53 protein-coding genes, 1 other RNA gene and 1 pseudogene are annotated in these 49,095 nt (G+C 68.4%); 25 read left to right on the top strand and 30 right to left on the bottom strand.

The genetic code is table 11. The annotated features are described in order from the left end of the window. Positions 1 to 416: NAD-dependent epimerase/dehydratase family protein (locus IQ458_RS16770; protein WP_203323524.1), on the bottom strand; the 416-nt coding region annotated here is incomplete at its 3' end. Between the two features lie 399 nt (positions 417 to 815). On the opposite strand from IQ458_RS16770, the gene IQ458_RS19695 reads away from it, so the two are divergent. From IQ458_RS19695 to IQ458_RS16735, 7 genes are all read left to right on the top strand, one after another. Further along, complete coding sequence (locus IQ458_RS19695) at positions 816 to 1,271, top strand: alpha/beta fold hydrolase (protein WP_328805216.1); 456 nt, start codon at positions 816 to 818, stop codon at positions 1,269 to 1,271. 49 nt (positions 1,272 to 1,320) lie between these two features. Continuing rightward, positions 1,321 to 2,223, top strand: a complete 903-nt coding sequence (gene gnd, locus IQ458_RS16760) for a phosphogluconate dehydrogenase (NAD(+)-dependent, decarboxylating) (RefSeq protein ID WP_203323523.1) — start codon at positions 1,321 to 1,323, stop codon at positions 2,221 to 2,223. 117 nt (positions 2,224 to 2,340) lie between these two features. Beyond that, positions 2,341 to 3,018: a type 1 glutamine amidotransferase domain-containing protein gene (locus IQ458_RS16755; protein WP_203323522.1), complete on the top strand. Its 678-nt coding sequence runs from the start codon at positions 2,341 to 2,343 to the stop codon at positions 3,016 to 3,018. 72 nt (positions 3,019 to 3,090) lie between these two features. Next, on the top strand, positions 3,091 to 3,378 hold the full coding sequence (locus IQ458_RS16750) for a DUF3247 family protein (RefSeq protein WP_183644515.1): 288 nt from the start codon (positions 3,091 to 3,093) through the stop codon (positions 3,376 to 3,378). A gap of 14 nt (positions 3,379 to 3,392) precedes the next feature. Beyond that, positions 3,393 to 3,587 carry a CPXCG motif-containing cysteine-rich protein gene (locus tag IQ458_RS16745; protein ID WP_183644513.1) on the top strand — a complete coding sequence of 65 codons (195 nt, stop codon included), beginning with the start codon at positions 3,393 to 3,395 and terminating at the stop codon, positions 3,585 to 3,587. A 67-nt stretch (positions 3,588 to 3,654) separates the two neighbouring features. Further along, positions 3,655 to 4,959, top strand: coding sequence for a PQQ-dependent sugar dehydrogenase (locus IQ458_RS16740; protein WP_203323521.1), 1,305 nt, complete (start codon positions 3,655 to 3,657; stop codon positions 4,957 to 4,959). A gap of 71 nt (positions 4,960 to 5,030) precedes the next feature. Beyond that, positions 5,031 to 5,468: a hypothetical protein gene (locus IQ458_RS16735; protein ID WP_203323520.1), complete on the top strand. Its 438-nt coding sequence runs from the start codon at positions 5,031 to 5,033 to the stop codon at positions 5,466 to 5,468. A gap of 236 nt (positions 5,469 to 5,704) precedes the next feature. On the opposite strand, the gene IQ458_RS16730 is transcribed toward IQ458_RS16735, so the two are convergent. Both IQ458_RS16730 and IQ458_RS16725 read right to left on the bottom strand, forming a co-directional pair. Beyond that, positions 5,705 to 7,549, bottom strand: coding sequence for an ABC transporter ATP-binding protein (locus tag IQ458_RS16730; RefSeq protein WP_203323519.1), 1,845 nt, complete (start codon positions 7,547 to 7,549; stop codon positions 5,705 to 5,707). 74 nt (positions 7,550 to 7,623) lie between these two features. After that, positions 7,624 to 8,196: an NADPH-dependent FMN reductase gene (locus IQ458_RS16725; protein WP_203323518.1), complete on the bottom strand. Its 573-nt coding sequence runs from the start codon at positions 8,194 to 8,196 to the stop codon at positions 7,624 to 7,626. Between the two features lie 76 nt (positions 8,197 to 8,272). On the opposite strand from IQ458_RS16725, the gene soxR reads away from it, so the two are divergent. Then, positions 8,273 to 8,752: a redox-sensitive transcriptional activator SoxR gene (gene soxR / locus IQ458_RS16720; RefSeq protein WP_305076303.1), complete on the top strand. Its 480-nt coding sequence runs from the start codon at positions 8,273 to 8,275 to the stop codon at positions 8,750 to 8,752. A gap of 169 nt (positions 8,753 to 8,921) precedes the next feature. On the opposite strand, the gene IQ458_RS16715 is transcribed toward soxR, so the two are convergent. After that, complete coding sequence (locus tag IQ458_RS16715; protein ID WP_203323517.1) at positions 8,922 to 9,965, bottom strand: oxidoreductase; 1,044 nt, start codon at positions 9,963 to 9,965, stop codon at positions 8,922 to 8,924. A 157-nt stretch (positions 9,966 to 10,122) separates the two neighbouring features. Between IQ458_RS16715 and IQ458_RS16710 the strand changes: the two genes are divergently transcribed. Next, positions 10,123 to 10,497: a BON domain-containing protein gene (locus IQ458_RS16710; protein ID WP_183644494.1), complete on the top strand. Its 375-nt coding sequence runs from the start codon at positions 10,123 to 10,125 to the stop codon at positions 10,495 to 10,497. A 135-nt stretch (positions 10,498 to 10,632) separates the two neighbouring features. On the opposite strand, the gene IQ458_RS16705 is transcribed toward IQ458_RS16710, so the two are convergent. After that, the gene (locus IQ458_RS16705; protein WP_268963397.1) at positions 10,633 to 10,980 is read right to left on the bottom strand and encodes a helix-turn-helix domain-containing protein; all 348 of its coding nucleotides are present in this window, start codon (positions 10,978 to 10,980) and stop codon (positions 10,633 to 10,635) included. A 163-nt stretch (positions 10,981 to 11,143) separates the two neighbouring features. On the opposite strand from IQ458_RS16705, the gene IQ458_RS16700 reads away from it, so the two are divergent. After that, positions 11,144 to 11,383: an XAC0095 family protein gene (locus IQ458_RS16700; protein ID WP_141454044.1), complete on the top strand. Its 240-nt coding sequence runs from the start codon at positions 11,144 to 11,146 to the stop codon at positions 11,381 to 11,383. Between the two features lie 92 nt (positions 11,384 to 11,475). Here IQ458_RS16700 and IQ458_RS16695 read toward each other — a convergent pair whose 3' ends face one another. From IQ458_RS16695 to IQ458_RS16665, 7 genes are all read right to left on the bottom strand, one after another. After that, complete coding sequence (locus IQ458_RS16695) at positions 11,476 to 12,948, bottom strand: efflux transporter outer membrane subunit (protein WP_203323515.1); 1,473 nt, start codon at positions 12,946 to 12,948, stop codon at positions 11,476 to 11,478. Continuing rightward, positions 12,942 to 13,676 (bottom strand): SDR family oxidoreductase, encoded by a 735-nt coding sequence (locus IQ458_RS16690; protein ID WP_183644485.1) that lies wholly within the window; start codon positions 13,674 to 13,676, stop codon positions 12,942 to 12,944. The genes IQ458_RS16695 and IQ458_RS16690 overlap by 7 nt, the downstream gene beginning before the upstream one ends. A gap of 55 nt (positions 13,677 to 13,731) precedes the next feature. Continuing rightward, the gene (locus IQ458_RS16685; RefSeq protein ID WP_203323514.1) at positions 13,732 to 16,902 is read right to left on the bottom strand and encodes an efflux RND transporter permease subunit; all 3,171 of its coding nucleotides are present in this window, start codon (positions 16,900 to 16,902) and stop codon (positions 13,732 to 13,734) included. A gap of 116 nt (positions 16,903 to 17,018) precedes the next feature. Then, the gene (locus IQ458_RS16680) at positions 17,019 to 18,239 is read right to left on the bottom strand and encodes an efflux RND transporter periplasmic adaptor subunit (protein WP_183644479.1); all 1,221 of its coding nucleotides are present in this window, start codon (positions 18,237 to 18,239) and stop codon (positions 17,019 to 17,021) included. Positions 18,240 to 18,306: 67 nt separating this feature from the next. Continuing rightward, a complete protein-coding gene (locus IQ458_RS16675; protein WP_192197260.1) occupies positions 18,307 to 19,083 on the bottom strand; it encodes an SDR family oxidoreductase in 777 nt (258 codons plus the stop codon). Continuing rightward, positions 19,080 to 19,565 (bottom strand): hypothetical protein, encoded by a 486-nt coding sequence (locus tag IQ458_RS16670; protein WP_183644473.1) that lies wholly within the window; start codon positions 19,563 to 19,565, stop codon positions 19,080 to 19,082. Before IQ458_RS16670 ends, IQ458_RS16675 begins: the two co-directional genes overlap by 4 nt. Then, entirely contained in the window at positions 19,562 to 19,789 is a 228-nt protein-coding gene (locus IQ458_RS16665; protein WP_203323513.1) for a hypothetical protein, read from the bottom strand. The genes IQ458_RS16670 and IQ458_RS16665 overlap by 4 nt, the downstream gene beginning before the upstream one ends. Positions 19,790 to 19,918: 129 nt before the next feature. Here IQ458_RS16665 and IQ458_RS16660 point away from each other — a divergent pair, with 129 nt between their 5' ends. Further along, positions 19,919 to 20,971, top strand: coding sequence for a LysR family transcriptional regulator (locus IQ458_RS16660; protein WP_203323512.1), 1,053 nt, complete (start codon positions 19,919 to 19,921; stop codon positions 20,969 to 20,971). Between the two features lie 80 nt (positions 20,972 to 21,051). Then, complete coding sequence (locus IQ458_RS16655; protein ID WP_183644464.1) at positions 21,052 to 21,648, top strand: hypothetical protein; 597 nt, start codon at positions 21,052 to 21,054, stop codon at positions 21,646 to 21,648. Positions 21,649 to 21,815: 167 nt separating this feature from the next. Here the strand turns inward: IQ458_RS16655 and IQ458_RS19690 are convergent, their stop codons facing one another. Further along, positions 21,816 to 22,136: an OmpA family protein gene (locus IQ458_RS19690; protein ID WP_235996918.1), complete on the bottom strand. Its 321-nt coding sequence runs from the start codon at positions 22,134 to 22,136 to the stop codon at positions 21,816 to 21,818. Positions 22,137 to 22,196: 60 nt separating this feature from the next. Beyond that, positions 22,197 to 24,230 (bottom strand): annotated as a pseudogene (locus IQ458_RS16650) (sodium-translocating pyrophosphatase); the annotation flags it as partial. 254 nt (positions 24,231 to 24,484) lie between these two features. Here IQ458_RS16650 and IQ458_RS16645 point away from each other — a divergent pair. Beyond that, positions 24,485 to 25,012 carry a hypothetical protein gene (locus tag IQ458_RS16645; RefSeq protein ID WP_203323510.1) on the top strand — a complete coding sequence of 176 codons (528 nt, stop codon included), beginning with the start codon at positions 24,485 to 24,487 and terminating at the stop codon, positions 25,010 to 25,012. A gap of 145 nt (positions 25,013 to 25,157) precedes the next feature. Here IQ458_RS16645 and IQ458_RS16640 read toward each other — a convergent pair whose 3' ends face one another. From IQ458_RS16640 to IQ458_RS16630, 3 genes are all read right to left on the bottom strand, one after another. Beyond that, a complete protein-coding gene (locus IQ458_RS16640; protein ID WP_203323509.1) occupies positions 25,158 to 25,709 on the bottom strand; it encodes a DUF2846 domain-containing protein in 552 nt (183 codons plus the stop codon). A gap of 7 nt (positions 25,710 to 25,716) precedes the next feature. Next, positions 25,717 to 26,343 carry a hypothetical protein gene (locus IQ458_RS16635; RefSeq protein WP_183644453.1) on the bottom strand — a complete coding sequence of 209 codons (627 nt, stop codon included), beginning with the start codon at positions 26,341 to 26,343 and terminating at the stop codon, positions 25,717 to 25,719. Between the two features lie 183 nt (positions 26,344 to 26,526). Continuing rightward, positions 26,527 to 27,783, bottom strand: a complete 1,257-nt coding sequence (locus tag IQ458_RS16630) for a 6-phosphofructokinase (RefSeq protein ID WP_183644450.1) — start codon at positions 27,781 to 27,783, stop codon at positions 26,527 to 26,529. A 121-nt stretch (positions 27,784 to 27,904) separates the two neighbouring features. Here IQ458_RS16630 and IQ458_RS16625 point away from each other — a divergent pair, with 121 nt between their 5' ends. The 3 genes from IQ458_RS16625 (at position 27,905) to IQ458_RS16615 (ending at position 30,730) form a co-directional block, all read left to right on the top strand. Further along, the gene (locus IQ458_RS16625; RefSeq protein ID WP_183644447.1) at positions 27,905 to 28,483 is read left to right on the top strand and encodes an adenylate kinase; all 579 of its coding nucleotides are present in this window, start codon (positions 27,905 to 27,907) and stop codon (positions 28,481 to 28,483) included. Positions 28,484 to 28,736: 253 nt separating this feature from the next. Beyond that, positions 28,737 to 30,065 carry a UDP-N-acetylmuramate:L-alanyl-gamma-D-glutamyl-meso-diaminopimelate ligase gene (gene mpl / locus IQ458_RS16620; protein ID WP_203323525.1) on the top strand — a complete coding sequence of 443 codons (1,329 nt, stop codon included), beginning with the start codon at positions 28,737 to 28,739 and terminating at the stop codon, positions 30,063 to 30,065. 92 nt (positions 30,066 to 30,157) lie between these two features. After that, positions 30,158 to 30,730: an LON peptidase substrate-binding domain-containing protein gene (locus IQ458_RS16615; RefSeq protein WP_192197262.1), complete on the top strand. Its 573-nt coding sequence runs from the start codon at positions 30,158 to 30,160 to the stop codon at positions 30,728 to 30,730. 6 nt (positions 30,731 to 30,736) lie between these two features. Here IQ458_RS16615 and IQ458_RS16610 read toward each other — a convergent pair whose 3' ends face one another. Continuing rightward, the gene (locus IQ458_RS16610) at positions 30,737 to 32,767 is read right to left on the bottom strand and encodes a bifunctional DedA family/phosphatase PAP2 family protein (RefSeq protein ID WP_203323508.1); all 2,031 of its coding nucleotides are present in this window, start codon (positions 32,765 to 32,767) and stop codon (positions 30,737 to 30,739) included. Positions 32,768 to 32,956: 189 nt separating this feature from the next. Between IQ458_RS16610 and IQ458_RS16605 the strand changes: the two genes are divergently transcribed. The 6 genes from IQ458_RS16605 to IQ458_RS16580 all read left to right on the top strand — a co-directional run bounded on the left by IQ458_RS16605 (position 32,957) and on the right by IQ458_RS16580 (position 37,117). Beyond that, the gene (locus tag IQ458_RS16605) at positions 32,957 to 33,778 is read left to right on the top strand and encodes an SDR family oxidoreductase (protein ID WP_183644438.1); all 822 of its coding nucleotides are present in this window, start codon (positions 32,957 to 32,959) and stop codon (positions 33,776 to 33,778) included. Further along, positions 33,778 to 34,206 carry an HIT family protein gene (locus IQ458_RS16600; protein ID WP_183644435.1) on the top strand — a complete coding sequence of 143 codons (429 nt, stop codon included), beginning with the start codon at positions 33,778 to 33,780 and terminating at the stop codon, positions 34,204 to 34,206. Before IQ458_RS16605 ends, IQ458_RS16600 begins: the two co-directional genes overlap by 1 nt. Before the next feature lie 47 nt (positions 34,207 to 34,253). Continuing rightward, positions 34,254 to 34,661, top strand: coding sequence for a DoxX family protein (locus IQ458_RS16595; RefSeq protein WP_183644432.1), 408 nt, complete (start codon positions 34,254 to 34,256; stop codon positions 34,659 to 34,661). Positions 34,662 to 34,688: 27 nt separating this feature from the next. Continuing rightward, a complete protein-coding gene (locus tag IQ458_RS16590) occupies positions 34,689 to 35,111 on the top strand; it encodes a VOC family protein (RefSeq protein WP_203323507.1) in 423 nt (140 codons plus the stop codon). 101 nt (positions 35,112 to 35,212) lie between these two features. Further along, a complete protein-coding gene (locus tag IQ458_RS16585; RefSeq protein WP_141454023.1) occupies positions 35,213 to 35,746 on the top strand; it encodes a cysteine hydrolase family protein in 534 nt (177 codons plus the stop codon). 141 nt (positions 35,747 to 35,887) lie between these two features. After that, on the top strand, positions 35,888 to 37,117 hold the full coding sequence (locus IQ458_RS16580) for an acetylornithine transaminase (protein ID WP_192197825.1): 1,230 nt from the start codon (positions 35,888 to 35,890) through the stop codon (positions 37,115 to 37,117). Between the two features lie 135 nt (positions 37,118 to 37,252). On the opposite strand, the gene IQ458_RS16575 is transcribed toward IQ458_RS16580, so the two are convergent. From IQ458_RS16575 to thiE, 3 genes are all read right to left on the bottom strand, one after another. Then, a complete protein-coding gene (locus tag IQ458_RS16575; RefSeq protein WP_192197826.1) occupies positions 37,253 to 37,870 on the bottom strand; it encodes an HAD family hydrolase in 618 nt (205 codons plus the stop codon). Continuing rightward, positions 37,870 to 39,162: a glutamate-1-semialdehyde 2,1-aminomutase gene (gene hemL, locus IQ458_RS16570; RefSeq protein ID WP_192197265.1), complete on the bottom strand. Its 1,293-nt coding sequence runs from the start codon at positions 39,160 to 39,162 to the stop codon at positions 37,870 to 37,872. The genes IQ458_RS16575 and hemL overlap by 1 nt, the downstream gene beginning before the upstream one ends. 109 nt (positions 39,163 to 39,271) lie before the next feature. Further along, positions 39,272 to 39,916, bottom strand: a complete 645-nt coding sequence (gene thiE, locus IQ458_RS16565; protein WP_203323506.1) for a thiamine phosphate synthase — start codon at positions 39,914 to 39,916, stop codon at positions 39,272 to 39,274. A 65-nt stretch (positions 39,917 to 39,981) separates the two neighbouring features. On the opposite strand from thiE, the gene IQ458_RS16560 reads away from it, so the two are divergent. Next, positions 39,982 to 40,173, top strand: coding sequence for a rubredoxin (locus IQ458_RS16560; RefSeq protein ID WP_141454019.1), 192 nt, complete (start codon positions 39,982 to 39,984; stop codon positions 40,171 to 40,173). Positions 40,174 to 40,476: 303 nt separating this feature from the next. Here the strand turns inward: IQ458_RS16560 and IQ458_RS16555 are convergent, their stop codons facing one another. The 9 genes from IQ458_RS16555 to IQ458_RS16515 form a co-directional block, all read right to left on the bottom strand. Further along, positions 40,477 to 41,325 carry a SirB1 family protein gene (locus IQ458_RS16555; RefSeq protein ID WP_192197266.1) on the bottom strand — a complete coding sequence of 283 codons (849 nt, stop codon included), beginning with the start codon at positions 41,323 to 41,325 and terminating at the stop codon, positions 40,477 to 40,479. A gap of 38 nt (positions 41,326 to 41,363) precedes the next feature. After that, complete coding sequence (locus IQ458_RS16550; RefSeq protein ID WP_183644415.1) at positions 41,364 to 41,825, bottom strand: DUF192 domain-containing protein; 462 nt, start codon at positions 41,823 to 41,825, stop codon at positions 41,364 to 41,366. A 34-nt stretch (positions 41,826 to 41,859) separates the two neighbouring features. After that, the gene (gene rpiA, locus IQ458_RS16545; protein ID WP_183644412.1) at positions 41,860 to 42,522 is read right to left on the bottom strand and encodes a ribose-5-phosphate isomerase RpiA; all 663 of its coding nucleotides are present in this window, start codon (positions 42,520 to 42,522) and stop codon (positions 41,860 to 41,862) included. After that, the gene (locus IQ458_RS16540) at positions 42,519 to 42,989 is read right to left on the bottom strand and encodes an EVE domain-containing protein (RefSeq protein ID WP_183644409.1); all 471 of its coding nucleotides are present in this window, start codon (positions 42,987 to 42,989) and stop codon (positions 42,519 to 42,521) included. Before IQ458_RS16540 ends, rpiA begins: the two co-directional genes overlap by 4 nt. Then, positions 42,986 to 43,588, bottom strand: coding sequence for a 5-formyltetrahydrofolate cyclo-ligase (locus IQ458_RS16535; protein ID WP_203323505.1), 603 nt, complete (start codon positions 43,586 to 43,588; stop codon positions 42,986 to 42,988). The genes IQ458_RS16540 and IQ458_RS16535 overlap by 4 nt, the downstream gene beginning before the upstream one ends. Before the next feature lie 343 nt (positions 43,589 to 43,931). Continuing rightward, positions 43,932 to 44,118: non-coding RNA, 6S RNA (ssrS, locus tag IQ458_RS16530), on the bottom strand. An 89-nt stretch (positions 44,119 to 44,207) separates the two neighbouring features. Continuing rightward, positions 44,208 to 44,507, bottom strand: coding sequence for a cell division protein ZapA (locus IQ458_RS16525; protein WP_203323504.1), 300 nt, complete (start codon positions 44,505 to 44,507; stop codon positions 44,208 to 44,210). Further along, positions 44,504 to 44,725, bottom strand: coding sequence for a TIGR02449 family protein (locus IQ458_RS16520; RefSeq protein ID WP_141454012.1), 222 nt, complete (start codon positions 44,723 to 44,725; stop codon positions 44,504 to 44,506). Before IQ458_RS16520 ends, IQ458_RS16525 begins: the two co-directional genes overlap by 4 nt. Positions 44,726 to 44,784: 59 nt before the next feature. Continuing rightward, on the bottom strand, positions 44,785 to 47,043 hold the full coding sequence (locus tag IQ458_RS16515; protein ID WP_183644399.1) for a putative bifunctional diguanylate cyclase/phosphodiesterase: 2,259 nt from the start codon (positions 47,041 to 47,043) through the stop codon (positions 44,785 to 44,787). Positions 47,044 to 47,180: 137 nt separating this feature from the next. Between IQ458_RS16515 and IQ458_RS16510 the strand changes: the two genes are divergently transcribed. Next, the gene (locus IQ458_RS16510) at positions 47,181 to 47,732 is read left to right on the top strand and encodes a UPF0149 family protein (protein ID WP_183644395.1); all 552 of its coding nucleotides are present in this window, start codon (positions 47,181 to 47,183) and stop codon (positions 47,730 to 47,732) included. Beyond that, positions 47,732 to 49,054 carry an aminopeptidase P N-terminal domain-containing protein gene (locus IQ458_RS16505; RefSeq protein WP_183644392.1) on the top strand — a complete coding sequence of 441 codons (1,323 nt, stop codon included), beginning with the start codon at positions 47,732 to 47,734 and terminating at the stop codon, positions 49,052 to 49,054. Before IQ458_RS16510 ends, IQ458_RS16505 begins: the two co-directional genes overlap by 1 nt. The last annotated feature ends 41 nt before the right edge of the window (positions 49,055 to 49,095 follow it).

Raw genomic sequence — 49,095 nt, 5'->3', positions numbered from 1 at the left:
TCGCGGCACAGGACGGCGGCGAAATCGTCGCCGGCCGGGGTGGATTCATCCAGCAGGGCGTCTCCGTGCGCGCCGTAGTAGCCAATCGCCGAGCCGGAGACCAGCACATGCGGACGGCGCAGGCGCGGGGCCATCCAGCGCACCAGCTGGGCGGTGGTGTTCAGGCGCGAATCGCGGATGGCCTGCTTCTGCCGGGCGCTCCATCGGCGTCCCACCAGCGGTTCGCCGGCCAGGTTGACCACCGCCTCTATCTCGCCCGCCTCGGCCAGATCCTCGATGACCGCCACGCCGGGCAGGCGCTGGCGGGCCAGGGCGGGGCGGCGGGACCATACGGTCAGGCGATGGCCGCCGGCCAGGAGCCGGGTACACAGGGCGCGGCCGATGAAGCCGGTGCCGCCGGTGAGCAGGATGCGCATTCAGGAGGGGCGTCGTGGGGCCTTTCAGGGTACGCCCAGGCGCGTGTTCCGCCCGTGGAAAGCATCGTGCGCTCGGCTTCGGGGCGCGGGGCGACTAAAATTCGCGGATGCCCGTTTCTTCCCCGCGCCCGTCCCTCCTGCTGCTCCCCGGCCTGCTGTGCGATGCACGGCTGTGGCGGGACCAGGTGGAGGGCCTGGCCGACCTGGCCGACATCACCGTCCCCGACCTGACCCTGGACGACAGCGTCGGCGCGATGGCCGCGCGCGTGCTGGCGCGGGCGCCGGCGCGGTTCGCGCTGGGCGCGCTGTCGATGGGCGGCTACGTGGCGTTCGAGATCCTGCGCCAGGCGCCGCAGCGGGTGGAGCGGCTGGCGCTGCTGTCGACCAGCGNCGCAGCGGGTGGAGCGGCTGGCGCTGCTGTCGACCAGCGCGCGTGCCGATCCGCCCAAGCGCGCGGCGGTGCGCCGGGCCAGCCTGGCGCTGGCCGAGCGCGGCCGCTTCGCCGGGGTCACCCGCAAGCTGCTGCCGCAACTGGTGCATGCCAGCCGGGTCGACACGCCGGTCGGCGAGGAGGTGATGGCGATGGCCGAGCGGGTGGGCCGCGACGCCTTCCTGCGCCAGCAGCGCGCGATCCTGGAACGCCCCGATTCGCAGCCGCTGCTGCCCACCCTGTCGATGCCGACCGTGGTCGGCGTGGGCGACGACGACCGCATGACCGCGCCGGAGGAATCCAGGATTCTCCAGACCGGCATCGCCGGCGCGCGATTGCACGTGTTCACTGATTGCGGTCATCTTCCGCCGATGGAAAAGCCGCGCGAAACCAACGACCTGCTGCGGGCCTGGCTGACCGCCTGAGCCACGCGATTTCCCCCTCCACTCACTTCCCCCGAACTCAGGAGCATTTATGGAACTGGCAATGATCGGCTTGGGCCGCATGGGCGCCAACATGGCCGAACGCCTTACCCGCGGCGGACACCGCGTGCACGGCTACGACCCCGGCGAACCCGCGCGCAAGCAGGCGGCCGAACGCGGCATCGCCATTGCCGATTCCCTGCAGGCCGCGGTCGCCGCGCTGCCGTCGCCGCGCGTCGTCTGGGTGATGGTGCCGGCGGGCGTGGTCGACGACACCCTGGACACGCTGCTGCCGCTGCTGTCGGCCGGCGACACCGTCATCGACGGCGGCAATTCCAACTACAAGGAAACCATGCGCCGCGGCGCGCGCCTGGCCGAGGCCGGCGTGCACTACGTCGACAGCGGCACCAGCGGCGGCGTGTGGGGCCTGGCCGAAGGCTACAGCCTGATGATCGGCGGCGATAAGCAGGCGGTGGAAGCGCTGCGGCCGGTGTTCGAAACCCTCGCGCCGGCGGCCGATCGCGGCTGGGGTCATGTCGGTCCCTCCGGCGCGGGCCATTTCACCAAGATGATTCACAACGGCATCGAGTACGGAATGATGCAGGCGTTCGCAGAAGGCTTCGCCATCCTGGAGCGCAAGGAAGCCTTCGGCATCGATCTGCAGCAGGTCGCGGAAATCTGGCGCCATGGCAGCGTCGTGCGTTCCTGGCTGCTGGACCTGACCTCCGATGCACTGAAGAAGAACCCGACCCTGGCCGGCATCGCGCCGTACGTCGAGGATTCGGGCGAAGGCCGCTGGACGGTGGCCGAGGCCATCGATCTGGACGTGTCGGCACCGGTCATCACCATGTCGCTGCTGGAGCGCCTGCGTTCGCGCGAGGACGATTCCTTCGCCGACAAGCTGCTGGCGGCGATGCGCAACGAATTCGGCGGGCATCGCATCAAGCAGGGCTGATCCGGAAAGTTGACAGGGCGGTGACGGTAACGCGATCGCCACGGGATCGTTACCTGTCTTTAGCGGTTGCGCTGCTAGCGTCGCCACTTCCTCGATGTTCCCGCATGGAGCCGGATCATGAAGATCCTGATGGTGTTGACCTCGCACGATCGCCTGGGCGAAACCGGCCACAAGACCGGTTTCTGGCTGGAGGAGTTCGCCGCGCCGTACTACGTGTTCAAGGATGCGGGCGCGGAGATCGTGCTCGCCTCGCCGCGCGGCGGCCAGCCGCCGCTGGATCCGAAGAGCGACGCCGCCGATGCGCAGACGCCGGCGACGCTGCGCTTCAACAACGACACCGTCGCGATCGCCGAACTGGCGCAGACGCGGCCGCTGGCGGACGTGCTCGACGAGGACGTGGACGCGGTGTTCTATCCCGGCGGGCATGGCCCGCTGTGGGATCTGTCCGAGGACGCGGATTCGATCCGCCTGATCGAAACCCGTTTCGCCGCCGGCAAGCCGGTGGCGGCGGTCTGCCATGGACCGGCGGTGCTGCGCCACGCGCAGGGAACGCTCAGCCAGCCGCTGGTGAAGGACAAGCGGGTCACCGGCTTCACCAATGCCGAGGAAGCGGCGGTGGAGCTCACCGACATCGTGCCGTTCCTGCTGGAGGATGAGCTGAAGGCCAAGGGCGCGCGCTTCGAGGCCGCTCCGCCGTTCCAGCCGCACGTGGTGGTGGATGGCAAGCTGGTCACCGGGCAGAACCCCGCCTCGTCCGAACCGGCGGCGCGCGCGCTGCTCGAACTGATCGCCTGACGGTCCGCCACCTTCACGGGTGCTTATCGTCGCGGCGCTAGAGTGGAACCGTCCCTCCCTGGAGCGACGGCCATGATCGAAGTTCCGCAGACGCTGTACACGCGGCAGGCCGACATCGAACGGCTCGAGGCGATGGTGCGGGCGCTGCCCGACGAGGCGGTGGTGGAACTGCGCCTCACCGATGGCGGCACGCTGACCGGCACCGTCTCCACCCGCCCGAGCGTGCAGGTGTTCCGCGACGCCGACGGCGTGGAAGGCTTCAACGCGGTGGTCCGCCTGGACGACCAGCGCGATCCCGCGCGAGCGCACTATCTGTGGATGGATCGCATCCGCGAGATCGTGCAGCTCGGTTCCGCCTGAGCCGGCATCGACCCATGCCGCAACTGCCTTCCGCCGATATCGACTGCCCTTACTGCGGTGAAGCGATCACGCTGTTCGTCGACGATACGGCCGGGGATCAGGACTATGTCGAGGATTGCCAGGTCTGCTGCCGGCCCATCGAAATCCGTGTGCGGATGGACGAGGACGGCGTGCCGGCGGTGTCGGTGCAACGCCAGGACGACGCCTGAGCCGGTCTTGACACGGCGTTCGCCCTAGGAGGGCCAGCATGAATCGTCCTTCTCGAGGAGCGCGGCCATGGGCATGCGGAAGATCCTGGGAGGAGGGCTGGCGCTGCTGATCACCGCATGCGCCCCCTCCGTTGCGCAACAGGCCAGCGAAACCGGGCCGCGGCCGGAACTGCCGGCTCCGCAGAAGCGCTGGATTCCCACGGTCAACATCGCTCCCGCGGTCGGCTGGCCGGAGGGCGCGGCGCCAACCGCAGCCGAAGGACTGGCGGTGCAGGCGTTCGCCCGCGATCTGGATCATCCGCGCTGGCTGTACGTGCTGCCGAATGGCGACGTGCTGGTGGCGGAAACCAACGCGCCGCCCAAGCCCGGCGAGAAGGGGGGACTGCGCAGCTGGTTCATGAAGCGCACGATGGCCAAGGCCGGCGCGGGCGTGCCCAGCGCCAACCGGATCACCTTGTTGCGCGATGCGGACGGGGATGGCGTCGCCGAGACCCGCCACGTGCTGCTGTCGGAGCTGTTCTCGCCGTTCGGCATGGCGCTGGTCGGCGACCAGCTCTACATCGCCAACGCCGACGCGGTGGTGCGGGTGCCGTACCGCGCCGGCCAGACCCGTATCGACGCCACGCCGGTGAAGCTCGCCGATCTGCCCGGCGGACCGATCAACCACCACTGGACCAAGAGCCTGCTGGCCAGCGCCGACGGACGCCGGCTGTACGTCGGCGTGGGCTCCAACAGCAACATCGGCGAGAACGGGATGGCGCACGAGACCGACCGCGCCGCAATACTGGAGATCGACATCGCCAGCGGCCGGCGGCGCGTGCATGCCTCCGGCCTGCGCAATCCGGTCGGCTTGGCATGGGAACCGGTCACCGGCGCGCTGTGGACGGTGGTGAACGAACGCGACGAGATCGGCGATCAGTTGGTGCCGGACTACCTGACCCGCGTGCGCGAGGGCGCCTTCTACGGCTGGCCCTACAGTTATTACGGCGCGCACGTGGACGCGCGGGTGCAGCCGCAGGATCCCGCGCGGGTTGCGCGCGCCATCGCCCCGGACTATGCGCTGGGCGCGCACGTGGCGGCGCTGGGACTGGCCTTCGCGCGCGGCGAACCGATGCCGGCGCGTTTCCGCGAAGGCGCGTTCATCGGCCTGCACGGCTCCTGGAACCGCTCCGAACCGGCGGGCTACAAGGTGGTGTTCGTGCCGTTCGCGCAGGGCCAGCCGGCGGGATCGCCGATCGACGTGCTCACCGGCTTCCTCGATGCCGAAGGCAACGCGCGCGGTCGGCCGGTCGGCGTGGCGTTCGACCGCGGCGGCGCGTTGCTGGTGGCGGACGATGTGGGAAATGTTGTCTGGAGGCTCGCCCCGCGTTGAGGACGTAAGCGCAATGACAGTCCGCCGGGCGTATGCTCGCGCCGTCCGACAACCTGGGGAGGGAAGGGCATATGAACGGCACGATGGAGATTCCGCGTTCCAAGGGGTTCTGGCTGGTCGCCGTCCTCGCGCTGATCTGGAACCTGATCGGCGTGGCGATGTTCTGGATGCAGGTGAACATGAGCGCCGAAGCGCTGGCAGCGATGACCGAGCGGCAGCGCCAGGTCTACGAGGCGACGCCGATGTGGCTCAACGTGGCCTTCGCGATCGCGGTGTTCGGCGGCGTATTGGGTGCAATCGGCATGCTGATGGGGAAACGCTGGGCGGTGACGATGTTCTTCGTCTCCCTGCTCGCGCTGCTGGTGCAGATGATCGGCGCCTACCTGGTGACGCCGGCCTGGGATGCCTACGGCGTGGCGGGGCTGGTGATGCCGGCGGTGTTGATCGTCATCGCCCTGCTGTTCTGGCGCTACGCGCAGAGGTGCGTGGTGCGCGGATGGCTGGTGTAGGGAAGAGCAAATCCCCCTGACCTCAAGCGCTTCTCAACCGCCGAATGGCGGGTCAAGCGGGAGGCAAAAAACCGGAGCTCGCAATTGCCCCCTTTGAAAAAGGGGGCGGGCACCTGCGTAAGCAGGTGACGGGGGATTTGCTCTTGGCGCCAAAAGCAAATCCCCCTCAATCCCCCTTTTTACAAAGGGGGAGGCAAGAGCAGCATTCCCGAATCCCGAATCCCGAATCCCCGCCGTCACCCCACCTCCGCCACATCCAATCCGATAAAACCACCGGACTGCCGACGCCACAGCGCCGCATACAGGCCGTCGCGCTGCAGCAGTTCGTCGTGGCTACCGGTTTCGATGATGCGGCCCTGGTCCATCACCACCAGGCGATCGAGCACGGCGATGGTGGACAGGCGGTGGGCGATGGCGATGACGGTCTTGCCTTCCATCAGCGCGTAGAGCTGTTCCTGGATCGCGGCCTCGACTTCCGAGTCCAGCGCCGAGGTTGCTTCGTCCAGCACCAGGATCGGGGCGTCCTTCAGCAGCACGCGCGCGATCGCCACGCGCTGGCGCTGGCCGCCGGACAGCTTCACGCCGCGCTCGCCGACATGGGTGTCGTAGCCGCTGCGGCCCTTGGCGTCGGTCAAGGTGCGGATGAACTCATCCGCGTGCGCGCGCCGGGAGGCTTCGACGATCTGCGCCTCGTCCGCGTCCGGCCGTCCGTAGCGGATGTTGTCGCGGATGGAACGGTGCAGCAGCGAGGTGTCCTGGGTGACCATGCCGATGTTGCGGCGCAGGGACTCCTGGCGGACCCGGGCGATGTCCTGCCCGTCGATCAGGATGCGCCCGCCCTCCAGGTCGTAGAAGCGCAGCAGCAGGTTGACCAGGGTCGATTTGCCGGCACCGGAGCGGCCGACGATGCCGACCTTTTCGCCCGGACGGATGACCAGCGACAGATCCTCGATGACCTTGGAGGTGCGGCCATAGTGGAACTGCAGGTGCTCGAAGCGGATCTCGCCGCGGCTGACCTCCAGGTCGCGCGCGCCGTCGCCATCGGTGATCGCCAGCGGCTGGGCGATGGTGTTCATGCCATCCTCGACCGTGCCGATGTTCTCGAACAGGCTGGCGACTTCCCACAGGATCCAGTCCGACATCGAGCGGATGCGCATCACCAGGGCGATCGCGACCGCAATCGCGCCCAGCGAGATCGAACCCTGCAGCCACGCCATCACCGCCAGTCCGCCCACGCCGGCCAGCAGCAGCGCGTTGATGCTGTGCAGGCTGACGGTCAGCTGGGTGACCAGCCGCATCTGCCGGTGCACGGTGACCATGAACTCGTCCATCGCGTCGCGTGCGTAGTCCTGCTCGCGCATGGTGTGGGCGAACAGCTTGATGGTCTGGATGTTGGTGTAGCTGTCGACGATCCGGCCGGTCATCTGCGCGCGCGCGTCGGACTGGGCCATCGACACCCGCTGCAGGCGCGGGACGAACCAGAACAGGATGACCAGGTAGCCGACCAGCCACAGCGCCAGCGGCAGGATCAGGCGCAGGTCCGCGCGCCCGACCAGGATCACCGTGCCGACGAAATAGACGGCGACGTAGACGAACACGTCCATCAGCTTCATCACCGTCTCGCGGATCGCCAGCGCGGTCTGCATGACCTTCTGCGAGATGCGGCCGGCGAACTCGTCCTGGAAGAACGACACGCTCTGCCGCAGCAGGTAGCGGTGCGACAGCCAGCGCGCGATCATCGGGTAGTTGCCGAAGATGGTCTGGTGGATCACCAGCGACTGCACCAGCACCAGCAGCGGGTACACCACCACCACCAGCGTGCCCATCCACAGCAGGGTCGAACCGTGGGTGGACAGGAAGCTGGCGCGATCGGCGCTGCCGAGCCAGTCGACCAGATCGCCCATGAAATCGAAGAACAGGATTTCCAGCGCGGAGATGGCACCGGTCAGGACCGACATCAGCAGCAGCCACGGCAGCAGCGGTCGCGAGTAATGCAGCAGGAACGCGAACAGCTTGCGCGGCGGCGTGGCGGGTTCGCCGGCGGGATAGGGATCAATCCGCTTTTCGAAGAATCGGAACATCGGTCGGGTCTTCCATGTGCACGCGGCACGTCAGGGGGAATGCCCGCCCCGCCATCTCCGGCGGCGGTGGGCCGTCATCGCGCGGGATAGGGCCAGGCCGCGCGCGCCTGGCGCAGGGCATGGCCCATCCAGGCCAACTGGTCGAGCATGGTGGAGGCGGCCTGCGCGCTGGCCGCCGCGTCGCGCGGCTGCCCATCGGCGCCGAAACGGTCCCACGCCATCGGGAACAGTACCGAATTGCGCACCGCGCAGGCGTGCAGTCCGGAGAACACCTGGCGCAGTTGCTCCACCGCGCGCGAACCGCCGCTGACGCCGCCATACGCGACGAACGCCACCGGCTTGGCCTGCCAATGCTCCTGGACCGAATCGATCAGGAACTTCAGCGCCGCGGGATAGCCGTAATTGTACTCCGGCACCACCAGCAGGAAGGCATCGGCGCGCCAGATCCGCTGCTGCAGGTTGACCAGATCGGCGGAGGGCGTCATGCCGTGCCGATGCGGCAGGTCCATCAGGGCGGGGTCGACCACGTCCACCGCGTAGTCGCGGCGCTGGTCTATCTGGCCGCGGATCCAGTTGGCGACCACGTCGCAGAAGCGGCCTTCACGGTTGCTGCCATAGATCAGGGCCAGGTCGAGGGGAGGAGTCATGACGCATCAAGGACTTGCAGGGAGAGGCTGCACAGGGTAAAACCTCAATCAATATTGAGGTCAAGCGAGTGTGGCCATGTCCGCGCAAGCCAAACCGGAAACGGCGAAGAAAAAGGCGAACGTCTGCATGGAACTGACCGTGGGCGAAGTGGCGGCGAGAGCGGGGGTGGCGGTCTCCACCCTGCATTTCTATGAAAGCAAGGGCCTGATACACAGCTGGCGCAATGCCGGCAACCAGCGCCGCTACCCGCGCGAGGTGCTGCGGCGGGTCGCGATCATCAAGGTGGCGCAGCGCACCGGCATTCCGCTCGCCGAGATCCGCGAGGCCCTGTCTTCGCTGCCGGAAGGGCGCACGCCCACCGCCGCCGACTGGCGCAAGCTTTCCGCGCGCTGGCAGGCGGATCTGGACGACCGCATCGAGCGGCTCACCCGCCTGCGCGACCACATGGACAGCTGCATCGGCTGCGGCTGCCTGTCGCTGAAGGTCTGCCCGCTGCGCAACCCGCTGGATGAACTGGCGGACGAAGGTCCCGGCCCCCGCCTGCTCGACCCATGACGTAGAGCCGAGCTCGCTCGGCTCCGGGGCGTCCAGAGAATAGAGAAACCTCCCGCGCGCGGCGCCAGCGGAGCAAGCTCCGCTCTACACGTCGAGCCGAGCTCGCTCGGCTCCGAGGCGTCCGGCGAAAAAAGAAACCTCGCGCGGCATCAGCGGAGCAAGCTCCGCTCTACGCGTAGGAGATTTCGCGGCGTTCGTCGGCGCTGCGGATGCCCAGTTCGATCAGCCGCATCACCGCCAGCGCTTCCTCCGGGGTGACCGGCAGCGGCGCGCCGTCGACGATCGCCGCGCGCATCGCCGCGTAGTAGTGCCGGTAGTCGCCGGGCAGGCTGTCGACCGTATGCGTGGTCGGTACGCCGTCCTCGCCGGCCAGGACCAATTCGCCCGGGCGTGGATCCGCGCCCCAGCCGGTGTCGCCGGGCAGGCCGCCGGCGCGCAACCGATCTTCCTGCGCGTCCAGCCCGTGCTTGAGATAGCTGCCGCGATCCCCGTGCACGGCGTAGCGCAGGCCGTTGCCGGGCACCAGCGAACCCGCGTGCAGGTGCACCCGCACGCGCGGGTAGCGCAACTGGACGTGGAAGTAGTCCGGCGCGCGCGCGCCATGGCGCTGCTTCGCCAGATCCGCCTGCACCGCCAGCGGCGTGCCGAACAACTGCAGCGCCTGATCGGCCAGGTGCGGGCCCAGGTCGTACCACAGGCCCGCACCGGGCACGTCGCTTTCGCGCCAGCGCTGCGCGACCTGCGGGCGATGGCGATCGAAATGGGAGTGGAACTCCGCCACCTCGCCGAGCACGCCATCGGCCAGCAACTGGCGCACGGTCAGGAAATCCGCATCCCAGCGCCGGTTCTGGAACACGCTGACAAGCCGATCGCTGGCGCGCGCCTGTGCGATCACCCGTTCGGCTTCCGCCAGCGACAGGGTGAACGGCTTGTCCACCACCACGTGTTTGCCTTGCGCGAGCGCGGCGATGGCCAGCGGCGCGTGGGTGTCGTTGGGCGTGGCGATCACCACGACGTCGATCGCCGGATCCGCGAATGCCTCCGCCGGATCGGCCACCACCCGCGCATGCGGCAGGTCCGCATGCACCTTGCCGGCATCGCGCGACACCACGGTGTGCAGGATCCAGCCGGGCGTGCGGCCCAGCAGCGGCGCGTGGAACACCTTGCCAACGAAGCCATAACCGAGCAGGGCGACATTGAGGGAGGTGGTCATGCGCGGGTTCTCCGGACTCATCGTGCCGCGATCTTAACGTCTGCATGGCGCAACTGAATGGCGCACCTGCCGGAAGCGGCGCAAACCGCCGCTCTTCACGCCTGCTGTACGCCGGCGTGGGAAGACTGGTCACGGTTTCCGCAAAACAGGAGGAACCATGAACAGGTCAACTCCCCGTGTTTTCCGTCCGTTGCTGGCCGTGGCCTGCGCCACCGGCCTGTCGCTGATCTGCGCCGGCGCGCTCGCGCAGCAGCAGACCGAACCGGAAGAGCAGCGCGCGCAATCCGCCTCGCAGGGCGATTCGAGCCAGCCGGTCAACGACACCTGGATCACCACCAAGGTGAAGACCGAACTGCTGGCCGCCGAGGACGTCTCCGGCCTCGACATCAAGGTCGAGACCACCAATGGCGTGGTCAAGCTCTCGGGCCGGGTCGACAACCAGGCCCAGGTCGACAAGGCGGTATCGGTGGCGCGTGGCGTCAAGGGCGTCGGCAAGGTCGACAGCAGCGGCCTGAGCGTCGGCGCGAAGTAACCGGAAACGACAAACGACATCAACGTGTGTGGCACGAAGCGGGCGCATCCCAACGCAGGATGCGCCCGTTTCTCTTTCCGCCGGCAATTGCATCCATCCCCATCGGCGGGCGCACGCCGATGCACGGATGCGCGATCACTCCTGCAACAGATCCAGCAGCGCCTGGCGCTTGCGTGGACTCAGCCGGTCCAACAGCTTCAACAGGCGGCGCTGTTCGCTGGCGAGCCGGTAATCCGCGCGCGATTCGGCGACGTGGCCACGGCGCGGCTGCTGGCCTTCGCCGGTTTCCAGCCAGTACGCATCCACGCCGAGTACGTGGGCGAGCGAACCGATCTTCGAAGTGCTCTTGCTGACACCGCGTTCCAGCGCGGAATAACTCGGCTGGGTGATGCCGACCGCCTGTGCGATCTGTTCCTGTGACATGCCGATCGCGGCACGCGCTTGTGTGAGTCGCTGAGCGAGAGTGGGGCCTGACTTGACCATGCGCATACGCTAACGGTCGCGCCCGTCGGCAGGCAAACAGGCTTGCCTATCACGGGTGCATATGCAAGGCTCTCTAACCATCGTGATGTGCGTTTTTATAGTGTGGTTTTTCACGTTTTTCATCCGCGCGCACGATGCAAGGATCGCTGACAGGAGGACGACGATGCAGGCACGCGGAACGCCGGACGAAGATCCCGGTTACCACCTTCCGGAAGAAGCGCAACTGCAATTGCAGCAAGTGCGTGATCAACTGGAAATGATGGCGGCGCTGGTGATGCCGGCACATCGCCGCGACGATGCCGACGACGCGATCCGGCTCAAGCCTTCCGCGCTGGCCCGCTGCTTTCGCCAACTGGCCGACGAGATGACCCGCGCGCTCGGTACCACCCGCTGGCATGGCTGAAATAAGCGGGGCCAGGTCCACCCGACCCGGCCCCACGCCTTCCCTGGCGTCATCGGCTCCGCCGATGGCCTGTCCTGTACTTCTACTTCACTTCAGCGCTGCACCAGCGTCGTGTCGCTTTCGCCACGCGGCGCGGGATCACCGATCTCGCGCTTGACGCTGGCCAGCGCCGGATCCACGTCCGGTTCGCCCCAGCCGCCCAGCGACTTGTAGACCGCGACCACGCCGACGTTGACGCCGGCCTCGGCCTGCGCGAGCGCGTCGTCGGCGGCCAGTTGGGTGCGCTGTGCATCGAGCAGGGTGAGGAAGTCCGACGCGCCGGCCCGGTAGCGGGCCTCCGCCAGATCGGCGGCACGGCGGGCCGCGGTGGCCTGCTCGTTGACCCGCAGCAACTGGGTCTGCCGCTTGGCGTAACCCAGCAACGCGTTCTCGGTGTCTTCCAGCGCGCCCAGCACGGCCTTCTCGTACTCGGCCACGGCACCATCGTTCTGCGCCTGCACCGCGCGCAGGCGCGCACGCACGCTGCCCAGATCGAACGCCGCCCAGCTGATCGACGGCGTCACCGACCAGGCCTTGTTGTCGCCGTTGATCAGCCCGCTGAAATCACCGGCGAGGAAGCCGACGAAACCGCGGATGCTCACCCGCGGAAACAGATCCGCGGTGGCGACGCCGACCCGCGCGGTGGCAGCGGCGAGCCGACGCTCGGCCGCGCGCACGTCCGGACGCTGGCGCAGCAGGCTGCCGGTGTCGCCAATCGGCAGCACCTTCACCAGCGCCGGTGTTTCGCGCGGCGCCAGCACCGCGTCGAGCGTGCCCGGCCGGCGGCCGGTCAGCACTTCGATGCGATGGCGCGATTGCGCCTCGGCGGTTTCCAGCACCGGCAGGGTCGCCTCGATGGCCTTCATCCGCGCCAGGCTGCTCTGCACTTCCAGTTCGGTGCCCGCGCCGAGCTCCCAGCGCGACTCGGTCAGGCGCTGGGTCTCACCGAGATTGCCCAGGGTCTTGCGGGCCACGTCCAGGCGTTTCTGCGCGCCGCGCAGTTCGAAGTAGTTGCGCGCCACTTCCGCCGCCACGCTGACCTGCATCGCGGTCATGTCGTTGCGCTGGGCCTGCAGGTCCGCATGCGCGGCCTCGGCGGAACGGCGCAGCCGGCCGAACAGATCCAGTTCCCAGGCGGCGTCGAAACCGACGCTGTCGGTTTCGGTTTCCACCCGGCCCTGATCGGCCACCGGCTGCTTGCTGCGGGTCTGCTCCACGCCCAACTGCACGTGCGGGGCGAGATCCAGCCGACGCTCGCTGAACACCGCGCGCGCCTCCTGGACCCGGGCGGCGGCGATCCACAGATCGGGATTGGCGGCGAGCGCGTCGGCGATCAATTGGTCGAGGGTGGGATCCTCGAACTGCGACCACCAGTTGGCGACCGGGCGGGTGTCGTTGAACGCGGTCTCGCTGGCGCTGGGCAGCGTGGCCGGCGCCAGTTCCGGCGCACGGTAGTCCGGGCCGACGGTGGCGCAGGCGGCCAGCAGCGCGGAGGCGATGCCGACGACGAGGGAACGGATCACCATGGCAGCACCTCTCCCTGGTAGAAGAAGCCGCCCTGCGGACCGTTGTCGTCGATCAGCGCCAGGGCGACGCTGGTGCGGGCGCCGTCGGCGATTTCCAGTTCGCCTTCGCCGGCGTTCATGTCGGTCTTCACGTAGCCGGGATGGATGGTGTTGACCTTGATCCGGCTGTCGCGCAGTTCGTAGGCCAACTGCACCGTCCACGCGTTCACCGCGCTCTTGGAGACGTTGTAGGCCGGCACCTTGAAGTCATAGATGGGCGAGGACGGATCCGCGTTCAGCGCCACCGAGCCCAGGATGCTGGACACGTTGACGATGCGGCCGGACGAGGACTTGTGCAGCAGCGGCAGGAACGCCTGGGTCACCGCGATCAGGCCGAACACGTTGGTGTCGAAGGTCTTGCGCCAGGTCGCGGCGGTCTGCTCGGAGACCTTCTTGCCCATTTCGTCGACCAGGATGCCGGCGTTGTTGACCAGGATGTCGAGGCGGCCGTGGCGCGCCTCGACGGTGCCGACGGCCCCGGCGATGCTGGCATCGTCGGTGACGTCCAGCGTGATCGCTTCCACCGGCAGGCCTTCGGCCTGCAGCTTGAGCGCGGCCTCGACCGCCTTGGCGCGATCGCGGCCGGCCAGCAGCGTGTGCACGCCGGCCTCGGCCAGTTGCCGCACGGTGTGCAGGCCGATGCCGCGGGTGGCGCCGGTGACCAGGGCGATGCGGGATGTGTCTTGCATGGGATTCTCCAGGGAGTGGGGGAGGGAGAAACGAACCAAAGGACGAAAGGGATGCTTACGGGTGTGCTTCACCGGTCGCGTGCGCCGGGGCGTGCGAGACCAGTGGGCGATGCGCGAGCTTGCGCAGCGCCACGTAGAACACCGGGGTCAGGAACAGGCCGAACAGGGTCACGCCCAGCATGCCGGCGAACACGGTGATGCCGGTGACCGAGCGGACTTCCGCGCCGGCGCCGGTCGACAGCACCAGCGGCACGGTGCCGGCGATGAACGCCACCGAGGTCATGACGATGGGACGCAGGCGCAGGCGGCAGGCTTCCAGCGCCGACTCGACGATGCTCTTGCCTTGCAGCTCCAGCTCGCGGGCGAACTCGACGATCAGGATCGCGTTCTTGCACGCCAGGCCCATCAGCACCACCAGGCCCACCTGCACGAACACGTTGTTGTCGCCGTTGGTCAGCCACACGCCCAGCAGCGCCGACAGCAGCGTCATCGGCACGATCAGGATCACCGCCAGCGGCAGGGTCCAGCTTTCGTACAGCGCCGCCAGCACCAGGAAGGCCAGCATCACCGCCAGCGGGAACACCACCAGCGCGGCCTTGCCCTGGGTCGCCTGCTGGTAGCTCAGATCGCTCCAGTCGATGCCCATGCCGGTCGGCAGGACCTTCTCGGCCAGCTCGGTGACCTTGGCCATCGCCTCGCCGGACGACAGCACGCGCGGATCGGCTTCACCCAGCAGGTCGGCGGCCGGATAGCCGTTGAAGCGGATCACCGGATCCGGACCGTAGGTCTGCTTGATGTTGACCATGCTGCCGACCGGCACCATCTCGCCGTTGGCGTTGCGGGTGCGCAGGTTGGCGATGTCCTCGACGTTGTCGCGGAACTGGCCGTCGGCCTGGGCGATGACCTGCCAGGTGCGGCCGAACATGTTGAAGTCGTTGACGTAGGCCGAACCCAGGTAGGTCTGCAGGGTGTCGAACAACTCGGTCAGCGGCACGCCCTGGGCCTTGGCCTTGACGCGATCGACCTCGGCGTCCAGCTGCGGCACGTTGGCCTGGTAGCTGCTGATCGGGAAGCCCATGCCCGGCGTCTGCGACGCCGCGCCCTGGAACGCCTGCACCGCGTTCTGCAGCTCGCCATAACCCAGGCGGGTGCGGTCCTCGATGAACAGCGACCAGCCCGAACCGTTGCCCAGGCCCTGGATGGGCGGCGGCATCAGCGCGAAGGTGAAGCCTTCCTGGATGGTGGAGAACTTCTGGTTCAGCTCGGCGGTGATCTGCTCGGCGCTGTTCTTGCGGTCACCGAACGGCTTGAGGTTGAAGAACACCACGCCGCTGTTGGGGGTATTGGTGAACTGCAGCGGGTTCAGGCCGGGGAACGCGATCTCGTCCTGCACGCCTTCCACTTCCATCGCCATCTTGGCCATCTTCTTCAGCACCGCATCGGTGCGTTCGATCGAGGCGCCTTCCGGCATCTTCACGCCGGCGATGATGTACAGCTTGTCCTGCAGCGGGATGAAGCCCGCCGGCACCGCCTTGAACATCACGCCCGCGCCCAGCAGCAGCAGCGCGTACACCGCGAACACCGCGCCGCGACGGCCCAACGCGCGCGAGACCGCGCCCTCATAGCGCTCGGAGCTGCGCTTGAAGAACCGGTTGAACGGGCGGAACAGCCAGCCGAACAGGCGGTCGATGATGCGCGCCGGGGCGTCCTTGGGCGCGCCGTGCGGCTTCAGCAGCTTGGCGGCCAGCGCCGGCGACAGGGTCAGCGAGTTGATCGCGGAGATCACCGTGGAGATGGCGATGGTGACCGCGAACTGCTTGTAGAACTGGCCGGTCACGCCGGTCAGGAACGCCATCGGCACGAACACCGCGCACAGCACCAGCGCGATCGCGATGATCGGGCCGGACACTTCCTTCATCGCCAGGTGCGCCGCTTCCAGCGGGGTGGCGCCTTCCTCGATGTGGCGTTCGACGTTCTCCACCACCACGATGGCGTCGTCGACCACGATGCCGATCGCCAGCACCAGTCCGAACAGGGTCAGGGTGTTGATGGAATAGCCCAGCAGGTACAGCACCGCGAAGGTACCGACCACCGACACCGGCACCGCCAGCAGCGGGATGATCGAGGCGCGCCAGGTCTGCAGGAACAGGATAACCACCAGCACCACCAGCAGGGTGGCTTCCAGCAGCGTCGTGATCACCGACTTGATCGAATCGCGCACGAACACCGTGGTGTCGTACACCGAGGTGATTTCCACGCCCGGCGGCAGCTTCTTGCGGATCTCGGCCATCTTGGCGACGACCGCGTCGCGGATTTCCAGCGCGTTGGCGCCGGGTGCCTGGAAGATGCCCAGCGCGGCGGCGTTCATGCCGTTCAGGCGGGCGCGCAGGGTGTAGTCGCCGGCGGCCAGCTCGATCCGGGCCACGTCCGACAGGCGCACGATTTCGCCCTCGTTGCCGCTCTTGAGCACGATGTCGCCGAATTCCTCGGCGCTTTCCAGGCGGCCCTTGGCGTTGATCGGCAGCAGGAAGTCGCTGCCGTTGGGCATCGGCTCGGCGCCGAGCTGGCCGGCCGAGACCTGCACGTTCTGTTCGCGCACCGAGCGCAGCACGTCGCTGGCGGTCAGGCCGCGCGCGGCGACCTTGTCCGGATCCAGCCAGATGCGCATGGCGTAGTCGCCGCCACCAAAGGCCTGGGCATCGCCCACGCCGGTGATGCGCGCCATCTCGTCCTTGACGTGCAGGCGCATGTAGTTGCGCAGGTACAGCGAGTCGTACTTGCCGTCCTTGGAGACCAGATGGACGACCATCAGGAACACGGGGGACTGCTTCTGCGTGGTCACGCCCTGGCGGCGCACGTCCTCGGGCAGGCGCGCCTGCGCCTGGGCGACGCGGTTCTGCACGCGCACCGCGGCCTCGTCCGGATCGGTGCCCGGCTTGAAGGTCACGGTCAGCTGCAGCACGCCGTCGGAACCGGCGACGGACTTGATGTACATCATGTCCTCGACGCCGTTGATGGCTTCTTCCAGCGGCGTGGCGACGGTTTCGGCGATGACCTTGGGATTGGCGCCGGGATAGACCGTGCGCACGACCACCGAGGGCGGCACCACTTCGGGGTATTCGCCGATCGGCAGCATCGGGATCGAGATCAGGCCGGCGGCGAAGATCACGATCGACAACACCGCGGCGAAGATCGGCCGGTCGATGAAGAACTTTGAGAAGTCCATGGGTGGATTTCCTGGAAAATGGGAAAGCAGAGGACTCGCCCCTCCCACGACGTGGGGGAGGTGGGGAGGGACGGCTCAGTCAATGCGTTGCCCGCCTCCGGCGGGCGCGGCGGGGCTTACTTCATGGCGACGGCGTCGGGCGCGGGGGCCTTGTCTTCCGGCTTGGCATCCATCGCGACCACCTTGGCGTTCACCGGCATGCCGGGGAAGAACACCTTCTGCACGCCGCTGATGATCACGCGGTCACCGGCGACCAGGCCCTGTTCGACGATCCGCAGGCCCTGCACCATCCGGCCCAGCTTGACGTCGCGGCGCTGCGCCTTGCCTTCCTTGTCGACCACGTAGACATAGCGGCGGTCCTGATCGGTGAGCACGGCCTTGTCGTCGATCAGCGCGGCCTTGAATTCGCCGCTGCCCAACAGGCGCACGCGGGCGTACAGTCCCGGCGTGAACAGGCGATCCTTGTTGTCCAGCACCGCGCGGGCGCGGATGGTGCCGGTGCTGCGATCGACCTGGTTGTCGAGGAAATCGACCGTGCCGTTGTAGGGGAAGCCCTGGTCGTCGGCCAGCGCGACCTGCACCGGTACCTTGCCGTCGCGTTCGCTCGGGCGTTCACCCTTGCGGGCCATCTCGGCGTAACGCAGGAACGCGCGCTCGTCGGCGTCGAAGTGCACGTGCACCTTGTCCAGCGACACCAGCGTGGTCAGCACGCTGGCGCTGTCGCCGGCGGTGACCAGGTTGCCGGCGGTCACCAGCGCGCGCCCGGCACGGCCGTCGATCGGCGCGCGCACCTGGGTCCATTCCAGGTTGAGGCGGGCCGAGTCCACCGCGGCCTGGGCGGCGGCGACGTTCGCCTGCGCCTGGGCGGCGGCGGAACGGCGCTGCTCGTATTCCTCGGTGGAGATGGCCTGCAGCTCGGACAGCTTGCGCGCACGCTCGGCCTCGCTGCGGCCCAGTTCGGCCTGGGTGCGGGCACGCGCCAGTTCGGCCTGCGCGCGCGCCAGTTCGGCGCGGTAGCTGCGCGCGTCGATGGTGAAGAGGACTTCGCCCTTCTTCACTTCCTGGCCTTCGGTGTAGTTGACGCGATCGATGTAGCCGGACACGCGCGGACGCAGTTCGACGTTCTCGATGGCCTCGATGCGGCCGCTGAATTCGTCCCACTGGCTGACCGGCTTGATCAGCACCGGGGCGACGCTGACCGAAGGCGGCGGCGGGGCGCCGGTTTCGCTGGCCTGGCCGCCGCTGCAGCCGGCCAGGATGGCCAGCGACAGCACGCTGGCCGCGCCCAGGGCAAGGAATCGTCGCGTACGCGGAGCGATGTCGATGTACTTGTTCATGGAAGTCTCGTGGTGGGTGGGGGAGGAACAACGGGCGTGAAGCCTAAGACCTGAACTTAAGTTGAGGTCAAGCGGGGGCGGCATCGCCCCAGCGGGAAGCGGGAAAATCGGAGAACAGCGTCCGGGTCGGTGCCGCCGCCAACTCCTTCGAATAGGAGACGATTGGCAGTGGCTTGCCGTGACGGCTCAGCAACGACACCGCATTGCGTCCCACCGCCAGCGCGTTGGGCCATTCGGCGCAGGCGTTGCCGGCATTGGCCGGCGTGCAGATCGGCTTGTCCACCGACAGCAACTGCACGCGCACGCCCAGTGCGTGCGCTTCCTCGTGCAGCACCTGCGCCATCATCCGCATGGTGGCGCCGGTCACCGAAGCATGTCCGTAGCCGGACCATCCGCGTTCGGCGAACGGGCCGCCGACCAGGATGTAGTGCGTGGTGCCACCCGACTCGGCCAGCAGCGGCAGCAGGTGCCGGGCCGCGGCCAGGTGCGGGATGACGTCCATTTCCAGTTTGTGGCGAAGCACGTCGGCGGGCTTGTCCAGCAGGCGCCCGGATTCGAGCGGGCTGGTCAGGCTGGCGAACACCGCGCGCAGCGGCCGGCCGCGCGCACGGATGTCCCGGGCCAGCCGCGCCGCATCGTCATCGCTGAAGATGCAGCCGCTGTGCATGAACTCCAGGCCGGGCTCGTCGGTGAAGCGATCGGCCAGCGCCTGCATGCGCGGGCCTTCGCGTCCAACCGCCAGCACCGGGCTGCCGACTTCCAGCAGCGCGCCGACCACACCGGCGCCGACCGTGCCGGCGGCACCCAGCACCAGCGCCTGCGGATGCGCGGCGGTGCCTTTCATGGCCGGCTCCGGCGGGAACCCGCGCCGGTCAGCAGCGCGCGCTGGCCGAACGCGCGGGCGCGCAGCACGGTCGCGGCGCCCGACTGCATCCGGCGCGGCACGGTGAATTCCCGGAAACCCGCCACCGGCGGCCGCGGGGACAGACGCGCACGCGACGGTTCGGTCGACGTGTCGGCGGACTGTCCCCGTGACCAACGGCGCCACCACCTGGCCAGCAGGCCGGACACGCCGCCAGGCGCTTGGGGGAGGGAGGCGGCGGCATTGTCCGGGGCGGTGGCTTTCACCGCGTCGGCGGGGGAGGGTTCCGACGTGGGGGAAAGTGTGGGGCGGGCGGACGGGAAAGCGATATCCGGATCCTGCGGCGTGATTGCACGATCCTGCGATGCGGAACCGGAACGCACGGTCGCGGCCAGGTTCAGGCGCAGCGCCGGGGACGGCGACGCCGCCTGGCCGGAGAAAGAAGAAGCAAGTATCCCGCTCATGGGATGTTTACTCCCGCATTCGGGATAATTATCGGGAACAGCCAGGGAGCGGTCGCCGACGGGGTGCTGCCTTGACCCACCTCCACCGTTTCGGCCGCGCGGCGCGGACGCAGGCGGATCTCCACGCCAGGCGCGCGATGGGCCAGCGTAAACGACCGCATGACCGGTGTTTCGGACAGGCGGCGGACGGCCAGGGGAAGGCGGTTGGGCAGGGAAAGCGACATGGGGAGGTCATCGCCAGCGGAACAGGGGGCTACCTTATGCCTTCAATGGGGACTTGATTAGTCCGGATTTAGGGGAATAATCATCCCGCTGGCGGTCCAATCCGGATCCGCCTCCCCGGAGTCTCCCCCATGAGCCACGATCTCAACGACACGCTGATCTTCGTCAAGGTGGTCGAACAGGGCAGTTTCATCGCCGCCGCCAAGACGCTCGGCCTGCCCAAGACCACGGTCAGCCGCAAGGTGCAGGAACTGGAAACGCGCCTGGGCGCGCAGTTGCTGCATCGGACCACCCGCAAGCTGGGCCTCACCGAAGCGGGCAACATCTACTACGAACACTGCCAACGCATCGCGCGTGAACTGAGCGAGGCCGAAAGCGCGGTCAACCAGTTGCAGGGTGGCCCGCGCGGCTGGCTGCGCTTCACCACGCCCTACTCGATCGGCATCGACAAGATTGCCCCGCTGCTGGGCGAATTCCATGCGCAGTTCCCGGAGATCCGGGTGGAAATGCTGCTCAGCAACGAACCGCTGGATCTGATCGGCGGCGAGATCGACGTGGCGCTGCGGCTGGGCAACCTGCCCGATTCCAATCTGGTCGCGCGCCGGCTGGGCGTGCTGCGCACCCAGGTCTACGCCAGCAAGAGCTACCTGGCCCGCTACGGCGAACCGTTGGGCCCGGACGATCTCCAGCACCATCGCGCGCTGGCGATGCCCAAGCACCGGCGCGGCGGCGGCAGCTTCTGCTGGACCCTCAACGACGGCAACCAGGACAAGGACTTCGCGATCAACCCGATCCTGGTCGCCAACGATCCGGCCGCGCTGAAGGGTGCGCTGCTGTGTGGCGAGGGCCTGATGGTGGCGGCCGACGTGATGGTCAAATCCTACCTGGAACAGGGCTACGTGCAGCGTGTTCTGGCCGGATGGACCGGCCCGGAATTCGAGTTCAACGCGGTGTTTCCGCGTGGCCGCATGATGTCGCCGAAGGTGCGCGCGTTCGTCGATTTCCTGGTCGAGCGGCTGAAGTTCGACATGGACTACATGATGGAACACTGCCCGGTGTACCTGAAGCAGCAGGCCGAGGCGTGCGCGAGCGCGCTAGCCGAATCGGCGCGCCGCGAAACCGAAGCGGAGGAGGCGGTGGAGATCGCCACCGGCCGTCGCGTGCTGGCGGAAGTCGTGGAGTGACACGCTTCCCGCGTCGCCGCCACGGAACCGGCTAACATGCCGCCGTGGCGCGACGCGCGCGCCCTTGCCGGAGGCGAACGATGAAAGCATGGATTCCCGTGGCCGCGATGCTGCTGCTGGCCGCCTGCAAACCCGCCGCGGAACCGCAACCTGCAGCCGCTCCCGAACCCGCTGCCGTCCCGGCCGAAGCCGCGGCCCCGGCGGCGGACGCGCCGGCGTCTTCCACGCCCGAACCGATTGCGCAGACCCATGGCGGCGCGGCCGCGCCGACCCCCGCCGCGGCCGGTGAAGCCGACGATCACACCGAGGTCAACCAGCGCATCGGCCAGCTGCTGGGCGACGCCGCGCGCTATGAAACCGCAATCCTGGCGTTCCAGCAGGCGGTCGCGCAGAAGGACGCCGCCACGGTGGCGGCGATGATCGACTTCCCGTTCAAGACCACGGTCGATGGCAAGGCCACGACCATCCGGAATGCGCCGGAATTCATCGCCCAGTACGGCCGCATCGTCACCCCGGCGATGGCCGACGCGATCGTCCGCCAGCGCTACTCGGAACTGTTCGTCAACTACAAGGGCGTGATGTTCGGCAGTGGCGAGGCATGGCTCAACGGCATCTGCGTGGACAAGGCCTGCAATTCCTTCAACGTGCGCGTGGTGGCGCTGCAGCCGACCCGGTGAGTCCCTGACCTGTGGGAGCGACGTAAGTCGCGAGGCTCTTACGGGACCGCATCCGTCGAAGATCGGCGCATCGCGACTTACGTCGCTCCCACAAGATGGGGTATCCACAACAAACAGGGCGGCCATTGGCCGCCCTGTCTGATTGCGCCGACGAATGCCGGTTCGCGCTATTCCACCTTCACTTCCACCCGCCGCGCCTCGTCGGCGTTGCCGTTGCCCTCGGTCTGCATCGGCTTGTCCAGTTCGATGCGCTCGGCGGCGATGCCATTGACCACCAGCCACTGCTGGATGGCCTGCGCGCGCTGCTTGGCCAGCTCCTGGTTGGTCGCCAGATCACCGCTGGCGTCGTGGAAGCCGGACACCCGCGCCTTGCTGTCGGATTTGGCGTGCAGGCTGCCGAGCACGCTGGCCAGCTGCGCGCTGGCATCGGCCGGAACCACCGCCGAGCCGACATCGAAGTACACCTTGGCCAGGCGGGCGTCGGTCATCTCCGCGACGTGCATGGATTCGGCCGAATGGGCGCCGCCCTTGAACCAACCGTCCACCGGCAGCAGCGGCACCAGCAGCAGGGCGACGATGTTGATGATCTTGATCAGCGGATTGATGGCCGGGCCGGCGGTGTCCTTGTACGGATCGCCGACGGTGTCGCCGGTGACCGCGGCCTTGTGCGCATCCGAACCCTTGCCGCCGTGATGGCCTTCCTCGATGTACTTCTTGGCGTTGTCCCAGGCGCCGCCGCCGGTGCACATCGAGATGGCGACGAACAGGCCGGTGACGATCGTGCCCATCAGCAGGCCGCCCAGCGCGGCCGGGCCGAGCAGCAGGCCGACGATGATCGGGATGATCAGCGGCAGCAGCGACGGCACGATCATTTCGCGGATCGCCGACCTGGTCAGCAGGTCCACCGCCTTGTCGTACTCCGGCTTGCCGGTGCCTTCCATGATGCCCTTGATCTCGCGGAACTGGCGGCGCACTTCCTCCACCACCGCGCCGGCCGAACGGCCCACCGCCTGCATCGCGAAGGCGCCGAACAGGTACGGAATCAGGCCGCCGATCAGCAGGCCGACCACCACCTTGGGATCGTTGATGGCGAAACTGACCGCGCCCTCGCCGAACTTCTCGCCCAGCTTGTGCGCGTAGTCGGCGAACAGCACCAGTGCCGCCAGCGCGGCCGAACCGATCGCATAGCCCTTGGTCACCGCCTTGGTGGTGTTGCCGACCGCGTCCAGGGCATCGGTGATTTTGCGGATGTCCGGGCCCAGCTCGCTCATTTCGGCGATGCCACCGGCGTTGTCGGTGATCGGGCCGTAGGCATCCAGCGCGACCACCATGCCGGCCATCGACAGCATCGCGGTGGCGGCGACGGCGACGCCGTACAGGCCGCCCACCCAGAAGCTGGCCAGGATGGCGATCGCCACCGCGATCACCGGCAGCGCGGTCGACTTCATCGACACCGCCAGGCCGGCGATGATGTTGGTGGCGTGGCCGGTTTCGGACGCCTTGGCGACCTGCTGCACCGGCGCGTACTCGGTGGCGGTGTAGTACTCGGTGATTACCACCATCGCCGCGGTCAGCACCAGGCCGATCAGCGCGCAGCCGAATAGCGGCATCAACAGTTCCGGCGCGAACATCGACTTGGTGACGAAGAAGAACGCGATGGCGGCCAGCACGCCGGAAACCGCGAGTCCGCGGTACAGCGCGTTCATGATCTTGCCGCCTTCACGCGCCTTGACGAAGAAGGTGCCGATGACCGAAGCCAGGATCGACACCGCGCCCAGCACCAGCGGATAGACTACACCGGCCCAGCCGTAGGTGGCGAAGGAGATGCCGGCGATCAGCATCGCCGCGATTACCGTCACCGCATAGGTCTCGAACAGGTCGGCGGCCATGCCGGCGCAGTCGCCGACGTTGTCGCCGACGTTGTCGGCGATCACCGCCGGGTTGCGCGGGTCGTCCTCGGGGATGCCCGCTTCGACCTTGCCGACCAGATCCGCGCCGACATCGGCGCCCTTGGTGAAGATGCCGCCGCCCAGGCGCGCGAAGATCGAGATCAGCGAGGCACCGAAGGCCAGCCCGACCATCGGCTGCAACGCGGCCTTGATCGCGGCCTCGGTGGGCTGGCCGTTCCAGACCACGATGAAATAGCCGGCCACGCCCAGCAGGCCCAGGCCGACCACCAGCAAACCGGTGACCGCGCCGCCGGTGAAACTGATCTTCAACGCCTGGTTCAGGCCGTGGGTGGCGGCCTCGGCCGTGCGCACGTTGGCGCGCACCGAGACGAACATGCCGATGAAACCGGCCACGCCCGACAGCGCCGCGCCGATGGCGAAACCGATGGCGGTGGGCCAGCCCAGCGCGGGCACGAAGCCGATGATCAGGAACAGGATGACGCCGACGATCGCGATGGTGGTGTATTGCCGGCGCAGGTAGGCGCTTGCGCCTTCCTGCACCGCCGCCGCGATTTCCTGCATGCGCGGATTGCCGGCAGGCCGGGACAGAATCCAGCGTGCCGAGAATATTCCGTAAAGAATTGCCACCGCGGCGCAGACCAGCGACAGCGTCAAACCGTGTTGTTCCAGCATGACCCCTCCCAAGGTAGATGGATGACGTCCGGCGAGTGCATGACCGGTCGAAAATCCGGGTGGGGCGGTGATCCCGATGGAGCCTGTCGAACGGGATACAGCCACTGCGGCGAGGGGCCGCGCGGATACCGACGTGTTCAGACAATCCCTGGAGCGCCCCGAGTATGACCCGAGCCCGGCCCGCCCGCCAACCACGAGCCGGGGTTCAGGCAGGCCGTGCCAGCCTTGCGCGGTCGTGTTCCCGAGGTTGCCCGATGCGTCCGATTTCCCCCCTCGTCCTCACCGCCACCCTGGCCGCCGCCGTTGTCCTGCCGGCGTTTGCGGCCGAACCGCAGCCGGAGATCAAGCGGCCCGGCGCCGCCACCGCGCAGGCGGTGGGCGCGGTCCATACCATCCGCCAGATTCCGGAGGCGTGCGCCCGTTTCGAGGGCATGTTCACCGGCGATGCGGCGCAGCCCTACCGTTTCAGCGTGGTCCGCACCAGCGCGCAGTGCCAGCCGCGCGCGCGCCTGCTGGACGCGGCCAAGGCCAAGCCGGACACGGCGTCGGGCTGGCTGCTCAACGACGTGATCCGCATTCCGAGCGCGGCCTGCGCCTCGCAACAGGCGGTCGTCCGCATCTGGCGCAAGCCGGTGGCGGTCAGCACGCCGGACAAGGATGGCCAGGGCCAGGCCCGCATCTATCTGGAAGACGCCAAGCAGGACATCGCCGCCGGCAAGATCGCGCAGGCGAAGATTCCGCTGTTCGCCGCCGTGATGAAGGTCGAGGGCAAGTGTCCCTAGGGTGGGGACCTGCCTGACGGCCATCGTCGTTGCTCGACGATGGTCGAGCAATCCGTTCGAATCACGCCGCGTCATTCCCACCACGCGCGCAATGACCACACGCGGCGCACGCGGGCCCAGCCGCGCGTGCGCCGGTGGATAAAACTCAGTTCTTCAACGGCTTGGACGGCTTGAGCTTGCCGGACATGGCGTCGAACGCGGCCTGATCCGACGGCGACAGGTTCGGCCGGCCCGCCAGGAAGCCCATGGTGATGCCGCCGATCACGTAGTAGGTCTCGCCGGCTTCCACTTCCAGGTTGAGCACGTCCTTGGCTTCCGAATGCACGGTGTAGGCGTGCGCGCCGGGTTCCACCGCGACGACGAAATAGCTGCCGCTGCTCAGCTTGCCCAGTTCGGTTTCGCCTTCGCGGACGATGTAGTTGACGGCGGCGCCGGCAAATTTCTTTTCACGGAAGAACACGATCTGGCCCTTGCCGGCCTCCGGAGCGGCGATGGCGATCGCGCCCTTGGACTGCGATGCCGGCGCGGGCGCGTCGGCGGCGGGGGCCGGCGCAGGTGCTGCTTGTTCCTGTGGCGCGGGCGAGGGGGCGGCATCGGCCGCTTCCGCCGGCGCCGCGGTGGCGGCTTCCTGGGCGGCGATGGCGAACGGGGCACACAGGACTGCGGCGATCACGAGGCGGGTCAGGCGGAAACGCATGGATGCTCTACTCCGTTGGTTGGGTGGTGGTGCGTGGGGATTCGGTTGGCGGCGTCCGCGCGATGGCGCAGGCCGGCGACGGCGATGCCGATGGCGGCAGCGCCTGCGCGAGCCGGGCCCGCGCGCGGGTGCCGGCGGGCAGTTCGATTTCCCTGCCCTTGAGGAAATAGGCGAAGGGACCGGCCACGACGGCCGTGCCGATCGCGGCACGCGAGCGATCCTGGCCGCTGCCGCCCAGCTTGAAACCGCGCAGTCGTATCTGCTCGCCCTGGTATTCGAGATACCGCGCCGCCAGCAGGATTTCGCCCGGCTTGCCGCCGCCGCGCGACGGCTCGGCATGCACGACTTCACCGACGCCGGCGGTGCCGGCGGGCAAGGTGCCGTCGGAAGTGATCACGGGCTCGACAAGCGTCAGGCGAAAGCGTTCGCCGCGTTGGGTGCGGGCGGAATTCAAGGTGTCCGCGAGTGCGAGTTCCAGCTCCGCGCCTTCCGATGGCGGGCAGGCCGGTACCGTGACGGGCGCCGATGGTGGAACCGCGGGAATGGAGGGAATCGCCTGACCCGGCGTGACGGCGCCAGCGACGGCGGACGCGCACAGCAACGCCAGCGCCGGCAAGGCGCGAACCGTCGACATCGGGTTTCCCCTCCAGATTTCCCCGCGCGCAGGCTAGCGCAGGCGTGGGGAACTGCATAGGGGATATCACGGCGAAGTTTGGGGCGACGGTGGGACTTGGTCCCCCCGCGTCATTGAATGGTGAACAAGGAAACGAGCAGGAAGACGGCGCCACGATGTTTCATCGCGGACGCCATCTCCCGCTCACCCCTCCCACTTCGGCAGCTTCTGCTTCACCGCCACGTTCTTCAGCGCGACGTACTTCGGCAGGCCGTCGCGGCCGAACTCGGGATAGGCCTCGCCGCGGATCAGCGGCTCCAGGTATTTGCGCGCGGCGGCGGTGATGCCGTAGCCGTCCTTACGCAGGAAGCCGTTCGGCATCTTCTTTTCGTGGTTGGCGACTTTTTCCAGCGGCGCGGCTTCGATCTTCCAGCGGTACGGCGCGTCGGACGTGCGCACGATCACCGGCATCACCGCGTTCTGTCCCTTCAGCGCGTACTGGACCGCGGCCTTGCCGACCGCCTGGGCCTGTTCCCAGTCGGTCTTCGAGGCGATGTGGCGGGCCGAGCGCTGCAGGTAGTCGGGCAGGGTCCAGTGGACCTTGAAGCCCAACTGGTCCTTGACCCGGCCGGCCAGATAGGACGCCACGCCGCCGAGCTGGGTGTGCCCGAACGAATCCTTGCCGCCGCCGGCGTCGGCGACGAAGCGGCCGTCGGCGTGCTGGATGCCCTCGCTGGCCACCACCACGCACCAGCCGACCTTGGCCACGACCTTCTTCACCTGGGCCAGGAACGCCGTCTCGTCGTAGGCGCGCTCCGGGAACAGGATGATCTGGGGCGCGTCGTCCGGCGACTGCCCGGCCAGGCCGGCGGCCGCGGCCAGCCAGCCGGCGTGGCGGCCCATGGCCTCGTACACGAACACCTTGGTGGAGGTCTCGGCCATCGCCGCCACGTCCAGCGCCGCCTCGCGCACGGATACCGCGGTGTACTTGGCGGCCGAACCGAAGCCCGGGCAGGTGTCGGTGACGGCCAGATCGTTGTCGACCGTCTTGGGCACGCCGATGCAGGTCAACGGGTAGTCGAAGGCCTTGGCCAACTGCGACACCTTGAGCGCGGTATCGGCCGAGTCGTTGCCGCCGTTGTAGAGGAACCAGCGCACGTCGTGGGCCTTGAATACCGCCAGCAGGCGTTCGTAGCGGGCGCGGTCGGCCTCCAGCGACTTCAGCTTGACCCGGCAGGAGCCGAACGCGCCACCGGGGGTCTGGGCCAGCGCGCGGATGGCCGCGGCGGACTCCTTGCTGGTGTCGATCAGCTCCTCGCGCAGGGCGCCGAGGATGCCGTTGCGGGCCGCCAAGACCTTGATTTTACGGGCGCGTGCCTCGCCGATAACGGCCGCGGCGGTGGCGTTGATGACGGCGGTGACACCGCCGGACTGCGCATAAAGTAGGGTGCCCTGGGACATGGGGGGTACGTTCCGGGTTGCTGGGATGCGGTAAGCTTCACACAGATGACGCGGTGCAGCGAGGCGCGGGGGATCCCGCCGCCCGGCACCGCCAGCAGGATTCTAGTTCGGGAGTTACACAATGCGATTGGTTCTACTGGGCCCCCCCGGGTCGGGCAAGGGCACTCAGGCGGCGCGTCTGAAGGAATATCTGCAGGTTCCCCACATTTCCACCGGTGATCTGCTCCGCGCGGAAGTCGCGGCGGGCACGCCGCTGGGCGTGCAGGCCAAGGAAATCATGGCGCGCGGCGATTTCGTCAGCGACGAGATCCTGCTGGGCATGCTGGAGGATCGGTTCGCCCGTCCGGACACCGCCAACGGTTTCATCCTCGACGGCTACCCGCGCAACCTGGTCCAGGCCGACGCTCTGGGCGTGCTGCTGGAGCGGATCCGCCAGCCGATGGATTTCGCGGTGCAGCTGGAAGTCCCCACCGATCTGCTGGTGGAACGCATCGCCGGCCGCGCCAAGGCCGAAGGCCGCGACGACGATTCCCCGGACGTGGTCCGCAACCGTCTGGACAAGTACACCAGCCAGACCGCGCCGGTCATCGAGTACTACCGCCAGCACGGCCAGCTCACCGTCGTCGATGGCGTCGGTTCGCTGGACGAGGTGTTCAGCCGCCTGATCGAAGCGTTGGCGCCGGCCAAGGAAGTCGGCTGAGGCCGGCTTCCGCACGGCTGCGGCCGCTGAGTGATTGCATGGCGGCCCACCGCGAGGCGGCGGAACGCCGCTGATAACGCGCTCCCTGTCTCACCGGCCCGGGCCTCCCGCCCCGGTTGCATCGTCCGTGCGCCGGGCCACACCGCCGCTGGCGCACCGGCGTGCCGAAAGGGGAGCACTGGGCTAAAGTCTCGTCGTTCACCACGGAAACGTCGTCTTGAAGATCCACATTCTGGGAATTGCCGGCACGTTCATGGGCGGCGTGGCCGCGCTCGCCCGCGAGCTGGGGCACGAGGTCGAAGGCAGCGACCAGGCAATCTACCCGCCGATGTCCACGCAGTTGGAGAACCTCGGCATCGCGCTGGCGCAGGGTTACCAGGCAAACAACATCTCGCCGGACTGCGAGGAGATCGTCATCGGCAACGCGCTCTCGCGCGGCAACGACGCGGTCGAGGCGGTGCTGGACGAGGGCCGCCGCTACACCTCCGGCGCGCAGTGGCTGTCCGAGCGCGTGCTGCCCGGCCGCGACACCCTTGCGGTGGCCGGCACTCACGGCAAGACCACCACCACCACCATCCTGACCTACCTGCTGGAAGCGGCCGGACGCTCGCCGGGTTTCCTGATTGGCGGCGTGGCGGAGGACTTCGGCGTGTCGGCGCGGGTGGGCCAGGGCCGCGAGTTCGTGGTGGAGGCGGACGAGTACGACACCGCGTTCTTCGACAAGCGCAGCAAGTTCGTCCACTACCGGCCGCTGGTGGCGATCCTCAACAACCTGGAATACGACCACGCCGACATCTTTCCCGACGTGGCCGCCATCCAGCGCCAGTTCCATCATCTGGTCCGCACGGTGCCGCGCCGCGGCCGCCTGATCGTCAACGGCGAGGATGCGCGCCTGGCCGAAGTGCTGGCGATGGGGTGCTGGACGCCGGTGGAACGATTCGGCTTCGATCCCGCGCTGGAATGGAGCGCGCGCTTGATCCGCGAGGACGGCAGCGTCTTCGCCGTGCGCCACCAGGGCCGCGAACTCGGTGAAGTGCGCTGGCCGCTGCTGGGCCGCCACAACGTGCTCAACGGACTGGCCGCGCTGGCCGCGGTGAACGCGGTCGGCGTGGACCCGGAGACGGTGATGCCGGCGCTGGCGCATTTCCGCAGCGTCAAGCGGCGGCTGGAAGTCATCGGCGAGGCGGACGGCATCACCCTGTACGACGATTTCGCCCACCATCCCACCGCCATCCACACGACCCTGCAAGGACTGCGGGCGAAGGTGGGCGACGCGCGCATCGTGGTGGCGATGGAGCCGCGCAGCAATTCGATGCGGTTGGGCGCGCACGCCGATGCGCTCGCGCCATCGCTGGCGCTGGCCGACGCGGTGGTGTTCCTGCACCGGCCGGAATTGCCGTGGGACGCCGGCAAGGTGGTCGACGCGATCCGCGGCGACGCGCGCACGGTGCCGGACGTGGAGGCGTTGATCGCCGCGCTGCGGTCGATCGCGCGCCCGGGCGACCACGTGGTGTTCATGTCCAACGGCGGCTTCGACGGCGCGCCGCGCCGCTTCCTGGCGGCGCTGCGGGAAACCGCGTAGGGTGGATCCCGCCCCACCACCGCCCAGTGTCGATGACTGTTCCGTGGATGGATTCCGATACGCCACCCTGGACCGTGGTTGACGGAGATCCGATGACCGAAATCCTGCCGTTGTTCCCCCTGCATGCCGTGTTGTTGCCCGGTGCGGGCCTGGGCTTGCGGGTATTCGAGCGGCGGTATCTGGACCTGGTGCGCGACTGCGGGCGATCCGGTCGTGGTTTCGGCATCTGCCTGATCCTGGAAGGCGAGGAAGCGGGGCAGCCCGCGGTGCCGGCCGCCTACGGCACCGAGGCCATGATCGAGGACTTCGATACCGGCCCCGACGGCCTGCTCGCCCTGCGCGTGCGCGGCGCGCGCCGGTTCCGGGTCATCCGCACCCGCGTGCGCGACAACGGCCTGGTGATGGGCGAAGTGCAGTGGTGCGAGCCCGAGCCCGACGACGAACTGCAACCCCAGCACGGCCTGCTGGCAACGCTGCTGCAGAGCCTGCTCGAACAGGCCGGCGCGGATCTGGCGCGGATCACCCCGGCGCAGATGGACAGCGCCGCGTGGGTAGGATGGCGGTTGGCGGAACTGCTTCCGCTCAGCGCGCAGCAGCGGGCGATGCTGCTGCAGGAAGACAATCCGCACGTGCGCCTGGATCGGCTGCTCGCGGCGATCGCCTGATCAGGCTCAAGGTTTCCTGGCGGCAGGTTCCGGCGGAGCGGTCGGCACGGCATCCGCGCGTACGCGCAGCACCGGCAGTTTCGATTGCGGGTGCGGTTCGATCCGGTGCTGCATCGGCGCGGTGGCGGCACTCACCGCGAGCAGTGCCGCATCGGCTTCGCGCAACGGGCGCCACACGCCCACCAGCCGGAACGCCTGCTGGTGCTTCAACACCTGCGCACTGCCGATCCACAGCGGGGTGTCGCCCGGTTGCAGCAGCGTGTTCGCCGGCCACAGCCGCAGCACGAAGCGCAGGCCGGGCTGGGCGCCGTCGCGCACCATCAGCAGGCTCTCGGCGCGGGTATCCAGGGTGGCCGGCAGCACCGGCTGCTCGGCCGGGGACAGATCGGTATCCAGCAGGTTGAGCGCGTCCTCCCAGCCGGCCTGCGGCTGCGCCCGCCAGCCGGCCGCTTCCAGTCGCGCCTGCAGCGGCGCCAGCGGCCCGGCCACCTGCACGTCCAGCGGCCAGCGCTGTTCGTCGTCGAACTCGTTGCGGCGCGCCGGCAGTCGTTGCCAGCCTTCCCGCCACCAGTCGTCCATCGCCATCGCCCGCACCATCACCGGGGTCTCGAACTGCGCCAGCATGCGATCCACGTTGCGCGGCGCGTGCCACAGCGCGGCGACGGCGAAGGCGCCGTAGAACAGCCAGCCCAACGGGGTGATCCAGAACGAGCGCACCATGCGCCGCCGGTAGGCGATGCCCAGCACCAGCAGCCAGACGATGCCGAACAGCATGCCGCCGATGATGTCGCTGAGCCAGTGCGCGCCCAGGTAGATGCGGGCGAAGCCGATCAGCGCCACCACTATTCCCGAGACCAGGTACGGCCAGACCCGCTGGCGGCCCGGCAGTTCGCGCGCGATCAGCACCGCGAAGAAACCGAAGGTGATGGTCGCCATCGTCACCGCGATGGACGGGAAGCCGAAACCGCTGCTGACCGACGGCGGCTTGGGAATATCGACCGAGGCGCCGAGCCACGCGGTCAGCGCGAGGCCGAACGCCAGCGCGGCCAGCCAGTGCGCCGCCGCCATCCAGCGTCGGCGCCAGCACAGGTAGACCAGCACCAGCAGCGAGGCCGGCGCCAGCACCTGCTCGTCGCCGAGCGAGGCGATCGCGGCCAGCGGCTGGTCGGCCAGCGGATTGCGCAGCACCTGCATCAGTTCGTGCACGGCCAGATCGATGCCCAGCGGCTCGCCGTGGCCGATGACGATGACCAGGAAGGCGAACCACACCCAGACGATCGCCAGCAGCAGGATCGCCAGCAGCGCCAGCGGCACCGACTCGCGGCGCCCGGGATCGAACACCGCCGCCGAATAGCGGCCAATGACCGGATGCGCGTGCGACCAGGCCAGCGCGCGCGCCAGCAGCGCATCGGCATGGGCGGCGAACCAGCGGTAGCTGTACAGCACCAGCGCCCAGGCCAGGGCCAGCACCACCAGCAACAGGCCCAGCACCAGGCCCAGGCGGCCGGCGACCGCGGCCACCGCGTCGTAGGCGTGCCCGAATATCCAGCCCGGCAGCAGGAACAGGGCCGCCCACGAAACCGCCGCCAGCAGGCTGGCCGGCAGGTAGCGCTTCATCGGCATCCGCAGCATGCCGGCCACCGCCGGCACGAACGGCCGGATGGGACCGACGTAGCGGGCGATCAGGATGCTCTTGATGGCGTTGCGGCGGAACAGCACCTCGCCCCGGTCCAGCAACTGCGGATAGCGGCTGAAAGGCCAGTGACGGCGCAGTTGCGGCCCCCAGCGGTGGCCGACCCAGAAACTGGTGCCGTCGCCGGCCAGCGCGCCGATGGCGGCGCAGATCAGCGCATAGGGGCCGGAGATCTCGCCCAGGCCGATCAGCACGCCGACCGCGAACAGCAGCGGCAGCGCCGGCACGATGGCGCCCAGGATGATCACCGCGTCGCAGAAGGCGATCGCGAAGATCACCGCCCCCGCGGCCACCGGATGTGCGCTGATCCAGGCCAGCAGCGAGTCGAACCAGGACGGATTCATCGCCCGGATTATAGGCGGCCGTTCATGACTGGCATCCCGTCTGATGGGCGTGGACTTTCAACGTGAAACGTGGCTGGCGGCGTGCTCCCGGCCCCGTATCCGGACGCTTCGTCCCGCCGCCGCCGGCCCGCCGCCCGGCCGGGGTATCCTGAAAGGCATCCCATTTCCATCGGCGGACGCAGGACTTCCATGGCCAGCTTGCAGGGCAAGACTCTCTTCATCACCGGCGCCTCGCGCGGCATCGGCCTGGCGATCGCCCTGCGCGCGGCGCGCGACGGCGCCAACGTGGCGATCGCGGCCAAGTCCTCGGTCCCCAATCCGAAGCTGGCGGGCACCATCCACAGCGCGGCGCAGGCGGTCACCGAGGCGGGCGGGCAGGGCCTGGCGCTGAAATGCGACATCCGCGAGGAGGACGACGTGCGCGCGGCGGTGGCCGCGACCGTGGACGCCTTCGGCGGCATCGACATCCTGGTCAACAACGCCAGCGCCATCTGGCTGGCCGGCGTGCTGGACACGCCGATGAAGCGCTTCGACCTGATGAACCAGGTCAATGCGCGCGGCAGTTTCCTGTGCGCGCAGGCGTGCCTGCCGTACCTGCGCCAGGCGGCCAATCCGCACATCCTCACCCTGGCGCCGCCGCCGTCGCTGGATCCGCGCTGGTGGACACCGCACACCGGTTACACCCTGGCGAAGATGGGCATGAGCTTCGTGACCCTCGGCCTGGCCGGCGAGTTCGGTCCGCAGGGCGTGGCGGTCAACGCGCTGTGGCCGCGCACGATCATCGCCACCGACGCCCTGAACATGATTCCCGGCGTCGAGATTCCACGTTGCCGTACCCCGGCCATCGTCGCCGACGCCGCGCATGCCGTGCTCACCCGGCCGGCGGCGGGTTTCCACGGGCATTTCCTGATCGACGAGAACGTGCTGCGAGAAGCCGGCGTCGAGGATTTCTCCGGCTACGCCGTGGACCCTTCCCAGCCGCTGTTGCCGGACCTGTTCCTGGATCCCTGATGACGTGCATCTTCTGCGCCATCCTCGAAGGTCGGGCCGCGGCCAGCCGGGTGGCCGAGGATGCCGATGTGGTGGCGTTCCTGGATCTGCGCCAGCCGGTTCCGGGGCATGTGCTGGTGGTGCCGCGCGCGCATGTCGAGACGATCTACGAACTGGCGCCGGACACCGCCGCCGCGCTGATGCGGATGGCGGTGCGGGTCGCACAGGCGCTGCGGGCGGAACTCGATCCACCCGGCCTCAACCTGTGGCAGTCCAACGGCCACGCCGGCGGGCAGGAAGTCCCGCACGTGCATCTGCATGTGCAGCCACGCCAGCATCGCGATGGCCTGTTCCGGCTGTATCCGCAGGGGCTGCCGGCACCGGCGGCGCGCACCGATCTGGATGGGCTGGCCGCGCGCCTGCGTCCGCACTGCCATATCGCTTCCTGAAGGTCCAGGCCACTTTTCCAGAACGTCTTTTCCACCGGAGCATCCCGATGACCGCCGACGCCGCCTCCTTCCGGCAAGGACTGACCCTGATCCGCTGCGTGCTGGCGGCGTTGCTCTTCATCCATGGCGCGGCCCGCCTGGGCGCGGGAGGCGTTGCACCGTTCGGACAGTTCCTGGACGCGCAAGGGTTTCCCTTCGGCGCGGGTATCGCCTGGTTCATCACCGGGTTCGAACTCTCCGCTACCCTGCTGCTCGCCTGGGGTCGCTGGGTGACCCCGCTGGCGCTGGTGTTCGCCGTCATCTACGCCTGCGGCATCTGGCTGGTGCACGCGCAGGAAGGCTGGTTCGTGGTCGGCCTCGGCCGCAACGGCATGGAGTACAGCGTGCTGATCCTGGCCTGCCTGCTCGGCCTGGCCTGGGCCTGCCGGCCCCGGCGTTCCGCCATCCCCCATTGAACCGCAACAACGATTCACGAGAACGACATGAAATACCTGCACGCGATGATCCGCGTCCACGATCTGGACGCCACCAGCAAGTTCTTCACCGAGGGCCTGGGCCTGCGCGAGACGCGCCGCATGGACAACGAGGCCGGCAAGTTCACCCTGGTCTACTTCGGCGCGCCGGCCAATCCCGAGTCGGAAATCGAACTGACCTACAACTGGGGTTCGGACGAGGACTACGGCAGCGCCCGCAACTTCGGCCACCTGGCCTTCGAGGTCGACGACATCTACGCCACCTGCGCGCACCTGCAGTCGCTGGGCATCACCATCAACCGCCCGCCGCGTGATGGCCGCATGGCGTTCGTGCGCACGCCCGATCTGATTTCCATCGAGCTGTTGCAGAAGGGCGCGGCATTGCCGCCGCAGGAGCCGTGGATGTCGATGGCAAACGTCGGCGTATGGTGAACGCGACCTCGATGATGGCGGTCGCGGGCACGCGCGACGCACTTGGATTCGCCATCCAGATCGGGGAAGCTGTGCTCCCGCGATGACACGACGGATGCATGATGAGCCTGGCACTGCTGGTGATTGATGTGCAACGTGGATTGTTCGAGACCAGCCCGCCACCGGCCGACGCGGACGGCGTGATCGCCGGCATCAATGCGCTCGCCGGGCGCGCACGCTCGCGCGGCGTGCCGGTGATCCACGTGCAGCACGAGCGCGCGGGCGGGATGGAGCCGGAATCGTCCGGCTGGCAACTGGATCCGCGGCTCGACGTCGTCGATGGCGATCGCCGCATCCGCAAGAGCACGCCGGATTCGTTCCTGCGTACCGGGCTGGACGAAGTGCTGGCTTTCCTGGGCGTGGAGGAACTGGTGATCTGCGGCTACGCCACCGAGTTCTGCGTCGATACCACCACCCGCAGCGCGGCCGCGCACGGCTATGCCGTGACGCTGGCGGCGGACGCGCACACCACCCATGACAAGGCGCACGCCAGCGCCGCGCAGATCCGCACGCACCACAACGCCACCCTGCCGGACATCACCAGTTTCGGACCGCGGATCCGGGCGGTGCCGGCCGACGCGATCGATTTCGCCTGATCCGCAACGCCCGTTCCGGCGCATCCCGGCGCGAACCTTGCCGACGCCGCCGGGGATGACGGCGCCGGCGGCCCGCGGGGACCGCCGATCGGGGGGAAATCAGCGACAATATCGCTCTTGTCCCGCCCGCCCGCCGACGCCATGACCGCCAGCCCCGCCTCCGAACTGCTCGCCAAGGGCAAGCAGTACTACCTGCCCATCTATCGCCAGCGCGAGCTGATCCTGGATCGTGGCCAGGGCGCGCGCATCTGGGACAGCGAAGGCCGCGAATACATCGATCTGTCCGCCGGTATCGCCGTGTGCGGCCTGGGCCACAACGATCCCGATCTGGTGGAGGCGCTGGTCGAGCAGGCCGGCAAGCTGTGGCACACCAGCAACGTCTTCCATAGCGAGCCGCCGTTGCGCCTAGCCGAGGAACTGGTGGCCTCGTCGCGCTTCGCCAGCCGCGTGTTCCTGTGCAATTCCGGCGCCGAGGCCAACGAGGCGGCGATCAAGCTGGTGCGCAAGTGGGCAGCCGGTCAGGGACGGGCGCCGGACAAGCGCGTCATCGTCACCTTCCGTGGCAGCTTCCATGGCCGCACGCTGGCGACGGTGACCGCGACCGCGCAGCCCAAGTACCAGGAAGGCTACGAACCGCTGCCCGGCGGTTTCCGCTATGTAGATTTCAATGACCTCACCCAGCTGGAAATCGCGATGGCGGCCGGTGATGTCGCCGCGGTGATGCTGGAACCGATCCAGGGCGAGGGCGGGGTGATGCCGGCCGCGCCCGGCTTCCTCAGCGCGGTGCGCGAGCTGTGCGATCACCACGGCGCGCTGCTGGTACTGGACGAGATCCAGTCCGGCATGGGCCGTACCGGCACCCTGTTCGCGCACTGGCAGGATGGCGTGACCCCGGACATCGTCACCCTGGCCAAGGCGCTGGGCGGCGGCTTCCCGATTGGCGCGATGCTGGCCGGCCCGAAGGTGGCCGAGGCGATGCAGTTCGGCGCGCACGGCACCACCTTTGGCGGCAATCCGCTGGCCGCGGCGGTGGCGCGGGTCGCGCTGCGCAAGCTGGCCGCGCCGGCCATCGCCAACAACGTCGCCCGCCAGTCGGCGGCGCTGCGCAAGGCGCTCGCCGAGATGGACGCCGAACTGGGCCTGTTCTCGCAGGTGCGCGGCCGTGGCCTGATGCTCGGCGCGGTGCTGAAGCCGGCCTTCGCCGGACGCGCCGGCGAAATCCTCGACCTGGCCGCCGCGCAGGGCGTGCTGCTGCTGCAGGCCGGCCCGGACGTGCTCCGTTTCGTGCCGGCGCTGAACATCCACGACGACGAGCTGGCCGAGGGCTGCAAGCGCCTGCATGCCGCGCTGCGCCAGTTTGTGGGGAAGTAGGCGCACAACCGATTGCTCCCCTTGTGGGAGCGACGTCAGTCGCGAAGCTTCTGCGCGTGTGCCGACAGCAGCTCGTTGGACGGCAATCGCGACTTACGTCGCTCCCACAACACAGGCCGGAATGCACGCTGGGTTTCAGGCCAACCGGTAACGCCTGAACACCTGCCGCAGGCTGGCGGCATCGGTGACGGTTTCCGCGTGCAGGCCCACGCTGCGGGCGCCCTGGACATTGGCGAACACATCGTCGACGAACAGCGTGCGCGCGGCGTCCCATCCCAGTTGCGCCAGCGCCAGCGTGTAGATGCGCGGCTCCGGCTTGCGCAGCTGCAGGGCGCCGCTGCAGATCACGCGGCCTTCCAGGCGCGGATGGATGGGCGCGACGATGCGCGGGATGGCCCGGGCCATCAGCAGGCCGTTGTTGGTGAGCACGCCCAGTTCCAGGCTGGCGTCGAGGGCCAGGATCTGGTCCAGTACCGCCGTGTCGGCGTGGCTGCCGGCCATCCGCGAGGCAATCCAGGTGTCTTCGTCGATCGCCCGGGCGATGCCTTCGCCCAGGCGCGACAGATACAGCTCCGTGCTGATCCGGCCACCGTCGTACTCGGTTTCCAGGCCTGAGGTGAACAGCACCTCGCGCACGCGTTCATGCTCCGCGCCGGCGTGGGCGGCCAGGTGGGCGATACGCTGTTCGTGATGGTAGTGCGCGAGCACGCCATCGAAGTCGAACAGCACCCGTTCGATCCGCGGCGGCACCATCATCCGGCGGCCACCACCTTGAATGCCTCGCGCGCGGCGGCGACGGTCTGCTCGATGATCGCGGCGTCGTGCGCGCTGGACATGAAGCCGGCCTCGAACGCCGAAGGCGCCAGGAACACCCCGCGTTCCAGCATCGCGTGGAAGAAGCGGTTGAACGCGCCGATGTCGCAGGCCACGGCCTGCGCGTAGGTGTCCACGTACTGGTCGGTGAAGAACATGCCGAACATCGCGCCGACGCGGGTGGTGGAGAACGGCACGCCGGCTTCGCGCGCGGCGGCCTCCAGGCCATCGCAGAGCGCATTCGTCGCGTCCGCCAGGCCGGCGTGGAAACCCGGCGCCTGGATCAGTTCCAGCATCGCCAGGCCGGCGGCCATCGCCACCGGATTGCCGCTGAGCGTGCCGGCCTGGTAGATCGGGCCGGCCGGGGCGATCTGCGAGAGCAGTTCGCGGCGGCCACCGTAGGCGCCCACCGGCATGCCGCCGCCGATGACCTTGCCGAAGGTGGTCAGGTCCGGGGTGATGCCGTAGTGCGCCTGCGCGCCGCCGAGGGCGACGCGGAAGCCGGTCATCACCTCGTCGAAGATCAGCAGCGCGCCGTGCCGCGTGCACAGCGCGCGCAGATGCTGGAGATAGCCTTCGCGCGGCGGCAGGCAGTTGGCATTGCCGACCACCGGCTCGATGATCAGGCAGGCGATTTCGCTGCCGTATTGCTCGAACAGCGCGGTCGCGCCCTCGAAGTCGTTGTAGCTCAGGGTCAGGGTCAGCTCGCTCAGGCCTGCGGGCACGCCGGGCGAAGTCGGCACGCCCAGGGTCAGCATGCCGCTGCCGGCCTTGACCAGGAACGAATCGCCATGGCCGTGGTAGCAGCCTTCGAACTTGACGATCCGGTTGCGGCCGGTGGCGCCGCGCGCCAGCCGGATCGCCGACAGCGTGGCCTCGGTGCCGGAGTTGACCATGCGCACCATTTCGCAGGAGGGCACCAGGCGGGTGATGGTCTCGGCCATGGTGACCTCGGCCGGGCACGGCGCGCCGAACGACAGCCCGTTCTGGATGGCGGCCTGGACCGCTTCGCGCACAGCCGGATGGTTGTGGCCGACGATCATCGGTCCCCACGAACCCACGTAGTCGATGTAGCGGTTGCCGTCCACGTCATGCAGGAAGGCGCCGTCGGCGCGCTGCACGAAGAAGGGCTCGCCGCCGACCGACTTGAACGCGCGCACCGGCGAGTTGACGCCGCCGGGAAGCAGTTGCTGGGCGCGGGAGAACAGGGCGTGGGACTGATCGTGGTTCATCTGGATTCCAAACAGGCAGGAGGGCGTCCGGTGGGAGCGGCCTGGACCGCGAAGGAACGCCGGGGAAAGCTTCATCGCGACGGGCGTCGCTCCCACAGCAGGCCGCCGGTCAGGCGGCGAGGCTTCGCCGGTAGGCGCGCACCGCCCCGATGGGGTCGGTGGCCTCGAACACGCCGCCGATGACCGCCACCAGATCGGCTCCGGCGGCGACCAGGGCAGGTGTATTGTCCGGGGTTATGCCGCCTATCGCCACCCGCGGCACGCCCAGAACGGCGGCGTCGGCCAGCAGCGCGGGCGTGGCCCGACGCGTGGTGGCCTTGCTGCGGGTGGGGAAGAACGCGCCGAACGCCACGTAGTTGGCGCCCGCGGCGACCGCGCGCCGGGCGCGATCGAGTTCGTCATAGCAGGATGCGCCGACGATGGCCGCCTCGCCCAGCAACGCGCGGGCGGCGGCGATGTCGCCGTCGTCCTCGCCCAGGTGCACGCCGGCCGCGTTCACCGCCAGCGCCAGCGCCGCGTCGTCGTTGATGATCAGCGGCACGCCGGCACGCGCGCACAGCGCCTGCAGCGCGCTCGCCTGCTGGCCGCGCAGCGCCGCGTCGGTGCCCTTGTGCCGGTATTGGAGCCAGGTGACACCTTCGGCGAGCAGCGGTTCCACCCGCGCCAGCAGCCGCGCGGTGTCGGCCTCGTCGGGGGTGATCAGGTACAGGCCGCGCGGCGCGGGGCCGCCGCCGGCGGGCCAGGGGGAATTCATCGGCGAAACTTCCGGTGCGGGAACGGGAGTGGGACAATGGACGGCCCACCGACCCGCATTATCCGATGACCGACGCCACCGCCACCACCTACCGCACCTGGATGTGCGTGGTCTGCGGCTTCCTCTACGACGAGGCGGAGGGGCTGCCGGAAGAGGGCATTGCCCCCGGCACCCGCTGGGAGGACATTCCCGACACCTGGACCTGCCCGGACTGCGGCGTGACCAAGGACGATTTCGAGATGGTCGAGGTGCCGTAGCGCCGGGTTTGCCTGCCCTGGCGCGATGCCGGGAACGGGCGAGTCGGGGACGTGTGTCAACTCCAGGGCAGCGGAGCAAGCTCCGCTCTACATGACGCGCAGAGGAAGATCCTGCTCCGGGAGCCCCCTTTGCAAAAAGGGGGCGGGCGCCTGCGAAGCAGGTGACGGGGGATTTTGCTCTCCGCACCCAAAGCCAAATCCCCCTTAATCCCCCTTTTTCAAAGGGGGAGAAAAGACAAAAGCTTTGAATCCCGAATCCCGGCTTTCAACGGCCGCACGGCCGGTCATCCCGAATCCCGGCCCTCAATGCATCCTCGCCGGCGGCGTGGCATTCAGTTCCACCAGGCGTTCGCGCAGTTCGACCGCGTCGGTGGCTTCGGGAGCCAGTTGCAGGTAGCGCGCGAGGTCCTGGCGGGCCCCGCCGAGGTGTTCCATCTTCAGGTAGGCCATGCCGCGATCGCGCAGGGCGTCGGCCTGGTCGGGAATCAGCTTGAGCACGCGGTCGGCGCTGCGCGCGGCGCGATCCCATTCGTCGCGTTCGGCGTACACGCCGTGCAGATTGCGCAGCACGCGCACCAGGATGGCGCGATGGCTGGCCGGGTCCAGGATGCGCAGCAGCGCGTTGTCGTCGGGAATGTCGCCGCCCAGGTGCGGTCGGGCCCGCTCGCGCAGTTCGTCGGCGCCGAGCGGGCGGCCGCCGTTGAACGGATCCATCACCAGCAGGCCATCGTCCACCGGCAGGCGGACCAGGAAGTGACCGGGAAATGACACCCCGTCCAGCGGTACGCCGAGCCGGCGCGCGACTTCCATCTGCACCATCGCCAGCGAGATCGGATTGCCCAGGCGGCGTTCGAACACCTGGTTGAGATAGCTGTTGCGCGGGTCGTAGTACTGCTCGTGGTCGCCGCTGTAGCCGAGTTCGTCGAACAGGTGGCGATTGATCGCGGCCATCTTCAGCGGCCATGCCGCGATGGCGTCGATTTCCGCGCGCAGGTGCGAGACGTGGCCCTGCACCATCGTGTCATACGCATCCGCGTCGAGATCGGGGTACTCGTCGCGCGCGATCAGCAGCGCGGTTTCCAGCAGCGGCAGCGCCTCGTCGGCGCGGGTCGCCAGGCTGTTCCAATCCGGCAATGTGAGGCGATCCCCCATGACGCCAGACTGCGGCCAATTTCCGCCGCGATCAAGCCCTAGCGGGCGGGCGCGATATCCTTGCCCAGATGCAGTTCAGCCCCGTCCTGCAGCTTCAGGCGCTCGGCTTCGCCCGCATTCAGTTCCAGCACGTAGCGTGCCGGCGCGTTGCTCGGATAGGACGGGCAGGCGTCGCCGGCCGAGCAGGGCGGGGTGTCACGACGCTGGGCGACCAGCTTGCGTTCGTCGTCGAAATACAGGATGTCCAGCGGGATGCGGGTGTTCTTCATCCAGTACGCCTGCGGTTCCTCGCGGTCGTGGATGAACAGCATGCCGGTGCCGTCGGCCAGCACGTCGCGGAACATCAGCCCGCGCGCGCGCTCGGCGTCGTCGTCGGCGATTTCCACCTGGTAGCGCTGGCCGCCGATTTCCACCCAGCGCCCGTCGGCGCTGGCGCATCCGCTCAACGCCAGCGACGCGGCGACGGAAAGCAGGCCGGTGACGAGAATACGGTTGAGCATGCGGAGCCTCCTGCGGCGCGGGCGGAAAAGGGGATTACAGCACCTGCGGCGGCTCGCCGCCGATGATCACCACGTCCGCCGGGCGGCGCGCGAACAGGCCGACGCTGACCACGCCCGGGATCTGGTTGAGTTCGCGTTCCAGGCCGACCGGATCGACGATGGACAGGTTGTGCACGTCCAGGATCCAGTTGCCGTTGTCGGTGGTCACGCCGTCGCGCCAGACCGGCTGGCCGCCGGTCATCGCCAGGATCTCGCGCGCCACCAGGCTGCGCGCCATCGGCACGACCTCGACCGGCAGCGGGAACTTGCCCAGCACCGGCACCTGCTTGATCGGGTCGATGATGCAGACGAACTTACGGCTGGCCTCGGCGATGATCTTCTCGCGGGTCAGCGCCGCGCCACCGCCCTTGATCAGGCGCTTGTGCGGATCGCACTCGTCGGCGCCATCCACGTACAGGGACAGGGTGCCGGTGGCGTTGAGATCCATGACTTCGATGCCATGCCGGCGCAGGCGCTCGGTGCTCTGCTCGGAACTGGACACCGCGCCGGCGATGCGATCCTTGATCCGCGCCAGCGCATCGATGAAGTAGGCCACGGTGGAACCGGTGCCGACGCCGACGATCATGCCGTCCTCGACGAAATCGATGGCCTTTTCGCCGGCCAGGCGCTTGTGTTCGTTCTGCGACACGACGGTCATTCCATGGAGAGGAGGTGTTTCCACTGCGCGGCGGTGACCGGCAGGACGGACAGGCGGTTGCCGCGGGCGATCAGGGCGAAGCCGTCGCCGAGGGCGTCGGCCTGCTGCTTGATCTCGTCCAGCGGGATGGTGCGCTTGAGCTTGCGTTCGAAGGCGACGTCGACCAGCACCCAGCGCGGTTCCTCGGGCTTGCTCTTGGGGTCGTAGTAGTCGCTCTTCCTGTCGAACTGGGTCGGATCCGGATAAGCCGCGCTGGCCACCTTGGCGACGCCGACGATGCCCGGCACCGGGCAGTTGGAGTGGTAGAACAGCACGCCGTCGCCCACCTGCATGCCGTCGCGCATGAAATTGCGCGCCTGGTAGTTGCGCACGCCGTTCCACGGTTCCACGCCCACCTTCCGCAAGTCGTCGATGGAGAAGGCATCCGGCTCGGATTTCATCAACCAGTAGCGCTTGCGTGCGGTCATGCGGGCATTCCGTGGGGGCTGCGGGACGGGAACAGGGTCTGGCTTTCGGTGCAGATGGCGTCCACCTGCACATCCCAGGCAGCGGGCGCCAGGGTGTCGATGCGCTGGGCGGAGAAACCCACTCCGACCAACCAGGGCGGCGGGTTCGAGCGCTGGCGGAAAGCGAAACTGCGATCGTACCAGCCGCCTCCCATGCCCAGCCGGTGGCCCTCGCCATCGAAGCCCACCAACGGCATTAGCACCAGCGCCATTTCCGTCGGATCCAGCGCCGAGGCGGGCTCGACGTCGGGCTCGGGAATGCCGAAGCGGTTGGTGACCAGCGCATCGCCGGGACGCCAGGGCGCGAAGCCCAGGGTATTGTCCGCGCGCAACACCGGCAGGCAGTAGACCAGGCCCACGGGCAGGCGCAACTGCCAGTTGTGCAGGCCGATTTCACCGTCCATGGCCCAGTAGCCGGCGGCATAGCCGGATGCGGGCAGGAAGGGCAGCGCGCGCAGCCGCTCGGCCAGCGCATCGGCGGCGGCGATGCGTTGCGCGGCGGGAATCGCCCGGCGGCGCTGGCGCAGTTCGCGCCGGAGCGCGTCGCGATCTGAACTCATGAGAGCGGGCGGGACGAATCCATGGCCCGGAATTTTAAGCCAAGCGGCCGGTTCCGGGTCGTTTGCCGGACGGTACCGTCAACGGGGGAGCGGGACACGCCGTCCGCGCGCGGAGCGGATGCCGCCAGGCCGAGACCGCCAGGACCCGGAAACGCGCGAACGGCGGGTGGCGCGGCGCGGGTGCCACGCGGGCATGACAGCACGGGAATGGCAGCAGCGCCGTCAGTCGCGGCCGCGGGAGGACGGTCCGGATACGACGGCTTCGTCGCGAAGCAATCCGGCAGAAGGTGGATGGCAAGACCGGCCGGGTCGCGACTGACGGCGCTGCTGCGCTGGAAAAAATACGTCCTCCGCCATGGCGATGCTCGCGAAACGACCTTGAACCCGGGGTTCAAGTGGGAAGGCTGGATATCCATCGGGCTTCCCGCTGCGAAGGCGGACCTGCACTCCCGGCTACCGTTGCCATCCCGTGGTCGTCATTAAGGGACAAGGCGAATGTTTGCGCGCGCTGTCGTTCACAGCAGAGGACGCGGCGCCAGTATAGCGGCCCGTCGGAAATTGCCTAGTCCGTTCGTCGGCACAATTCAGTCGCGGTTCGCGACGCCGCGCGATCACCGCACTAACGCGGTGCGTCGAGTACTTCGTCCAGCCTGCGGTGCAGATCGTCGAGCGCGCGCGAGAATTCGCGATCGCGCAAATGGCGCTCGTCGCGCAATTGTTGCAATTCGTGTGCCAGGTTCAGTGCGGCCAGGACCGCGACCCGGTCCACCGCCGCCATCCGGTTGCTGCCGCGCACTTCGCGCATCTTGCTGTCCAGCAGCTTGGCGGCGGCCATCAGGCTGCTGCGTTCCTCCGGCTCCACGCCGACGGTGTACTCGCGATCGAGGATGTGGATGCTGACCGGCTCGTTGGCGCTCACGTGTGCTGCTCCAGGGACTTCAGGCGGCTGATCATCGCTTCCACCCGCGAGCGGGCCTGTTCGTTCTTGGCCAGCAGTTGCGAACGCTCGCCGACCAGTTGTTCCTGCTGGTGGCGCAGGCTGCGGTTCTCGTCGGCCAATTGCTGGCAACGATCGGCCAGCGCCTGGATGCGCGCGGAGAGGCGTCGAATCTGTTCCAGCGGGTCGGCGTTGTCCATGGGCGGCACGATAGGGGCGGGGCCGGAGGCCGGTCAAGGGCGTCCGGCGGGCGCCCCGTTCAGGAGACCGCGCGGATGCCCGAACCGGGGTAGTACTCCTGGATGAACTGCAAACACTGTTCCGGTTCCAGCGCCCGCGAAACCCAGTGGCCCTGCACCTCGTCGCAGCCGTGATCGCGCAGGAATTCGAACTGGTCGTAGGTTTCAACGCCCTCGGCGATGACCTTCAGCGCCAGCGAACGGCCCATGGTGATGATGGTGCTGGTGATGGCGGCGTCGTCGCTGTCGTCGGGCAGATCGCCGATGAACTCGCGATCGATCTTCAGGGTGGTCAGCGGCAGCCGCTTCAGGTAGGCCAGCGAGGAATAGCCGGTGCCGAAATCGTCGATGGCCAGGGAAATGCCGAGCCGCCGGCAGGCGCGCAGGGTGTCGGCGTTCTGTTCCGGGTTGGCCATGACCACGCTCTCGGTGAGTTCCAGTTCCAGCCGATCGGCGGGAATGCCGGTCTCGGCCAGGATCCGCGCCAGCACCGCCGGCAGGTCGCCGCGCTGCAACTGCATCGCCGAGATGTTGACCGCCACGGTCAGTTCTTCCAGCCCGCGATCGTGCCAGCTGCGCATGATCCGGCAGGATTCGCGCAGGGCCCATGCGCCAATCTCCAGGATCAGGCCGGACTCCTCCGCCAGCGGGATGAACTGCGCCGGCGACACCATGCCGAACTCCGGGCTGTCCCATCGCATCAGCGCTTCCACCGCGGTGATCCGCTGCGGGGTGATCGCCAGCCGCGGCTGGAACACCAGCGACAGCTCGTTGCGCTCCAGCGCGCGCCGCAGCGCGCTGGCAAGGATGGCGCGATGGCGGGTCTTCTCGTCCATCGATTCCGAATACACCTGGTAGGTGTGCCGGCCCATGGCCTTGGCCTGGTACATCGCGGTGTCGGCGTGCTTGAGCAGTTCGGTCGGCACCTGCGCGTGCTGCGGGTACAGGCTGATGCCGATCGAAGGCGACACCGACATTTCCAGGCGTTCGCCGAAGTTCAGCGGAGTGCGGAAGGCTTCGATGATCTGCTGGGCGATCCGCTCGGCGTCCTGCAGCGAGTCGATGTCCTCCAGCACCACCGTGAACTCGTCGCCGCTCAGGCGCGCGACGGTGTGCTGGGCGCCGACGGTCTGCTGCACACGCGAGGCGGCCGCGCGCAGGATGCGGTCGCCGGTGGCATGGCCGAGCGAATCATTGATGTCCTTGAAGCGGTCCAGATCGATGAACAGCACCGCGACGTGACCCTGCTCGCGCCGCGCTCGGACAATCGCGCGCGACAGCCGCTCGGACAGCAGCGAGCGGTTTGGCAGGCTGGTCAGGGTGTCGTAGTTGGCCAGGTAGCGCAGTTCCTGCTCGGCGCGCTTCTGCTCGGTGATGTCGGTCAGCACCTGCACGTACAGCTGGCGTTCGCCGGACGCGTCGGGCACCACGTTGGTCTCGATCCGGCAGAGGATTTCCTCGCCGTCCTTGCGCACCTTCCACACTTCGCCGGACCAGTGGCCGGTATGCAGCAGCTCGGCGTTCATGCGCTCGAAGAACGTCTCGTCGTGCTGGTCGCTGTCCAGCATCCGCGCCGGCCGGTCGAGCACTTCGTCCTCGTTGTAGCCGGTGATGCGGGTGAAGGCGGGATTGATGGTGATGAAGTGGTGCGCCCAGTCCAGCACCGCCACCGCTTCGTTCATGCTGCGCATCACTTCGCCGGCGATGCGGTGTTCGTACTCGGCGTTGCGGCTGAGCGTGATGTCGCGGGCGGTGCCGGCGATGCGGACCGGGCGTCCTTCCGGATCGCGCTCGACCACGCGACCGCGCGCGCGCACCCAGATCCAGTTGCCGTTCTGGCCCATGTCCATGCGGTGCTCGGACATGAACAATGGCGCCTTGCCCTGCAGGTGCAGGCGCAGGCGTTCCATCACCAGCGGCATGTCGTCGGGATGGATCGGCGGCACTTCGCCATGGCGGGTGAACACGGTAATGTCGGAGGAATGCAGGGCGGTCTCGTCCGCGCGCATCCGGTACAGCTTGCGCTGGACCAGGTCGTAGTCCCAGAAGTGCTCGCCCGAGGCCCACAGCGCCAGCTTCAGGCGTTCGTCGCGGGTGCGGGTGGACTCGGTGCGCAGGGGTTCCGGTGGCGCGCGCCGGGCATCCAGCCACGGTCGCCAGTAGCGGCGGGTGGCGACCAGCGCGACCCCGGCCAGTACCAGCAGCGCCACCGCCAGCAGCGGCAGGCGCGCCGACAGCGGCCAGCTGGGATGCGTCACGGCGGCGAGTGCGCAGAGCATGAAGTCGCTGGGAGCCGTCCGGAGCCTGGAGATGGGCCAGTGTAGGGGCGGGTGAACAGGCACAACAAGCGGCCCGGGGGCAATTCATTGCTACACTTCGGGATCTGTCCGACTCCGTTCGCGGATTGCGTTAGTCCATGTCTCACCAGCCGTCCGATCTCCCTTCCTACGCCGAAATCGGCGAAGCCTCGCGCCGGGAACACCTGGCCGCCGACCCCGCCGAACTCCACGGCGCGCTGTGTGGCTGGCTCGCCGGCGGCGGCGCGGACGTGGCCGACTGGCCCGCGCGCGCGCTGGCGGATCCGCAGTTGCCGACCCCGCAGCCGGAAAGCGCGCTGGATCGCCTGCGCACGGCCAGCGTGGCGCAACTGGAAGATCGCAGCTTCGCCTTCGAACTGCTGCTGCCCGACGAGACCAGCACCGTGGATCGCGCCGACGCGCTGTTCGCGTGGTGCCGGGGCTTCCTGGGCAGCTTCGGTTTGGCCGCGGGCGCCCATCCGCCGTTGTCGGAAGAGGGTGCCGAGGCGCTGCAGGACCTGGCCCGGCTGGCCCAGGCCAGCCCGGAGGGCGGCGACGACCAGGAAGACGAGGATGCGCTGTCCGAGATCGAGGAATACGTGCGCATCGCGGTGCTGCTGCTGCATGGCGATTGCGTGATGGGGCCGCGTCACCGCAAGCGGCTGAACTGATGAAGGCCGAGACCGGCCTGGCCGCGGCCGAGTTCGCCCGCCGTCGCAGGCAGTTGATGCGGATGGCCGGCAACGACGCCATCCTGGTGCTGCCGGCCGCGCCCGAGCGCGTGCGCAGCCACGACACCCATTACCCCTACCGGCAGGATTCGGATTTCTGGTACCTGTGCGGTTTTCCGGAACCGGAAGCGGTGCTGGTGCTTGTGCCCGGCCGCCGCCATGGCGAAACGCTGCTGTTCTGCCGCGAGCGCGATCCCGAGCGCGAGAGCTGGGACGGCCCGCGCGCGGGGCAGGAAGGCGCGGTCGAGCATTACGGGATGGACGATGCCTATCCGATCGAGGATCTGGACGAAATCCTGCCTGGCCTGCTGGAAGGGCGCTCGCGGGTGTATTACCACTTCGGGCGCGACGCCGATTTCGATCTCAAGTTGATCGGCTGGGTCCGCCACGTACGCGCGCAGGTGCGCCAGGGCGCGCAGCCGCCACACGAATTCCTCGAACTCGGCCACCTGTTGCACGACCTGCGCCTGTTCAAGTCGAAGGAAGAACTCAAGCTGATGCAGCGGGCCGCCGACATCAGCATCGAGGCGCACCGCGCGGCGATGCGCACGGTCCGGCCCGGCATCCACGAATACGAGCTGCAGGCGGACGTGGAGCGGGTGTTCCGCGCCAACGACGCCTGGCCGGCCTACGGCAGCATCGTCGGCGCCGGCGCCAATGCCTGCGTGCTGCACTATCGCGCCAACAACGGCGTCGCCCGGGACGGTGATCTGGTCCTGATCGACGCCGGCGCGGAGTTCCGCGGCTACGCCAGCGACATCACCCGCACCTTCCCGGTCAACGGCCGCTTCAGCCCGGCGCAGCGCGCGCTGCACGATCTGGTCGGGCAGGCCCAGCAGGCCGCGCTGGCGCAGGCGCAGCCGGGAGTGCCCTACGAAGCCGGCCACCTCGCCGCGGTCGAAGTGCTGACCGAAGGCCTACTGCGGCTGGGCCTGCTGAAGGGGTCGCTGGAGCGCAATATCGCCGAGGGCCACTACCGCCGCTTCTACCGGCACAAGACCGGCCACTGGCTGGGCCTGGACGTGCACGACGTCGGCGACTACCGCATCGAAGGCGAATCGCGGCTGCTGGAACCGGGCATGGTCTTCACTATCGAACCGGGTCTGTACGTATCGCCGGACGACACCAGTGTCGCGGAGAAGTGGCGCGGCATCGGCATCCGCACGGAAGACGACGTGGTCATCACCGCCGACGGCCACCGCGTGCTGACCGATGGGCTGGCACGCAGCGCCGAGGAAATCGAAGCGGCGATGGCCGGCTGAAACCCGTCCAGACCTCACCTGTGGTGTGGGAGCGACGTAAG

Source organism: Pseudoxanthomonas beigongshangi, assembly GCF_016820515.1.
GTDB classification, from domain to species: Bacteria; Pseudomonadota; Gammaproteobacteria; order Xanthomonadales; family Xanthomonadaceae; genus Pseudoxanthomonas_A; species Pseudoxanthomonas_A beigongshangi.
Note: the sequence above shows the minus strand (reverse complement) of the source record. Positions and strands in the feature narration are given on the sequence as shown.

Excerpts from the sequence above, each read along its gene's own strand:
- soxR (WP_305076303.1), top strand. The coding sequence starts at position 8,273 with ATGTCCGCGCAAGCCAAACCGGAAACGGCGAAGAAAAAGGCGAACGTC.
- IQ458_RS16685 (WP_203323514.1), bottom strand. The coding sequence starts at position 16,902 with ATGGACTTCTCAAAGTTCTTCATCGACCGGCCGATCTTCGCCGCGGTG.
- IQ458_RS16700 (WP_141454044.1), top strand. The coding sequence starts at position 11,144 with ATGCAGGCACGCGGAACGCCGGACGAAGATCCCGGTTACCACCTTCCG.
- IQ458_RS16555 (WP_192197266.1), bottom strand. The coding sequence starts at position 41,325 with ATGGGGGATCGCCTCACATTGCCGGATTGGAACAGCCTGGCGACCCGC.
- rpiA (WP_183644412.1), bottom strand. The coding sequence starts at position 42,522 with ATGACCGTCGTGTCGCAGAACGAACACAAGCGCCTGGCCGGCGAAAAG.
- IQ458_RS16735 (WP_203323520.1), top strand. The coding sequence starts at position 5,031 with ATGAACGGCACGATGGAGATTCCGCGTTCCAAGGGGTTCTGGCTGGTC.
- IQ458_RS16710 (WP_183644494.1), top strand. The coding sequence starts at position 10,123 with ATGAACAGGTCAACTCCCCGTGTTTTCCGTCCGTTGCTGGCCGTGGCC.
- IQ458_RS16585 (WP_141454023.1), top strand. The coding sequence starts at position 35,213 with ATGAGCCTGGCACTGCTGGTGATTGATGTGCAACGTGGATTGTTCGAG.
- IQ458_RS16605 (WP_183644438.1), top strand. The coding sequence starts at position 32,957 with ATGGCCAGCTTGCAGGGCAAGACTCTCTTCATCACCGGCGCCTCGCGC.
- IQ458_RS16755 (WP_203323522.1), top strand. The coding sequence starts at position 2,341 with ATGAAGATCCTGATGGTGTTGACCTCGCACGATCGCCTGGGCGAAACC.
- IQ458_RS16725 (WP_203323518.1), bottom strand. The coding sequence starts at position 8,196 with ATGACTCCTCCCCTCGACCTGGCCCTGATCTATGGCAGCAACCGTGAA.
- IQ458_RS16730 (WP_203323519.1), bottom strand. The coding sequence starts at position 7,549 with ATGTTCCGATTCTTCGAAAAGCGGATTGATCCCTATCCCGCCGGCGAA.
- IQ458_RS16660 (WP_203323512.1), top strand. The coding sequence starts at position 19,919 with ATGAGCCACGATCTCAACGACACGCTGATCTTCGTCAAGGTGGTCGAA.
- IQ458_RS16695 (WP_203323515.1), bottom strand. The coding sequence starts at position 12,948 with ATGGTGATCCGTTCCCTCGTCGTCGGCATCGCCTCCGCGCTGCTGGCC.
- gnd (WP_203323523.1), top strand. The coding sequence starts at position 1,321 with ATGGAACTGGCAATGATCGGCTTGGGCCGCATGGGCGCCAACATGGCC.
- IQ458_RS16690 (WP_183644485.1), bottom strand. The coding sequence starts at position 13,676 with ATGCAAGACACATCCCGCATCGCCCTGGTCACCGGCGCCACCCGCGGC.
- IQ458_RS16600 (WP_183644435.1), top strand. The coding sequence starts at position 33,778 with ATGACGTGCATCTTCTGCGCCATCCTCGAAGGTCGGGCCGCGGCCAGC.
- IQ458_RS16575 (WP_192197826.1), bottom strand. The coding sequence starts at position 37,870 with ATGGTGCCGCCGCGGATCGAACGGGTGCTGTTCGACTTCGATGGCGTG.
- hemL (WP_192197265.1), bottom strand. The coding sequence starts at position 39,162 with ATGAACCACGATCAGTCCCACGCCCTGTTCTCCCGCGCCCAGCAACTG.
- IQ458_RS16520 (WP_141454012.1), bottom strand. The coding sequence starts at position 44,725 with ATGGACAACGCCGACCCGCTGGAACAGATTCGACGCCTCTCCGCGCGC.
- IQ458_RS16590 (WP_203323507.1), top strand. The coding sequence starts at position 34,689 with ATGAAATACCTGCACGCGATGATCCGCGTCCACGATCTGGACGCCACC.
- IQ458_RS16535 (WP_203323505.1), bottom strand. The coding sequence starts at position 43,588 with ATGAGTTCAGATCGCGACGCGCTCCGGCGCGAACTGCGCCAGCGCCGC.
- IQ458_RS16705 (WP_268963397.1), bottom strand. The coding sequence starts at position 10,980 with ATGGTCAAGTCAGGCCCCACTCTCGCTCAGCGACTCACACAAGCGCGT.
- IQ458_RS16715 (WP_203323517.1), bottom strand. The coding sequence starts at position 9,965 with ATGACCACCTCCCTCAATGTCGCCCTGCTCGGTTATGGCTTCGTTGGC.
- IQ458_RS16645 (WP_203323510.1), top strand. The coding sequence starts at position 24,485 with ATGCGTCCGATTTCCCCCCTCGTCCTCACCGCCACCCTGGCCGCCGCC.
- IQ458_RS16670 (WP_183644473.1), bottom strand. The coding sequence starts at position 19,565 with ATGAGCGGGATACTTGCTTCTTCTTTCTCCGGCCAGGCGGCGTCGCCG.
- IQ458_RS16515 (WP_183644399.1), bottom strand. The coding sequence starts at position 47,043 with ATGCTCTGCGCACTCGCCGCCGTGACGCATCCCAGCTGGCCGCTGTCG.
- IQ458_RS16750 (WP_183644515.1), top strand. The coding sequence starts at position 3,091 with ATGATCGAAGTTCCGCAGACGCTGTACACGCGGCAGGCCGACATCGAA.
- IQ458_RS16615 (WP_192197262.1), top strand. The coding sequence starts at position 30,158 with ATGACCGAAATCCTGCCGTTGTTCCCCCTGCATGCCGTGTTGTTGCCC.
- mpl (WP_203323525.1), top strand. The coding sequence starts at position 28,737 with ATGGGCGGCGTGGCCGCGCTCGCCCGCGAGCTGGGGCACGAGGTCGAA.
- IQ458_RS16655 (WP_183644464.1), top strand. The coding sequence starts at position 21,052 with ATGAAAGCATGGATTCCCGTGGCCGCGATGCTGCTGCTGGCCGCCTGC.
- IQ458_RS16680 (WP_183644479.1), bottom strand. The coding sequence starts at position 18,239 with ATGAACAAGTACATCGACATCGCTCCGCGTACGCGACGATTCCTTGCC.
- IQ458_RS16630 (WP_183644450.1), bottom strand. The coding sequence starts at position 27,783 with ATGTCCCAGGGCACCCTACTTTATGCGCAGTCCGGCGGTGTCACCGCC.
- IQ458_RS16635 (WP_183644453.1), bottom strand. The coding sequence starts at position 26,343 with ATGTCGACGGTTCGCGCCTTGCCGGCGCTGGCGTTGCTGTGCGCGTCC.
- IQ458_RS16550 (WP_183644415.1), bottom strand. The coding sequence starts at position 41,825 with ATGCTCAACCGTATTCTCGTCACCGGCCTGCTTTCCGTCGCCGCGTCG.
- thiE (WP_203323506.1), bottom strand. The coding sequence starts at position 39,916 with ATGAATTCCCCCTGGCCCGCCGGCGGCGGCCCCGCGCCGCGCGGCCTG.
- IQ458_RS16595 (WP_183644432.1), top strand. The coding sequence starts at position 34,254 with ATGACCGCCGACGCCGCCTCCTTCCGGCAAGGACTGACCCTGATCCGC.
- IQ458_RS16580 (WP_192197825.1), top strand. The coding sequence starts at position 35,888 with ATGACCGCCAGCCCCGCCTCCGAACTGCTCGCCAAGGGCAAGCAGTAC.
- IQ458_RS16665 (WP_203323513.1), bottom strand. The coding sequence starts at position 19,789 with ATGTCGCTTTCCCTGCCCAACCGCCTTCCCCTGGCCGTCCGCCGCCTG.
- IQ458_RS16540 (WP_183644409.1), bottom strand. The coding sequence starts at position 42,989 with ATGACCGCACGCAAGCGCTACTGGTTGATGAAATCCGAGCCGGATGCC.
- IQ458_RS16640 (WP_203323509.1), bottom strand. The coding sequence starts at position 25,709 with ATGCGTTTCCGCCTGACCCGCCTCGTGATCGCCGCAGTCCTGTGTGCC.
- IQ458_RS19690 (WP_235996918.1), bottom strand. The coding sequence starts at position 22,136 with ATGACCGACGCCCGCCTGGCCAAGGTGTACTTCGATGTCGGCTCGGCG.
- IQ458_RS16745 (WP_183644513.1), top strand. The coding sequence starts at position 3,393 with ATGCCGCAACTGCCTTCCGCCGATATCGACTGCCCTTACTGCGGTGAA.
- IQ458_RS16560 (WP_141454019.1), top strand. The coding sequence starts at position 39,982 with ATGACCGACGCCACCGCCACCACCTACCGCACCTGGATGTGCGTGGTC.
- IQ458_RS16625 (WP_183644447.1), top strand. The coding sequence starts at position 27,905 with ATGCGATTGGTTCTACTGGGCCCCCCCGGGTCGGGCAAGGGCACTCAG.
- IQ458_RS16740 (WP_203323521.1), top strand. The coding sequence starts at position 3,655 with ATGGGCATGCGGAAGATCCTGGGAGGAGGGCTGGCGCTGCTGATCACC.
- IQ458_RS16610 (WP_203323508.1), bottom strand. The coding sequence starts at position 32,767 with ATGAATCCGTCCTGGTTCGACTCGCTGCTGGCCTGGATCAGCGCACAT.
- IQ458_RS16505 (WP_183644392.1), top strand. The coding sequence starts at position 47,732 with ATGAAGGCCGAGACCGGCCTGGCCGCGGCCGAGTTCGCCCGCCGTCGC.
- IQ458_RS16510 (WP_183644395.1), top strand. The coding sequence starts at position 47,181 with ATGTCTCACCAGCCGTCCGATCTCCCTTCCTACGCCGAAATCGGCGAA.
- IQ458_RS16675 (WP_192197260.1), bottom strand. The coding sequence starts at position 19,083 with ATGAAAGGCACCGCCGCGCATCCGCAGGCGCTGGTGCTGGGTGCCGCC.